The sequence below is a fragment of the Candidatus Clostridium helianthi genome (assembly GCF_045310795.1).
Classification (GTDB): domain Bacteria; phylum Bacillota; class Clostridia; order Clostridiales; family Clostridiaceae; genus Clostridium; species Clostridium helianthi.
In genome coordinates this window covers 57,672-99,541 of record NZ_JBJIAB010000019.1, presented here as the reverse complement: position 1 = coordinate 99,541, position 41,870 = coordinate 57,672, and the positions used below count along the sequence as shown (strand labels likewise).

General features: G+C 28.3%; 46 protein-coding genes (1 of these 46 only partly in view). 35 read left to right on the top strand and 11 right to left on the bottom strand.

Annotated elements, in window-relative coordinates; all coding sequences use genetic code 11:
• Nucleotides 1-506 precede the first annotated feature (506 nt).
• The 3 genes from ACJDTP_RS15420 to ACJDTP_RS15410 all read left to right on the top strand — a co-directional run bounded on the left by ACJDTP_RS15420 (nt 507) and on the right by ACJDTP_RS15410 (nt 5,496).
• On the top strand, nt 507-749 hold the full coding sequence (locus tag ACJDTP_RS15420) for a hypothetical protein (RefSeq protein WP_406761741.1): 243 nt from the start codon (nt 507-509) through the stop codon (nt 747-749).
• A gap of 790 nt (nt 750-1,539) precedes the next feature.
• On the top strand, nt 1,540-3,048 hold the full coding sequence (locus ACJDTP_RS15415) for a S8 family peptidase (RefSeq protein WP_078117111.1): 1,509 nt from the start codon (nt 1,540-1,542) through the stop codon (nt 3,046-3,048).
• 477 nt (nt 3,049-3,525) lie between these two features.
• On the top strand, nt 3,526-5,496 hold the full coding sequence (locus ACJDTP_RS15410; protein ID WP_406761740.1) for a methyl-accepting chemotaxis protein: 1,971 nt from the start codon (nt 3,526-3,528) through the stop codon (nt 5,494-5,496).
• A 319-nt stretch (nt 5,497-5,815) separates the two neighbouring features.
• On the opposite strand, the gene ACJDTP_RS15405 is transcribed toward ACJDTP_RS15410, so the two are convergent.
• On the bottom strand, nt 5,816-6,412 hold the full coding sequence (locus ACJDTP_RS15405) for an ImmA/IrrE family metallo-endopeptidase (RefSeq protein ID WP_406761739.1): 597 nt from the start codon (nt 6,410-6,412) through the stop codon (nt 5,816-5,818).
• Nucleotides 6,393-6,746 (bottom strand): helix-turn-helix domain-containing protein, encoded by a 354-nt coding sequence (locus tag ACJDTP_RS15400; RefSeq protein ID WP_017211864.1) that lies wholly within the window; start codon nt 6,744-6,746, stop codon nt 6,393-6,395. Before ACJDTP_RS15400 ends, ACJDTP_RS15405 begins: the two co-directional genes overlap by 20 nt.
• 173 nt (nt 6,747-6,919) lie before the next feature.
• On the opposite strand from ACJDTP_RS15400, the gene ACJDTP_RS15395 reads away from it, so the two are divergent.
• Nucleotides 6,920-7,714, top strand: a complete 795-nt coding sequence (locus ACJDTP_RS15395; RefSeq protein ID WP_406761738.1) for a PdaC/SigV domain-containing protein — start codon at nt 6,920-6,922, stop codon at nt 7,712-7,714.
• A gap of 117 nt (nt 7,715-7,831) precedes the next feature.
• Nucleotides 7,832-8,224 carry a hypothetical protein gene (locus ACJDTP_RS15390; protein WP_406761737.1) on the top strand — a complete coding sequence of 131 codons (393 nt, stop codon included), beginning with the start codon at nt 7,832-7,834 and terminating at the stop codon, nt 8,222-8,224.
• 272 nt (nt 8,225-8,496) lie between these two features.
• Here ACJDTP_RS15390 and ACJDTP_RS15385 read toward each other — a convergent pair whose 3' ends face one another.
• Together ACJDTP_RS15385 and ACJDTP_RS15380 are read right to left on the bottom strand one after the other, a co-directional pair.
• Nucleotides 8,497-8,814 carry a hypothetical protein gene (locus ACJDTP_RS15385; RefSeq protein ID WP_078117116.1) on the bottom strand — a complete coding sequence of 106 codons (318 nt, stop codon included), beginning with the start codon at nt 8,812-8,814 and terminating at the stop codon, nt 8,497-8,499.
• Nucleotides 8,815-8,864: 50 nt separating this feature from the next.
• Nucleotides 8,865-9,176 (bottom strand): hypothetical protein, encoded by a 312-nt coding sequence (locus ACJDTP_RS15380; protein WP_406761736.1) that lies wholly within the window; start codon nt 9,174-9,176, stop codon nt 8,865-8,867.
• A 179-nt stretch (nt 9,177-9,355) separates the two neighbouring features.
• On the opposite strand from ACJDTP_RS15380, the gene ACJDTP_RS15375 reads away from it, so the two are divergent.
• From ACJDTP_RS15375 to ACJDTP_RS15355, 5 genes are all read left to right on the top strand, one after another.
• Nucleotides 9,356-9,802, top strand: a complete 447-nt coding sequence (locus tag ACJDTP_RS15375) for a chemotaxis protein CheW (protein WP_406761735.1) — start codon at nt 9,356-9,358, stop codon at nt 9,800-9,802.
• Nucleotides 9,780-11,495, top strand: a complete 1,716-nt coding sequence (locus ACJDTP_RS15370; RefSeq protein ID WP_406761734.1) for a methyl-accepting chemotaxis protein — start codon at nt 9,780-9,782, stop codon at nt 11,493-11,495. Before ACJDTP_RS15375 ends, ACJDTP_RS15370 begins: the two co-directional genes overlap by 23 nt.
• Nucleotides 11,496-11,656: 161 nt before the next feature.
• The gene (locus ACJDTP_RS15365) at nt 11,657-12,388 is read left to right on the top strand and encodes a sulfite exporter TauE/SafE family protein (protein WP_077855425.1); all 732 of its coding nucleotides are present in this window, start codon (nt 11,657-11,659) and stop codon (nt 12,386-12,388) included.
• 184 nt (nt 12,389-12,572) lie between these two features.
• Nucleotides 12,573-13,430, top strand: coding sequence for a YitT family protein (locus ACJDTP_RS15360; RefSeq protein WP_406761733.1), 858 nt, complete (start codon nt 12,573-12,575; stop codon nt 13,428-13,430).
• A 259-nt stretch (nt 13,431-13,689) separates the two neighbouring features.
• The gene (locus tag ACJDTP_RS15355; RefSeq protein WP_406761732.1) at nt 13,690-13,902 is read left to right on the top strand and encodes a LexA family protein; all 213 of its coding nucleotides are present in this window, start codon (nt 13,690-13,692) and stop codon (nt 13,900-13,902) included.
• Nucleotides 13,903-14,107: 205 nt separating this feature from the next.
• Here ACJDTP_RS15355 and ACJDTP_RS15350 read toward each other — a convergent pair whose 3' ends face one another.
• Both ACJDTP_RS15350 and ACJDTP_RS15345 read right to left on the bottom strand, forming a co-directional pair.
• A complete protein-coding gene (locus tag ACJDTP_RS15350; protein ID WP_406761731.1) occupies nt 14,108-14,431 on the bottom strand; it encodes a hypothetical protein in 324 nt (107 codons plus the stop codon).
• A gap of 580 nt (nt 14,432-15,011) precedes the next feature.
• On the bottom strand, nt 15,012-15,827 hold the full coding sequence (locus tag ACJDTP_RS15345; protein WP_406761730.1) for a nitroreductase family protein: 816 nt from the start codon (nt 15,825-15,827) through the stop codon (nt 15,012-15,014).
• A 160-nt stretch (nt 15,828-15,987) separates the two neighbouring features.
• On the opposite strand from ACJDTP_RS15345, the gene ACJDTP_RS15340 reads away from it, so the two are divergent.
• The 4 genes from ACJDTP_RS15340 (at nt 15,988) to ACJDTP_RS15325 (ending at nt 19,964) form a co-directional block, all read left to right on the top strand.
• Nucleotides 15,988-16,344 carry a winged helix-turn-helix transcriptional regulator gene (locus tag ACJDTP_RS15340; protein ID WP_077838225.1) on the top strand — a complete coding sequence of 119 codons (357 nt, stop codon included), beginning with the start codon at nt 15,988-15,990 and terminating at the stop codon, nt 16,342-16,344.
• A gap of 758 nt (nt 16,345-17,102) precedes the next feature.
• Nucleotides 17,103-18,344, top strand: a complete 1,242-nt coding sequence (locus ACJDTP_RS15335; protein ID WP_406761729.1) for a COG1361 family protein — start codon at nt 17,103-17,105, stop codon at nt 18,342-18,344.
• Nucleotides 18,345-18,652: 308 nt separating this feature from the next.
• Complete coding sequence (locus ACJDTP_RS15330) at nt 18,653-18,901, top strand: hypothetical protein (RefSeq protein WP_171772359.1); 249 nt, start codon at nt 18,653-18,655, stop codon at nt 18,899-18,901.
• A 340-nt stretch (nt 18,902-19,241) separates the two neighbouring features.
• Nucleotides 19,242-19,964, top strand: a complete 723-nt coding sequence (locus tag ACJDTP_RS15325) for a metallophosphoesterase family protein (protein ID WP_406761728.1) — start codon at nt 19,242-19,244, stop codon at nt 19,962-19,964.
• 209 nt (nt 19,965-20,173) lie between these two features.
• Here ACJDTP_RS15325 and ACJDTP_RS15320 read toward each other — a convergent pair whose 3' ends face one another.
• Nucleotides 20,174-20,491 carry a hypothetical protein gene (locus ACJDTP_RS15320; protein ID WP_168983421.1) on the bottom strand — a complete coding sequence of 106 codons (318 nt, stop codon included), beginning with the start codon at nt 20,489-20,491 and terminating at the stop codon, nt 20,174-20,176.
• A 437-nt stretch (nt 20,492-20,928) separates the two neighbouring features.
• Between ACJDTP_RS15320 and ACJDTP_RS15315 the strand changes: the two genes are divergently transcribed.
• Entirely contained in the window at nt 20,929-21,375 is a 447-nt protein-coding gene (locus ACJDTP_RS15315; RefSeq protein WP_406761727.1) for a GNAT family N-acetyltransferase, read from the top strand.
• Nucleotides 21,376-21,487: 112 nt separating this feature from the next.
• Nucleotides 21,488-22,042, top strand: coding sequence for a GNAT family N-acetyltransferase (locus ACJDTP_RS15310; RefSeq protein ID WP_406761726.1), 555 nt, complete (start codon nt 21,488-21,490; stop codon nt 22,040-22,042).
• A gap of 29 nt (nt 22,043-22,071) precedes the next feature.
• Here ACJDTP_RS15310 and ACJDTP_RS15305 read toward each other — a convergent pair whose 3' ends face one another.
• Nucleotides 22,072-22,548 (bottom strand): hypothetical protein, encoded by a 477-nt coding sequence (locus ACJDTP_RS15305; RefSeq protein WP_173708702.1) that lies wholly within the window; start codon nt 22,546-22,548, stop codon nt 22,072-22,074.
• A gap of 89 nt (nt 22,549-22,637) precedes the next feature.
• Here ACJDTP_RS15305 and ACJDTP_RS15300 point away from each other — a divergent pair, with 89 nt between their 5' ends.
• The 5 genes from ACJDTP_RS15300 to ACJDTP_RS15280 all read left to right on the top strand — a co-directional run bounded on the left by ACJDTP_RS15300 (nt 22,638) and on the right by ACJDTP_RS15280 (nt 26,779).
• Nucleotides 22,638-23,087, top strand: coding sequence for a GNAT family N-acetyltransferase (locus tag ACJDTP_RS15300; protein ID WP_406761725.1), 450 nt, complete (start codon nt 22,638-22,640; stop codon nt 23,085-23,087).
• A 172-nt stretch (nt 23,088-23,259) separates the two neighbouring features.
• Complete coding sequence (locus tag ACJDTP_RS15295) at nt 23,260-24,306, top strand: galactose ABC transporter substrate-binding protein (RefSeq protein ID WP_406761724.1); 1,047 nt, start codon at nt 23,260-23,262, stop codon at nt 24,304-24,306.
• A 538-nt stretch (nt 24,307-24,844) separates the two neighbouring features.
• Nucleotides 24,845-25,132, top strand: coding sequence for a hypothetical protein (locus ACJDTP_RS15290; protein ID WP_406761723.1), 288 nt, complete (start codon nt 24,845-24,847; stop codon nt 25,130-25,132).
• Nucleotides 25,133-25,265: 133 nt separating this feature from the next.
• The gene (locus ACJDTP_RS15285) at nt 25,266-25,694 is read left to right on the top strand and encodes an N-acetyltransferase (RefSeq protein ID WP_406761722.1); all 429 of its coding nucleotides are present in this window, start codon (nt 25,266-25,268) and stop codon (nt 25,692-25,694) included.
• A 299-nt stretch (nt 25,695-25,993) separates the two neighbouring features.
• Nucleotides 25,994-26,779 (top strand): cell wall-binding protein, encoded by a 786-nt coding sequence (locus ACJDTP_RS15280; protein WP_406761721.1) that lies wholly within the window; start codon nt 25,994-25,996, stop codon nt 26,777-26,779.
• A 566-nt stretch (nt 26,780-27,345) separates the two neighbouring features.
• Here ACJDTP_RS15280 and ACJDTP_RS15275 read toward each other — a convergent pair.
• Both ACJDTP_RS15275 and ACJDTP_RS15270 read right to left on the bottom strand, forming a co-directional pair.
• Nucleotides 27,346-28,392: a galactose ABC transporter substrate-binding protein gene (locus tag ACJDTP_RS15275; protein ID WP_173708699.1), complete on the bottom strand. Its 1,047-nt coding sequence runs from the start codon at nt 28,390-28,392 to the stop codon at nt 27,346-27,348.
• Nucleotides 28,393-28,833: 441 nt separating this feature from the next.
• On the bottom strand, nt 28,834-29,154 hold the full coding sequence (locus tag ACJDTP_RS15270) for a hypothetical protein (protein WP_171772348.1): 321 nt from the start codon (nt 29,152-29,154) through the stop codon (nt 28,834-28,836).
• A gap of 347 nt (nt 29,155-29,501) precedes the next feature.
• Here ACJDTP_RS15270 and ACJDTP_RS15265 point away from each other — a divergent pair, with 347 nt between their 5' ends.
• From ACJDTP_RS15265 to ACJDTP_RS15250, 4 genes are all read left to right on the top strand, one after another.
• A complete protein-coding gene (locus ACJDTP_RS15265; protein WP_171772347.1) occupies nt 29,502-29,891 on the top strand; it encodes a hypothetical protein in 390 nt (129 codons plus the stop codon).
• A 67-nt stretch (nt 29,892-29,958) separates the two neighbouring features.
• A complete protein-coding gene (locus tag ACJDTP_RS15260) occupies nt 29,959-30,771 on the top strand; it encodes an alpha/beta fold hydrolase (protein WP_406761720.1) in 813 nt (270 codons plus the stop codon).
• A 236-nt stretch (nt 30,772-31,007) separates the two neighbouring features.
• Complete coding sequence (locus ACJDTP_RS15255) at nt 31,008-33,728, top strand: PAS domain-containing sensor histidine kinase (protein WP_406761719.1); 2,721 nt, start codon at nt 31,008-31,010, stop codon at nt 33,726-33,728.
• 383 nt (nt 33,729-34,111) lie between these two features.
• Entirely contained in the window at nt 34,112-34,387 is a 276-nt protein-coding gene (locus ACJDTP_RS15250) for a hypothetical protein (protein ID WP_077844348.1), read from the top strand.
• Nucleotides 34,388-34,496: 109 nt separating this feature from the next.
• Here ACJDTP_RS15250 and ACJDTP_RS15245 read toward each other — a convergent pair whose 3' ends face one another.
• Nucleotides 34,497-34,640: a hypothetical protein gene (locus ACJDTP_RS15245; RefSeq protein WP_017211888.1), complete on the bottom strand. Its 144-nt coding sequence runs from the start codon at nt 34,638-34,640 to the stop codon at nt 34,497-34,499.
• A 550-nt stretch (nt 34,641-35,190) separates the two neighbouring features.
• On the opposite strand from ACJDTP_RS15245, the gene ACJDTP_RS15240 reads away from it, so the two are divergent.
• From ACJDTP_RS15240 to ACJDTP_RS15195, 10 genes are all read left to right on the top strand, one after another.
• Nucleotides 35,191-35,937 carry a hypothetical protein gene (locus ACJDTP_RS15240; RefSeq protein ID WP_077844349.1) on the top strand — a complete coding sequence of 249 codons (747 nt, stop codon included), beginning with the start codon at nt 35,191-35,193 and terminating at the stop codon, nt 35,935-35,937.
• A 43-nt stretch (nt 35,938-35,980) separates the two neighbouring features.
• Complete coding sequence (locus ACJDTP_RS15235; RefSeq protein WP_241394309.1) at nt 35,981-36,571, top strand: FtsX-like permease family protein; 591 nt, start codon at nt 35,981-35,983, stop codon at nt 36,569-36,571.
• A gap of 176 nt (nt 36,572-36,747) precedes the next feature.
• On the top strand, nt 36,748-37,248 hold the full coding sequence (locus ACJDTP_RS15230) for a GNAT family N-acetyltransferase (RefSeq protein WP_406761718.1): 501 nt from the start codon (nt 36,748-36,750) through the stop codon (nt 37,246-37,248).
• Between the two features lie 183 nt (nt 37,249-37,431).
• Nucleotides 37,432-37,974, top strand: a complete 543-nt coding sequence (gene lepB / locus ACJDTP_RS15225; protein WP_406761717.1) for a signal peptidase I — start codon at nt 37,432-37,434, stop codon at nt 37,972-37,974.
• A gap of 275 nt (nt 37,975-38,249) precedes the next feature.
• Nucleotides 38,250-38,771: a GNAT family N-acetyltransferase gene (locus ACJDTP_RS15220; RefSeq protein ID WP_078117141.1), complete on the top strand. Its 522-nt coding sequence runs from the start codon at nt 38,250-38,252 to the stop codon at nt 38,769-38,771.
• 122 nt (nt 38,772-38,893) lie between these two features.
• Complete coding sequence (locus tag ACJDTP_RS15215) at nt 38,894-39,247, top strand: hypothetical protein (RefSeq protein WP_406761716.1); 354 nt, start codon at nt 38,894-38,896, stop codon at nt 39,245-39,247.
• 325 nt (nt 39,248-39,572) lie between these two features.
• Entirely contained in the window at nt 39,573-40,220 is a 648-nt protein-coding gene (locus ACJDTP_RS15210) for a cyclase family protein (protein ID WP_406761715.1), read from the top strand.
• Nucleotides 40,221-40,246: 26 nt separating this feature from the next.
• A complete protein-coding gene (locus tag ACJDTP_RS15205; RefSeq protein WP_077844356.1) occupies nt 40,247-40,600 on the top strand; it encodes a VOC family protein in 354 nt (117 codons plus the stop codon).
• A gap of 426 nt (nt 40,601-41,026) precedes the next feature.
• Nucleotides 41,027-41,155, top strand: coding sequence for a hypothetical protein (locus tag ACJDTP_RS15200; protein WP_264646261.1), 129 nt, complete (start codon nt 41,027-41,029; stop codon nt 41,153-41,155).
• Nucleotides 41,156-41,202: 47 nt separating this feature from the next.
• Nucleotides 41,203-41,870, top strand: the 5' portion of a protein-coding gene (locus ACJDTP_RS15195; RefSeq protein ID WP_406761743.1) for an ATP-binding protein. The gene runs 589 nt beyond the window's last position; the window shows 668 of its 1,257 coding nt (coding positions 1-668); the start codon lies at nt 41,203-41,205; its stop codon lies beyond the right edge, outside the window.

Below are 41,870 nucleotides of genomic sequence, written 5' to 3'. Positions count from 1 at the left end.
ACAGGAAAGTTAAGGTCTATAGCGCCGATGGTACTGCATGGGAGACTGTGTGGCAGAGTAGGACGTTGCGAGGTAAGTATAAAAGATAGCTGTAATAGCTATCTTTTTTTGTCTTATTAAATATACTAATTAAATTGGACGTTATGTTATAAAAGAATGCATGGGCTGGCATGTATTGCTTTAATTTAGTTTTTATATTGTCTCTAGAATAAGAGGGAAGAAAGCCACTTATAAGAAATAATAATATTAAGTTGAGTTTTATATGTTACTTATTTACATATATAGAATATATATTATCAATTTAATTTTCTTGTAACATATGAAGTAATATGTTAAAATAGTGTCAAATAATTAGGTGTAAAAGTTTTATTATTGAAATTTATCAAAAATATTCTGATAATAATATTAAAATAATAATATTATTGTACGATAATTAAATAATAAAGACTAAATAAAGATTCAAAAAATAAGATATATTTAAAAGGGATATGAGAGGAGAATATTTAATGGAGGCAGGTTGTAATTCATCTGAAGGAGAATCTATCTTAAATAATTGGATGAAGGAAAAGTGTGATGATATGGAGTTGGTAGTAGTGAATGATATTCCTATTTTAGTGGAGGATTGTTTATCTATACTAACAGGTACTGTTGCTAAAGTTAAAAGCTCAACTGATAAGTTAATTGTCACAACTATAGATAATACTAATTATGTTTTAGAATCATTCACAGAGATGAATGTTACAAGTTAAACGTATTTCGAAAATCCATATTAACATGCTGGAACTCGATTGTATACAGAAGAAGATAGTTCTTTGCGAGAATATAAGAGTGATATTTGGATTCCTATGATATCAAAGGGGAAAAATTAGTAATAAAGTATTTAAAATTAAATATAATTGGCTTATTATTGCCGATATTTAACATAAAAGCAGGTGGTTTTAATCAAATTACCTGTTTTTATTTTGCAATAAAATGAGGTGACTCTCTTTTTCACATATTAGAGAGTGGTGACGAGGGTGAAAGTATCAATAAAGTGCGATAGAAAAAATTTTAATAGTCATAGAAAATTTAATGTATTCTGATGAAAAAAATTAACAAGCTACTTTGAAGTTTATGAAATTATTTTGATAGTAAGTATTTATATGAATAATATGTATATAAACCCTATATAAGGAATACAATCCTTGCATGTTATGAATTGTATGGCATATGGCACTATGATATAATTATGTTAAAAGATGAAGGAAACACTATAAGAAATTATTGAATGCAAAATTATGTGGGCTAAATTTATATAATATGTATGACAGTTACTGAATAAAGCAAGATAAAGTAATATTCTGTGGCTATTCGTTTGAATAGTTTTTTGTTATATAGAATTACAATAAAATTAATCAAATCTGTTTATCAGTACAGTTCCTTAGAAGTACAGATAAAAAGTTACTTTGATTTATAGGAGGAGGGAAGAAGGACTAAAAGAGTGTTGATAAGCTTAATTAAGCACATTTACGAAAGATAAATTTAAGGAGGGGTATACAAATGAAAAAAATTATTTCAGCAGTTACTTTTTTATTAGTTGCATTTGGATTTACAGCAAATGTTAATGCAGCGGTAGTAACATCAGTCTCAACATCAAATGAGCGAGTAATCGTCGTATTTAAAAATAAAGCTGATAAAAATGTAGTTTCAAAAGCTAGAGGTAATGTAAGACGAGAATACAAAAATGCAAACGTTCTATCAGCATCTGTTCCTACTACAGCTATTAAGGATTTGAAAGATGATCCCAATGTATTAGCCGTAGAACAAGATATAATAGTTAAAACAAATTCTCAAACAGTAGACTGGGGAGTGAATAAAATCCAAGCTCAGACAGCATGGTCTTCAAGTTATACTGGAAAAGGAGTAAAAATAGGAATCGTTGATACTGGAATAGCTAACCATGAGGATCTATCAGTGGCAGGTGGTGCAGCTTTCACATCTTATACAACATCATACCTAGATGATAATGGGCACGGAACTCATGTTGCAGGTATAATAGGAGCAAAAAACAATGGTTATGGAATTGTTGGAGTTGCTAATGAGGCAAGCCTTTATGCTATAAAAGTATTAGGAAATGATGGGGCAGGATACCTTTCTGATATAATCGCAGGGATAGATTGGTGTATTACAAATAAAATGGACATTATTAACTTAAGTCTTGGTAGTTCAGTACCATCAACTGCATTGCAGCAGGAAGTGGACAAGGCTTATAATCAAGGCATTTTAGTTGTTGCGGCAGCAGGAAATGATGGTACATCAGATGGAGCAACGGATGCAGTAGATTATCCAGCAAAATATAGTTCGGTTATAGCAGTAGCGGCAATTGATTCTAATAATAAAAGACCTTCTTTTTCTTCCACAGGAAATACTGTTGAAGTAGCGGCACCAGGGGTTAATGTTCTTAGTACATATTTAAATAATAAATATGTATCTATGAGCGGTACTTCAATGGCAGCACCTTTTGTTACAGGAGATTTAGCATTATTAAAGCAGGCTAACCCAGGGCTTTCTCCAAATCAATTACGTGCAAAACTTAATGAAAATGTTATTGATTTAGGAACAAGCGGAAAAGATAGTTGGTACGGTTATGGGCTAATACAAGCACCTAAAGGACAAACATCAACGGTGACACAGCCAGCTTCAACAATAGCAACTAATACGCAACCTGTTGCTAGTCAGCCTGTGACAACACAACCTTCAAAATTAGAGACAAGAACGGTTGTGTCTACAAATAAAACTTATTACTTAGCAGGTGATATAATATATATTAAATCTAAGGTTACAGATACTTCTGGCAAAGCAATTCAAGGAGCCACCCTTAAATTTAGTATTACTTCGCCCAAAGGGGTTGTGACAGTATATAAAGGAATGACAGATAGATATGGAGAGGTTTTTTTCGGTATTTTGACATATAGAATTACAGGAAAAGGTACTTATAAAGTTCTGGCTGAGACTACATATAGTAGTTATATAACAAGTTCGTCTAATACTGCATTTCAAATTTATTAAAAGTAGTTAATATAGTAGAATTTAGTGAAATACATTACCTACCACTATTTTATGGGAGGTAATGTATTTTTTGATTAGAGGCATTACTAAAGCAAGGAGTAATTCGCAATAAAAAAGATTAAACACAGAAATTTATTGCTAGAGAAATAAATATAGATGATACGTTATGTCTAATGCAAAAAGTCTATATTTATTTTTGTATTCTAATACGAGGAAAATATAAATTTGATAAATATCTGGGATAGCCCTGAGAAGAGATAGCAGATTTGGTTCTATGACAGAGCTTACACAAAAAATATATGTAAAGGTAATTTATTTAGTAATATGTAAATAAATTACCTTGGAATTTGTTGGGCTAATTACTATAATTGATAAAAAATGTCTGTTTTATAGGAGGTATTTGATTAATATTGTCGAATATTAATTAAAGTATTAATCTAATATTTTAGAAATATATAATAATTTAGGAGGAAAAACATGAATATTAAAAGGAAGTTGACGTTAACACTTCTTCTTGCGAGTTCTGTGCCTTTAATAATATTCACAATCATTAATTTGTTTTTTTCACAAAAGATTGCGATAGAAAATGCACTATCTGATAATTTTAAAAGAGCACAAATTGTGGATGAAAAGATAAATGGTCTAATTGAGAGGAATATGTATGGGATAAAGAGCATGGCGAGAAATCCTATTATTAGTTCCTATGATGCAGAAAAATCTAAACCAATTTTAGTTGAGAGTTCAAAAGTATATCCAGATTTATCATTTACGGCTGTTACTAAATTAGATGGAGTTCAGTTTGTAAGAAGTGATGACTCTAAATCATCGGATATATCAGATCGTAATTTTTATAAATCAGCACTTAAAGGACAGGATGAGGTTGTATCTGAAGTGCTTGTAAGTAGAGATAATGGAAGTCTAATAACAGTTTTAGCGACGCCTATTAGAGATAAAGAGGGTGGAACTGTAACGGGAATTTTACAGGGAAACATTGAACTTCCAGTGCTAAATTCTTTTGTTAAAGAGCTTTCACAGGATAATGCAACTGTTTATATCGTAGATTCAGACGGCAAATTACTAGCTCATCCTACTAAGACGTTAGATAAGCCAGAAGATCGTACAGATTTAAATGATTTCAACTTTATTAAGAAAGGTGTAGGTGGAGAGAGTGGTTCCGAAGAAGTAGTTAAAGATGGGAAAAGTATGCTTGTAAGCTATGTTCAAGATAAAAAGACGGGATGGGTTATTTGTGCTGAAATTCCTAAAAGTATTACTGTTGAAAAGAGCATACATTCTTTAATTAACACTAGTTTAATAGGAATAGTTATATTGTTTATTACATGTGGAGGAGTTTTTGTTCTAGTTGGTTATGCAACTAAACCATTGCATATACTTTTAAATGCAGCAAATAAGATTTCAGATGGAGATTTAACAGTTAATAATATAAACATAAAATCCAACGATGAGATAGGTAATTTAGGAAGAGCATTTGAAAAAATGGCTGTTAACTTACGAGAGGTAATAAATAATATTAAAGAGCATTCAGAGAGAGTTTCATCAGCATCTAGTGAGATGACAGATGTTTGCGAGCAGCAGTCAAAAGTTGCTACAAATTCTGCAGAAAATGTTAATGAAATTGCGGAAGGTTCTATGTTAGTAAGTTCTAAGATAGATAAGATAAATTCTAATATGAATATTTTAGATAAAGCAATAAAAGATATAAATGAAAAATCAGATGATGTTTCTTCAGCAGTGCAAACTGCGTCTAGCTATTCTGAGAAAGGAAGCGAGGCACTACATAAAGTTAACTCAAGTATGGTTAATATTCAAGGATCAGTTAATGATACATCTAAGGTTATAGATAAGCTAGGAGAACATTCACAAGCAATAGGAAAAATTACAGAAGTAATAAAGGGCATCTCAGAACAAACAAATCTGTTGGCTTTGAATGCAGCAATAGAAGCAGCACGTGCTGGAGAGCAAGGAAAAGGGTTTGCAGTTGTTGCCGATGAGGTTCGAAAATTAGCAGAACAATCTGGAGAAGCTGCGGGGCAGGTTAGTGCTCTTATAAATGGTATACAAAAAGAAACTGAAAATGTAGCTGTAGTTATGAATAAAGGAATAAATGAAGTTAATGATGGAACTAAAGTAGTAAATGAAGCTAATAGCTATTTTCAATTAATATTTAAATCTATACAAGAAGTTGCATCTAATATGCAGGAAGTAAGTAATGCTATAGATAATATGAATAAAACTGAAAAGGAAGTATTTATTAACATAAGTGATATTACACAGCTTTCTGAGGCTGTAGCAGGAGAAACTCAAGGAATATCTGCGGCTACAGAAGAACAAGTAGCTTCAATTGAAGAAATGACAGCATCAGTTCAAAGCTTCAGCGATATGGCCACAACGCTTAAAGAATTAACAGATAAGTTTAAAACAAATTAATTCTATTTATCTGTAGTATAAATAAAACTTAATTGTAATCATCTAAGTTTTTTATAAATATAGGTCTATTGCATTAATAGATTAAAATTTAATATGCTCCCTTTTATGATTGATAGTTTTTTCATCTTAACTGTCTACCATATAGGGAGCATATCATTAATTTATAGTGCGATAGTCCTTTTTTGCTTATAAATCATGGAATAGTAGTGAAACTATTATACTTTATATGATAAAAATTTTAGTTTAGATAATATAGCTAAAATGAATTAATAAAACTAATAAATTCTAAATATTCAAGCCTCTGAGCATTTAGATAAGATTAGAAGTTTCTGATAATGAATCTATCAGAACTAGTTAAAATATTATTTTCACACCATTTCTTATAAAATTTATATCTATAACGTGCCGCTTCAGAAGATATTGAACAGTACGTTTCTATGTCATGAGAAGATCTAATATTCAATTTATGAAGAATTACTGGATTAGATAGTAAAAGACCAGTAAAATAATTTGCTTCAGCCTCCATAATTTTATATTCAGATTCTGATAGGTAATCATCAAATATTTTGGTATTATCAGATGAATAGTGGCTGCATAAAATATGACCTAATTCATGAGTTAAAGTCCATCTAATTCTTTCATCAGATTTAAAATCTAAATCATTATAATAAATTATATATTTATTTGAAGGTTTAAAATAATCAGTACATCCTTCGTCAGAAGTTAATATTTCAAAAGTTTCTTCTTTAGTTAGATTGTGGTCAATCATGAATCGATGATAAGAAACTATTTTTATATTATCGAAAGAACCTATTATTTCAAATACGTTTATAGGAAATTTGCTAATATTTAATTTTATATAAATATCGTTAACTATACGTTTTATATGCGTATATCTAATCGTCGAAGTACTCATCAAAAGCAGACCTTAAAATTTTCATCATTTTTTCTTTGTTTTTAGGATCCATTTTTCTTCGAGCTCTCTCAATTCTTCTTATATCATCATCGCCAAATCCAGTGTCACTAATTCTCTTATCAGGAAAGTCTAATTCTTCTATATTATCAGACAATAAGTAATCAACAGTAGTATTTAAAGTATTTGCCAACTTAATTAATGTATCATTGCTAGCACCTTGTCTATTTCCTTCTATCATTCCTATAGTAGATTGACTTACACCAATAGCTTCAGCTAACTTTTGTTGTGTAATTTTTCTCTCTTTTCTGAGTAGTTTTACTTTATCACCTAACATTATAAATTCACCTCTTAAGATAATTTTATCATAGTGACCGATAAATTCAATAAAAAAATTAAAAAAGTTAAAGTAATTTTATTATTAAGTTATGGACTACATTATTTGTATAACATGAGGACAAAATAATTAATAAAATTAACCTTCAAATTAAAGAATTAAAGGAGATACATATGAAAATGAAGAAATCGGCACTTTTATTAACTGGCATAACAATACTTAGTTTCTTATTAATAAGAAATTTTTATGTTAATAATCTGAAGTGTATTAATCCAATAAAAAAAGAGGTTTTAGTTATCAATAAAACTAATAATTCTAATATGAAAATATCTTTAAATAATGAATCGAAACAATACGAAATAGTTGATGAAGTTTATAGTAAAAATCGTGTAAAGATTAATTATCCTCAAATAAAAAATTATGCTGATGCAGTAAAGCTTCACTCCATAAATAAAGATTTAAAAAATGCAGCTTTAAGTATTATAAATATATATGTTAAGAATGATACAAATATTAATGATATAAGCATGGAAGTAAATTATGAAGTGAAAACTAAAAATAATAAATATATATCAATAGCGTTTAATGGACTAGTAAATATTAAAGGAACAGCATATCCAACTTCAATCTTTTATACGGTTAATATAGATTTAGAGAACTGTTCAGTAGTAGGTCTTTCAGACTATGCTAATGTGCAGGATGTACTAAAGAAATTAAAAAAGTTAGATGATGTTAAAATGCTTTCAGAGGATGAGAAATTAATAGAAGTACAGAAGTCTGTCATAAAAAACATTAGTGATGATGAACTTTTAAATATACTAAAAGATGCTGATTTTCACCAGAAAGATGGCGTGATTGAAATTCCAAAGAAAGGAGCCTATAGTTATATGGAAGATAGCAAAATAGTAATTAGCATTCCAATGATTCATGCTATAGGTGATCATGCAGAATTTATAATAGAGAAATAATAAAAATTAAGAATTTAATAATAAGAATATATTACTATTATATGATATAATTGGATAATAGATTGCGATGCAGATAATTATTTATTCAATTAAAATATATAATTTGGAGGGTGAAATATGGCAAGTGTATTAAATGATGAAGAAATACTATGTTCTATTAATTCTTACAAAGACATTAAAGCTTCAAGTAAAGTAGCAAATACGTTGGTCAATTTGATTGGACAGGGAGTTGCAGGTGGAGTAGTAAATGATTTTAAATTGATTCTTACTCCTAAAAATTTATATATACAGGCTATTACTCATTCTGTTTGGGGAGGGCTATCTGATATTGACTATACAGATAAAATATCAAGAGAAAATATAAAATCATTTAATGTCAAAAATGAAGATGCAAAAGAATATATTCAAATAATAACAAAAGATGATAAAGAAGCAAATTTTATTAGAGATAATGAAAAAAAGAACGACTTAGCATTAGTGATGTCTTCACTATTAGAAGAAGGCAAATAAAATTAAATTAAAAATTCATAGAAAAAGTCATCATATAAAATAATGTTATTTAGCTAATTAAATGACATTATTTTATATGATGGCTTTTTGATATACAGATTTTAGTACTAGTAGTTAAAACTATAGCGTTTACTTTGTTAAGCGGAAGTAAATCATGCTTAGCTGATCTTAGTCTTAAACTTATAAATCTGATAACATTTTGATTGGGGTTGTCAGTAATTATATAGGAACTATCATTAAATACTAAATAAATCTTAAGAATTTATTCGCTTTTAAGATATAACTACTTCACCATTCCCAACTACAACTATTTTATATCCGTCTTTAAGCGGAATTAAATTATATTTCTGTGATTGAGGTCTCAATCGTAAAGACTGTATAAAATTTTGTTCGGAATCAAAAACAAGTATGTAAGCACGCTCATTATAAGAATCATTTTGAATAGTATAACTTGTATTAGGAGATAGTTTTAAATCTTCTAATGTGTAGAACCCCCTTTTTAAAACTCTAGATATTGACAGAGCCTGAATCATTGAAATATTTGATAACAAAAATAAGAAAAATAATATTGAAACAATAAATTTTTTCATAAATATGACCACCTTTATATTTTTTGCTAAAGTAAACTAATCTATATCCCCTAAGAAATAGTAACTTCACCATCTCCAATTATTATTATCTCATATCCAATTTGGATAGGTGGTAAAGCATATTTTTCTGATTTAGGGACTAATCTTATAAATTCCTGAACAATTTCATTTGAATCAAAAAGAACTACAGAAACATATTCAGTGGGAGAAGTATTTTGTATGGTATGCAGAGCATCAGGGGATAGATTTAAATCTCTTGTTGTATAAAAACCCTGTCTAAGAATTCTAGGCTGATCGGCAGAAGCCATTATTGTTATATTAAATAATAAGAAAATAAAAAATATAATGATAATTTTTCTCATTAATGTAATCCACCTTTCTAAATTGAACTGTAAATATATTTTATTTTTTGAAAATAAAAAAATATATTCACAAAACATAATTTTAAATATTTTAGTTCTTTGCTTGGTAACAATGCATTTCCAATTTTCATATTATGTTATGAAGTATTATGCTGCAGATGTAGCAGGGAGGGAAATTAATGGTTGAAGAGCAATTTGTGGTGTTTCATATAGGAAAAGAAAAATATGCGGTGCCAATAGAACAAGTTAATGAAATTATTGGCTATGCTGCTCCTACTAAAATACCATTGAGTAGAGAATATATACTAGGAGTCATAAATTTAAGGGGAAGAATAATACCAATCATTAATTTTGGTGAGAAGATCTGTATAAAAAATGAAAAAAGATATGAGGACCAGAAAATAATAATTATAGAAGATAGTGAAGGCGTTTTTGGTACTATGGTTGATGAAGTTGAGGATGTTAAAAGGATTCAAAAAGATAGTATAAAAAAGATTAATTATGATGTATGTAACGGAAATGAATATATAATTGGAATTGCCAAACAAGATAATTATCTAATAGTTATATTAGATTTAAATTTATTTTGGAGGAAGTGTTCAAATGAAATTTACAATCAGAAGTAAACTTATTGCTTCATTTGGGTTAATAATTTTGCTAACGTCTTTTTTAGGAGTGTATTCTATAATATCAATTAAAAACGTAAAGGATAAAGCAAGTGAAATTGAAGAAGTTTGGTATAAGAGGAGTGAATTGGCTCATACTATGGATCAAATTATGTCAGAATACAGGCTTAGAGAATACAGGCATGTACTAGATGATGATCCTGACCTAATGAATGCTACGGAAAAAGAACTTCAAGATTTAAGAGAAAAGTTTGAAGATGAATTAAAAGAATATCAAGGAACTATGATATCAAGCGATGATATGGAGATATTTAAAGAAATTGAAAATTATTATCCTAAGTATTTTGAAATTAGCAGGAAGACTATTCAATTAAGTAGAGAATCTCAAACTAAGGATGCATTTAATTTAATGTGTGGAGAATCTAGGCAGGATTTTGAGAATGTAAATAATGTAATTGAAAAACTTGTTCAGTATAATCAGGACCAAGCAAATTTAGCTAATATACAAAATGATAAAATTTATAGTCATTCAAGATTAATGCTCATGATGAATGCAACAATTATAATCTTAATCAGTCTTGTAGTAACAATATCTATAGTTAATATCATTACAAAAAGAATAAATTTTCTGGTTAAATTCATTAATAAAACTGCAGATTTAGATTTAGTATTTGACGAAGCTGGTTTGAATGTAATAAAAAGATATAAAGACGAATTTTATGATATGGGTATGGCCTTGGCAAACATGAGAAAAACATTAAGAGAACTTGTGGAAAATATTAAACAGAATTCTGTAAATGTAGCATTAAATTCTGACATTTTATCAAATATAATATTTGAAACATCTCAGTCAATAGAGGCTATAGCAAAGGCAATTGATGATATGGTACAAGGATCCACTGATCTTGCTAGGAATGCTGAAACTGGAGTAAATAAGTTAGAGGGTTTAGCAGAAGAAATTCACGGTTCAGTAGAAAATACTAATCTAGTGAAGAATCATATAGAATTAGCATCAAAATCAAATTTGGAAGGTATGGAGAATATAAATAAATTAAAAAATGTGGTGGAATTAAACCGTAAAGTAGCAGAAAATATACTTGATCAAGTTAATGTTTTAAGTAATAAATCACAATTAATTGAGAAAATAACAGATACAATTAAAGCTATTACATCACAAATTAATATATTGTCTCTTAATGCAACTATAGAAGCAGCAAGAGCGGGCGTACAAGGAAATGGATTTTCTATTGTAGCGGAGGAAATTAGAAAACTTGCATATGAAGCCGCTGACTCAACAAAAGAAATAGATGCCATTGTTAGGGAAGTTAAGAAGGAAATAAATAAGACTAAATTAGAAATGATAACCGTAGGAGATATGGTAATTCAAATGGGTGAGGTATCAAATGGTACTGAAAAAGCATTTATGATTATAGAAAGTTCAACATCTAATGTGGTTAAGCAAATAGATAGAATAGTAGTTAGTATAAATAGTATAGACAATAATAAAAATGATGTTATAGGAAGTATAAGCGATATGTCTGCAATAGCAGAAGAGTCAGCTTCTACTACGGAGGAAATATCGGCATCAATAGAACAACAGTCTGCAAGTATGGAACAAATAAATCAATCTGCAAAAAATTTAAAGAATGTTTCCATAGAGCTGCAAGATTTAATAGCTAAATTTAGAACTTAAACTAATGATGAGGTGTAGTAGGTATGAAGATTCTACACCTTAAATTTTTGGGGGAGTATATAGAAGTTAACAAGCAATAGAAGGAATGTTTACCAAATGTGTTATAAGTGATAATAATAACAAAAGTTAAAGATATAATTTAAGCTTATGGGGGGCAAAAAATGCAAAACATATATCTTTTTATTTCTACTTTATTTGCATATTTTACGAAAGGTATAACTGGCTTTGGAAATACACTTGTTATGGGTTCGTTATTTTCCTTTGTAGTATCAAATAGGTTAACAACACCAGTAGATCTTCTCTTTGGAATTCCAACAAATACATATATGGCATGGAAAGAAAGAAAAAATATCTCTTTAAAAATTGTCATTCCATTATCTCTCATGCTGCTAGCAGGTATTGTACCTGGAACATTACTATTAAAGGCTGGAAGTGATCGGATATTAAAATGTATACTAGGTGTTGTAATTGTTGGAATTGCAGTAGAAATGTTAACAAGAAAACCTAGTAAAATTCAAAATAAGAAAGCTAGCATTATTTTTCTCATAGTAATAGGAGTAATTTCAGGAATATTAGCTGGGCTTTATGGAATTGGAGCACTTTTAGTTGCATATGTCAGTAGAACTACAGAGAATAAAAATGAATTCCGCGGAAATATCTGTTGTATTTTTTTAGTAGACAATATATTTAGATTTTTCTTATACTTATTTACAGGAATATTAACTAAGGAAGCATTAATTATGGCTTTATGTCTTTCTCCAGCAGTTATTATTGGAATGATTATAGGAGTTAAAGTTGATTCAAAGATGGAAGAAGAAACAGTTAAAAAATCAGTAATTGCTTTACTTATAGCAAGTGGAATGATTTTATTTTTAAAGAGCTTTTTTAGCTAATAATGCATAACCCCAATAATAAAAGGATATTAGATATATCATTATTAAATTAATTTTTAAAATTAAAATTAGAATATTTAAGTAATATTAAAAACATATAATAAAGTAATGAAAACTATGTTATAATTTATATAGTATAGTTTTTACTATTGGATAAAATATATTAAATTTAAGGGGGAGTTAAATGACGAAAAAATATAATGATATTTGGGTTAAAGCAAGCAGAATATTATTTATGATAATAGGTTCAATTTTGGTAGCAGTAGGTTTAGAGATATTCTTGATACCTAATAATATAATAGATGGAGGTATGACTGGAATATCAATTATGGCAAGCTATCTAACAAAAGTACAGCTAGGAGTGTTTACATTTCTGTTTAATTTACCATTTGTTATAATAGGGTATAGACAAATAGGAAAAACATTTGCTATTTCAACTATATTTTCAGTAATATGCTTGTCAATTGTGGTAACATTGCTTCAACCAGTTCCTGGAATAACACAAGATGTACTTTTAGCCACTATATTTGGCGGAATTATAATAGGAGTTGGAGTAGGCTTGATTATAAGAAATGGTGGTTCTTTAGATGGAACAGAAATTGTAGCTATAATATTAGAAAAGAGAACTGCATTTTCTATTGGGGAAATAGTTATGTTTTTTAATCTTTTCATCTTAGGAACTTCGGGGTTTTTATTTGGATGGGATAGAGCAATGTATTCTTTAATAGCATATTTCATTGCTTTTAAAACCATAGATATAACAGTTGAAGGTCTTAATGAGTCAAAAGCAGTAATAATTGTATCAGATAAGAATACTGAGATATCAGAAGCAATAATGGCTAGGCTTGGTAGAGGAATTACTTTGTTAGATGGAAAGGGCGCTTATAGTGGCACAGAAACAAATGTTATTTATGTGGTTTTATCAAGACTTGAGATAGCAAAGCTGAAAAATATTGTGCATGGTTTTGATGAAGATGCATTAGTTACTATTACAAGTGTTGAAGGAACGGGTAAAAAATACGCAAAGAAAGCTATACATTAATTTAATAGCAAGCATAAAAAATAATAAGAATATATTAAATAATTGAATAATATTATGTAACTAAAGGAGCCAAAATTAATTTTAGTTTTGGCTCCTTTTGTGTTCTTATTTACAAAAGACCCTAAAAGTAGTAATATATAAGCGAACGTACGTTTGTATTATCACATCTAATAATTTAAATATGTTTAGGGATTATATTGAAACAACCAACTTTAAATATTAAATGACATTATATACAAAGCTATAGGGAGATGATTCTATGTTAACAGAAAAACAACAAGAAATATTAGATATTATAAAAAACTATATAGGAAAAGAGAAGATATCTCCAACAGTCAGGGAAATTGGAAATTTAGCAGGACTTACATCTACGTCAAGTGTACATGCACATATAGAGCGATTGGAAAAGAAAGGATATATTTATAGATCAGGTAAATGTCCACGAAGTATTCGAATAAAAGATAATATTTAATTAATATGCATATTATTGAGTATAGAATTTTAGAAAATTTAATAAAAACTTTGGTATAAACTAATTGAATCTATAAATGATAATAGGGAAGATTATTCTAGAAATATATCTTCCCAATAAAATTGATATCTTATTAATATGTAAAATTTTAAGAAAATTATAATATGATACCATTCAAATGAATTTTAGATATTTTTTTGATTTGCTAGGAAAAAGTGATATTACCGCCTCCAATAATTATAACTATTGAACCAAACTCTAAAGGCTTTACAAGGTAATCAGGGGAATTCGGTTCAAGTCTCAAAAATTCCTGCATTTGTTGATTTGAGTCAAAAATAATAACAACAGATCTACCAGTAGGGGATGTATTTCTAACTTTATAAGTAGTATTTGGCATTAATCCTATATCCTTAACTCTGTAAAAGCCTTCGGTTAAAGTCTTAGGATTGGGGTCAGCATAAGCGCTCTTTATATTCATACTAAGAGACATAAATAAGAAAACAGAAAATATAATAATAAATTTTTTCATTGGTACAACTACCTTTCATAGTTTTGTCTATATAATCAAACTATTCTTTCTATTTTCCTTTAGTATGCGATTATTAAAAAAATTTATGTATAATTTACTTAGTGAAAGTGCAGTAGAAGACATAATATGCATTAGAAAAGGATAGAGTTGTATTTTAGATGCTAGTTAACTAGGTAATCAGTAATAGATTATAGAAACTTAAGTGTAACATAGATTAATAAATAAAGGAGTTGCTTTCAAAATAAGTATAAAATTTCATTTACAAAATATGTTATAATTAATTCGTTATACTAATTTTTGTGAGTTTCGTATTTCAATAATAGATAGAATGTGTTAAAGAGGCGTTTAATGTGGAAGTTGCAACTGGTGTAATCCTAGTATTAATACTTATAGCAATTGGAATGGTTTTTAGAAGAATTGTAGATTTTAATTGTATAAAATCTTGATTTATGAAAGCAATTATAAACTAATTTTTTAGTGGTTTAGTAGGTTCTATTATATAGATAGAAGCATAATCCTATTGTTTCTTTGTAATAGGATTATGAAATATCTAAAAGTTGATCAGCTTATTTTAAGGATATTAATCAATAAATTCAACTTCTAGCGGGTTTCTATCTACTATTTTTCTATATTTATATTTTGGATAGCCAACCATGACAGCTCCTGTTATAACTTTGTTATTAGGAATGTGAAGCAGTTCTAGTAGTGGTTTATGGTTTGAAAAAGCACACATTTCAAATAATTCAGCCCAGCATGAACCCAATCCAAGACTGGTAGCAAATAATTCAAGATATGAGAATGAAGAAATAGTATTTTTTATTCCGTTTTTAAAATCTTTTGTAGATGTTGCTAATATTAGGTGTGGAGCATTACGTAAAATTGAGTCTTCACCAGATTCTCTATAATTTTTGACATGTCTTGAAAAGCTCCAATGTGGAGATGGGGAATTTTTAAGTTGATCCTCCATCCATTCGACTACTATTTTAGTAGCTTGTTGTAAAATTTTTTTATTTTTTATTATAATATATGAAAGTCCTTGTGTATTACTAGCTGTCGGTGCAAAACGAGCTATATTAACTAATTTTAATAGTGTCTGTTGAGGAACTTGAGTTTCTTTGTAACAACGGATTGAACGGCGAGACCTAAGAAAAGATTCGGCAGTGCTAGAATCTATAATTGGAAATGATTCTAAATCCAATTGATTAGATAAAGGTGTTTTAATATTATCTATTGAACTAGATGGACATACTGCAACACAATGGCCACAGGTAATACAATTATCTGGGTGAATAGCTATTGGTCCATTTTCATTCATAGATAAAACTCCACTTGGGCATACATTTGAACAAAGTCCACATTTAACACATGTTGATTGATTTACAGTAATTAGTTCCATTTATATCACTCCTATTTGATAATACTTTATAAAATCCTAGATTAATTATTTCAGGATACTTACAAAATATAATTTATATGTTATAGGAATTATTATCAAGAACGCACTTTTTAGTAACGTAGTTACTATTTATATACTTAAAATTAAAGAGGTAGTCAAAATGATGAGATTTAAAGGAATTGAATATAATTGCTCTATGGAATTAACTTTAGATATTATAGGAGGAAAATGGAAGCCAATAATTATTTGGCATTTAGGTAACAGAACCATGAGATTTAATGAATTAAAAAGAAGTTTGCCTAATATTACACAAAAGATGTTAACTCAACAGCTGAGAGCTTTAGAGGATGATGAGTTGATTAATAGGACTGCTTATAATCAAGTACCACCTAAAGTTGAGTATTCTTTAACTAGCTATGGAAGAAGCCTTCTGCCTATTTTAGCTAATTTATGTGATTGGGCAATTGATTATTCAAATACTGTTGAGGAAAAGAATATGCTTAAAGAAAAAATATAATAGGAAATTAAATAAAATTTAAAATACAGTATTCTTATGTGGGAATGCATTGGGATGGGGGGGACTCCTGCAATGAGGAGTCCGAAAAATAATTATGAAAACTTAATTTATGTCACATAATTAGTATTGCACATATAGAGAGAAATATTCAAAATAAGAATAAAAAATTGAATATTTTAGCTAGGGATTCTTGAAAGATGATTTAATTATGAGCAATAAAAATTATAGCTAAAAATATTTGTATTTACTTATGTAAAATATTTATCATTATAAAATGTTTCTGCATTTTGTAAAATAGATATATTATGCATATTCAATAAAGTTGATATAAGCAAAGATTTACTGAGAACCATAGGAGAGTGGATACTAATTATATATACTGAAATGGGAAATAAGTATTTATTTGATAATTTGAGACTGTAACTAATATATGATTCTTATAAAAACATAAAAAATAGAGGTAGTATCAGTGGGGGACACTAACGATACTACCTCTATTTTAATAAGATATTACTCTTTTCATATAATAGTATTGACGATGTTTCGGTGAAATATACAATTGTAACATGAAAATTTAATTATCATTAATTAAGTTAATATTAGAATTAATTATAATTATAAAAAGCGTGGTTGATATAACTAAGAAGAAAGTTCTAAGTGGGGGAAATCCATATGCATAAGTATGTGTAACATAATTTATCATTGGCTCATAAAATATATTACAGTCAGTAAACTTATGATAAGGAGGAAACGAAATTATGCCAATTCAAACAAAGCAAATTGAAATTACTAATGTAGAAAATCAATCCCAAGCTGAAATAAGTGATAATAATATTGTTGAGTCTTCATTTCAGAACTCTATCCAAATATCGAAGACTGGTCCTGCATATAGCAGAGTGGGAGATATAGTAACTTACACTTATGTTATTACTAATACAAGTCCACTTAGTTCTCCTAACCTTGTATTAAAAGGTATTGTAGATATTATTAATAATGTAGTTACAGATCTTACTAAAGAGGCAATAAATGCCGGGGCTTTAATTTTGCCATCAGGAGCATCTGTTACTTTTCAAAGTAGCCATCTAGTTGTTGAAAGCGGTCCTAATCCATTAGTGAGTACTGTGGCTGCAGTTTATAATCCTGTTGGTTATTCAAATGAAATTTCTGCTTATGATGTTAATATAGTTACAATAGTAAATCCAAACTTTACAGTAGTGAAGAGGTGTGAAACTGGAAAGATTGTAGCGGGAGAAACAGCAACGTTTAGAATTAATATTACTAACCAAGGTAATGCTCCATTAAATGTGGCAGCTTTAGATCAGGGAATGGTATATACAAGTAGTGGATTAGCACCAGGGGCAACTTTCACATTTACTGTTCAAATGCCTATTCCTGTAGAACAATATGAAAGTGGAGTTACAAACTATGTTTTTGTTGTAGCCGCACTTCCTGAAATGTATGGAATTAATGATCTTTATTTTGGGGTTGCCGGTGCAACGTGTTCAAATTTAAATTTGGGAGGAGCTAGAACTTTCTGGACAAGTAGTGAGGGGCATGCGATTCTTGATACGAATGGTGATGGAAGAGTCGATAATCCTGTGACAATTGGCAGTGGAATTAGAAAAATTTTAGTAAAAAGAATAATTCTTTCTGATACTATATTATTAGGAAATTACTGTACGAATGTACTAGATAATTCGTGTGGAAATAACTTGGGTAATAATTTACCAGCAAAAACACTTGGAAGGCTTATGGCCGAAACACTTGCGTTAACCTATAATATTACGTTCATACCATTTTATAGTGGTCAGTTGGTAAGTGCTTTTGGCTGTAGTAACTTGCTGCAACAAGTTGGATTGGCTATTAATTCAACAGTTAATGATGTATTAGCTCTAGCCAATATATTAATAGGAGATACTGGCGCTTGTGGATCTGCAACTCAAGGAAGAGTGAATTCTATAATTAATTTAATTAGTTGTTTAAATGGAGAAAGGTTTTAATTATAATTCTGTGTAGTATCAAAGGATGATAAAATAGAGAATAAATTTAACTAAATAGAACTTTGGAATTTATATACTCCCCTTAAATTTAGATATATTTAAAAATAGAAATCTATAATCAAAGGGGAGTTTTTTTATTCAAATACGAGGAAATTATAATGTAATTAAATCTAGGGATAACTTTTACAGTAGCCTGCGATTTTTTTATTTTAAATTTTGTAATTGTGTATTAATAATAAAAATGCAGCAATAAGAAATGGAACAAATTTTTCAATTTAGCATACATTTATATAATTAGGGTGAGAAATATGTATACAGAAAGAACTTTAATAAGATGTATATTTAAGTACAAAGGAAAAAAATATAATATTGAGGATATAATGCCACATTGCTTAGAAAAAGAAAGCGTACTATTTTTATATGAATATGGTAATTGCTCAGATGATATCTATAGAGCATCTTTAATAAGAATAAGATATGGTGATGATGAGATTCCTAAATTACCAGAAGGAAGTAATGAAATTGAGTTAGTAGATATTGATATAAATTGTAATTAAGCACCACAAATGTAGGTGCTATTTTAATGTTTAAAACTATGATACGAATGTTAGGTTGAAACTTGAAGTGTACAATAATAAAAATATATAATAACTGAACATTATAAATACAAAAGAATATAGTCAGAAAGTAAAATACATTATATGTAATATATGGTATAATAAATTCAATATGTTAATATTAAGAGCTGTTAATTTAAAGGGAAAGATATTGTTAGAAGTTTAGTATAGTACATAAAATTAATAAAGCATTATAAATTTATAGCTTCACAGATTATAAGATATTATGTATCTTAGTTAAATAAATTAATGAAATGTTTTGTAACAGGGGTGTTAACCAATGAAAGTAGCAGTTTTATCAGATATTCATGGAAATGGAGTAGCATTAAAATATGCTATAAGGGATTTTAAAAAACTAAGGATTAGTAAGATTGTAATTCTAGGAGATGTAGTTATGAAAGGGCCAATGCCATCTGAGGTTCTTAAGTTGTTAAATGATGAAGAACTACAAGTCTTGGCGTGGATTAAAGGAAATACAGATATGTGGTTTAAAGAGTTTTTAGAAGTTGGAGAAAATTTATCAGATAGGGAAAAGCAACTACATCTATATTATAAATATTCAAAAAAGTATTTAAGTCACGACCAGGTAGAATTTATCGATAATTTACCATTAGAGTCTTCAATTATGATTAATAATATTGAAGTACTTTGCGTTCACGGAACACCAAAATCTATGGTTGAAGCAATTGATGTCACTGTACATAAAGATGATATTAAGAAGGCTATAAGTGGAGTGAAGGAAAATTTAATCTTATGCGGGCACTCTCATAGTTCCTTTATAGGGGAAGTTGATGGTAAGAAAATATTTAATGTTGGAAGTGTTGGAAATTCTCTTGATGGGGATAATAGAATATCTTATGGTATATTAGAATTCTTAGAAGATGAAGTTAAATTAATAAATAGACGAATTGAATATCCAGTAAACGAAATTATTGATATAGCTATAAAAAATAAATTCCCTTTTACTGATCAATATAGAAATTGCATATTAAATGCTAGATAGTAGATGTACTGGCCAGATGAAAAAATAGAATATAACATAGCTAATGAGCCTCTTTTTGTAGAGGCTCATTAAATGGATTACAATGAAGGGAAAGTTATAATTTATCCCAGGAGTATTATATGGAGTTAAGGAATAAATATTCATTATAAGGAAATTATTATTGCTATAAGATAATAATTATGATTTGAACAAATTTAAGAGTGAGATATCTATTGCTGAATAGTGATTGCTATTTCACCTTTTCCAACTACAGCAATACGATCATCATCTAAGATAGTGCCTAAATTTACAGACTCATTAACAGTATCAAATTTTTTATAAAAAATTTCATTACCATTGGGATCAAATATTATTAGGCTTGCAATCTCATCGGGTGTAGTAAGCATGGCTGTGGCTTTAACTTGTTGCGTATCTGTAATATCGTATACTCCTTCTTTATATGTATTTGACTCAAAAATTGCTTTTGCATTGTGTGTAGTAGATACTATTAATATCAAAAGTGCTATTAAAAAAGTTTTTAGTTTCATTTGTACCAGCCTCATTTCGCTATATTTGAATTTGAATAAAAAATTATGTTAATAATACATGACGTGTCAATATACTGTTATTATGCGAATACTTAGTTAGACTATTCATAAGTAGCAGTAGCAATTATTGAAAATAAAAAAAGCTCTCATCTTGAGAGCTTTGGAGATTTAAATTGTGTTCATTTAGGATATTTGCTTTTTTAATTGCCAGAACTAACCCTCTTTAAGAGGGCAGCTGTTAATTAATAGATTAAAATAAAATTCAGATTATCATCATTTCAATAGATAGTATATGAAATTACCAATTAATTATTCAAATCATTAATTGGTAATTTATGAAATTGAGATTATTTTCAAAGCTGATAGTTGAAAATTGTTGACATTAAAATTAGGTTTGGAGATAAATAGATGTTTTATTTAAAGAAAGGGGAAGAGCAATGGAGGTTAAAAAGATCATAAATAACAAAAAGCAGTTTCTTGATTTATTACTGTTAGCAGATGAACAAGAAGATATGATTGATAGGTATCTAGAGAATGGAGAAATGTTTGCTTTATATGATGATGATGATTTAAAAAGCATTTGCGTAGTAGTGAAAAAAGATAGTAATATATATGAATTAAAGAATATGGCTACATATGAGAAATATCAAGGAAAAGGATATGGTAAAAAGCTTATAAGATACATTTTTGACTATTATAAGGGAAAGTGTACAACTATGATTGTTGGGACAGGCGATAGTGATCTAACAATTCCATTCTATAAGAACTGTGGATTTCGTGTATCACACAGAATTAAAAATTTTTTTACAGATAACTATGACCATCCAATCTTTGAAAATGGAATACAGCTCGTTGATATGATTTATTTAAAAATAGACTTATAAAGAATGAAATAGATGAACCTAAGGCGAAACTAAAATTCTTTAATTATTAGCTATCTTTATAGAATTTATTGTTAGAATTATTGATTATGAGGAGTATACGAGGAGGCGCATAATGATAATAGAAGATAAAATGATAGACGGTAAAAACTTAAGATGGATACTTCGATGTCCTAGAAAAGAGAATGCAAATGAGTTGTCTAAATTAAGAGTTCAGATTGATGGAGAAACAGAAAATCTTGATAGAGAATCAGGGGAAGCGTTCTTAACTCCAGAAGATTTTGAAGGAATTATTTGTGAGGATAATGCTTCTAAGATAAATCTATTTTTAGTTGCTGAAGTAGGCGGAAAAATTGTGGGAATTTCACGCCTAGAAGGAAATAAATTAATTAGATTCAGACATAAAGCAGAGTTTGGAATATGCATATTAAAGAAATATTGGGGATATGGAATTGGGAGAGTAATTCTAGAAAATATTTTAAGATATGCAGACAGTTCGGATATCAAAAAAGTATCATTGTCTGCGGTAGAGACAAATACTAAGGCAATTGAATTATATAAAAGCTATGGCTTCGTGCAAGAAGGTTTATTAATAAATGATCGTATCCACAAAGATGGTAAATATTATAATACAGTTATAATGGGAAGAATAAAAAACACTAGCTATTAAAAATTTAATAAGGTCATATAAATAAAGCATTATAGTTTTATTTTCTTTCTTAAAACTTTATTGGAAGTTTTAATTATTATATTATAGTTTTTTGAGTCACTTATTGCTCCAACATTTTCAAAAATAGCATAACCAGTTACGGAAGTATGTTCAGGTATATTTGTATTATTTAGAATATTTTCTAATAATACGTTTGAATCGAGAGATTTAAGGTTATTTTTAGCAGTTTGTGTTGTTGGAAAAGTTGCCAAATGTGATTTAAAGCCAGACGTTAATTTTACTTTTATAACATCTATTGGATTAGATGAGTTATTTTCTATAGTTAGATTTATAATTGCCATTTTATTGTTTTTATTATAGTAACTTTTTGAATTGTTGCATGACAGTTTTAAGTTAGTATTAATTATTAAAAAAGCTTTATAAGCTAATAGAAAAGTATCAATCGTTAAAAATATAAGTAATAAGGGAATAAAAATATTTAAGTTCGACATTATAAATTCAGTCATTCTTTAACCACCTTTCACAATGATTTTATCATATATTTAAATAAAATAGAAAATCAAAGTTTAAATTTGGAGAAATGGAGATATTAACAATGAAGATTATTGAAAAGAATCCAAGTTATGCTGATTCTATACGTTTAATGGATGAATTGTCTAAAGAACTGGAGCATATAACTGGAGATAGCGGAAGGAATTCCTTTAATCCAGAGGATGTATGTGTCCCGCGGTCCTTGTTTGTGGTTGCATATGATGATAATGGAGAGGCCGTAGGATGCGGAGGAATACGGTATATTAATAAAGATATAGCCAAAGTTAAGCGGATGTTTGCAAAGACTAAGGCAATGGGCGTTGGAAATGAAATACTATCATATTTAGAGCTTCAGGCAAAGAAAATGGGATACACTGTTATTTGGCTTGAAACTAGATTAATAAATGAGCAAGCAGTAAATTTCTATAAGAAAAGAGGGTACCATCAGATACAGAATTATGGAAAGTACAATGGAAATTCTAAAGCAATTTGCTTTGAAAAGAAGATTGTCTAATAATATAATAGAATAATATGAAAATCAGTTTATTATACAATGTTAATATAAGCTAACTGGTTTATTTTATAGAGATTTGTATAAAATCTAATATTAATAAAAGCCAAAATAAATATTTTCTTTCACTGATGACAACAATAATGTTAAACAAAAGTGAAAGAGAGGATTTAAAATGAATATATCAAAGAGAATATTAGCAATCCTAGAGATTATATTTATCGTTACTGCAATGGAGGTATCAGTATGTGATGCTAGAGTTATTGCAGGAACAAGCGGATTAAGGCAGAGAGCTGTAATGATAGATGTAGTAATATATAATTTCAAGGATAAATATGTCTCTTTAGTCAGACAAAACTTAGAAGAAATTCAAAAGAAGAATGAAGGTAAAGTAATATTTAGATTTTATGATGGAAAAGGTAATCAATCCACACAGGATGAAGTACTAAGTAATTTGGTTAGTGATAGCGCGGATATTCTAATGGTAAATTTAGTTGATACAAAGGCTACACGGGATGTTATTGATAGATTTAAGTCTAAAAATATACCTATAATTTTTTTTAATAGAGAACCATTAGCGGATGATGTGCTTAAATCTTATGGTAAAGCTTATTATGTAGGAACAAATGCTAATGAAGCTGGAGAGATGCAAGGAAAAATTATTGTTGATATATGGAATAAGAATAGAGATCTTATAGATAAAAATAATAATGGAGTCTTGCAATATATTATGTTAGAGGGTGAACATGGAAGTATAGAGGCACGGGAAAGAACTGAATTTTCTATTGGAACAATAAATAAGGCCGGAATAAAAACTGAGCAGCTTGCATTAAAAGCTGCCGATTGGCAAAGAGATTTGGCTAAAACAAATACTAGCTCGCTACTTCTGCAATATGGTAAGAATATTGAGGCAATAATTGCAAATAATGATGAGATGGCTATAGGTGCTATTGAGGCATTGCAAAGTAATGGATATAACTTAGGAGATAAAAATAAGACAATAGTTGTTGTTGGAATTGATGCTACAGCGGAGGCACAAGAATTAATTAAGAAAGGTTTTATGGCAGGATCTGTTATGCAAGATCCATATGAAATGGCAGAAGTGAGTTATGCAATAGGTATGAATGTATTTGAAGGTATAGATCCGCTTTATGGTACTAAATATAAGTTTGATGATACAAAAGTTGCTATTCGTTTGCCATATCATGAATATGTTGCTTAAAGTGATTTAGATAGGACTTCAGATTAAAAAATTCATAGTTTATAAGATTATATACTAAATATGATGCTAAACCAGATAATTCTTTAAGGTGCATAGGAAATGGGGGAAACCCATATTTAAGAATTAGCTGTTTAGAAATTACATATAAATTGACACTGCAATATCTAATGATTTTGCGGTGTTTTTATATTAAATATTAAAATTATATAATGAAAGTTAATCTATTTGTCTGTAATTTTGTGGAAGTAATCAAATAATATGATATAATTAATTCATTATGGCAAATGTAAAATGATATTAAGTAGTTTTAATAATCCTTTAAGATATGAAATGCTAAGAGGTGTGCGAGCTTTTTGTATAGTAATATTTAATGAAGAAAATTACATGTTTGGTTGTTGCAGATTAATGATGCAAGCTAGTGATTTTATCAAGTATTTAAGTATCCTCATTATAAAAATATTGAAATAATAACATGTATAGACCTCGTTAATGAATATATATTAAAGATAGTAATTTTGATTTTAAGAGGTTTAGGATGATGTTAGAAATAAAAATAGTATTCAAAAGTGGATATATAGGGTATTTTACTCCTTTAACTGATGAAGAACCAACAGAAGAGAATATATTAAAATTAAGAGAACTTATAAGGAATGCAAAGCAACAGGGAATGAGAGGAAGTTTTGAATTAAAAGAGTTAAAAACAGGTTGTATAACTGTAATAGATATTCAAGAGGTTGCCACATTTGGCACTAAATTAATAGAAAAGACAGGGATGAATAATGAGCAAGTTAGCATAAGAATACGTAAGAAAAAGAAAAAAGCTTAAATTTACAATAAACATGAAGCTTATTGATAAGACTTAATTAATAATTTATAGACAGAGGAACTGTCCATTAAGTAAGGCATTCACAAAGTATAATGAAAATGGTTTTATTTTGGTAGGAAATAAGGAGAAGAAAATGATTAAAGATTTTAAATTAGATAATTTGGATAAGGTAATGGAAATCTGGCTTGATACGAATATAGAGGCTCATGATTTTATACCTAAAGAATATTGGAAGGATAATTTTGAATTAGTTAAGCAAATGCTTCCGGCAGCAGATATTTATATATTTGAAGAAAATAATGTTATAAAAGGATTTATAGGAATTGTAGAACAAAATTATATAGCTGGGCTTTTTGTTAAAAAAGAATATCAAAGAGAAGGCGTTGGTAAGAAGCTTATAGATTATTGTAAATCTAAATATGCTCATCTTACATTGCATGTATTTACAAAGAACATAACTGCAGTAAATTTTTATAAGAAGAATAATTTCAAAGTTATAGATGAACACATAAATGAAGATACAAAAGCAGTTGAGTATACAATGAGATTTGGAAAGAAATAGTTCATAAGGTTTTATTAGTATATACATGCGTTAATAAAAAATATTAACTTTAAACTTTAAGGAAGATAAAATAAAAGTTTTAAGTACCATATTTTGAAGTGAGGTTGTAGTACTTTTTTAGGCTAATAAAAATTTAATTTATGATAATTGTAATTTAGGATTAAGATTAAATTAATTTTTTTCAGCTATAATTAAAACACTTTGAAGCAATTAAAATTAATAATATACTAGTACTAAGATTTATTATACTGGAATTAGTTGCTGATAATTAGTAAGTATAAGAAATAGAGGTTGATAAAATGAAAGAACAATATCTAAAAAGATTAGTTGCAATTGGTTTAATATCTACAAGCGTTTTAGCAGTAGCTCCAATTAAAGCATTTGCAGCTTGGAAACAAGATAATGTTGGATGGTGGTATTCAGAAGGAGATGAATATGCTACAGGTTGGAGAAGCATTAATGGAGAATGGTATTATTTTGATGGAAATGGTTATATGAAAACAGGTTGGGTACAATATCAAGGAAAATGGTACTATTTATATAGTAGTGGTGCTATGGCTAAAAGTACTACAATTGAAGGCTATTCAGTAGATTCAAATGGAGCGTGGATTCAAAATTCTGATAGTACTACTGGAAATACAAATGCTACAGCATCCACAAATAATAATAGTGCAATCAATACTTCAACAAATGCTGACTCTGAATCTCAAAAGATAAGTGGTGTAACTGGTATAAAGTTTGCTGATGTTACCAAAATAGTATTTTCTGATGGAAGAGGAGGTAAATCAATAACAATAGATGATAAAGAGAAAGTTAAAGAGTTTATGGGGTATTTAGATGGGTATACCATTAAAAAAGCAACAAATGTTGAAGCTTCAGATGGATATATACATTCTGCACATTTTTACATAAATGATAAAGATGTGATGGATATAACATTTGTAAATCCTATAATTATTAATAATAACTATTATAACGTAATAAAAGGTGAATTAGACACAGATAAAATTGATAAATATCTAAAATCAATTGATTCCTCTTATGTTACAACAAGTGAATGGAATGATACTTATAAAAATCAATGAGATTAGTTAATGTTGTTAAAGCTTAAATATTAGAGTAAAGAATAAATAGTAGTATAATAAATATTGAGTTAAACAAAAAATATAATCATAATGAAAATTAAAAAAATGAGCAAAATAAATTGGCAGCAGCCATAAATTTAGAAGTACATTTTAGTAGATAAAATTATTCATATTTTTACATTAGGTATCTACCGTAAAAATGATATCAAAAATTTAGCTGCTGTCTTTGGTTTTGTATTAAAGAACTAAAGAATATGTCATTAATTTATAACATAAATTTCAGTGAGAAGTGAAGAAAATGTCATTTACAATGATTAATATATTATCGATTAGTTAAAATGTTACTAAAAATGTTTTTTTAAAGATTAGTTATATAAATATAAATATAAATATAAATAAGGCAGCAATTTAAAATGCTGCCTTATCTTGTATATAATGTTAGGAGAATAGTAATTCATGTCTAATATAATTATAGACAAAAATAGTTATATATAATCATTAAATAGAATAATAATTTTCATATAATTAAGATAGCTAATGAAGAAAAGTTATTTATAATTAAAAAACTATGATTGTTTAGAATATTCCTTGTAAGGAATCCTAACTGTATTACCTGTATCATCGAATTTATAATTTGTTCCATTAAGCGGATTTTGCCCTGAAATAATATTCATTCCTATGGAATAAACTGCGTTTGCATAATCTAAAGGATCTTGTATAACAGTCCCAGTCATAGAACCCTGTTTAATCAATTCAGTAGCCTCTGGTAAGCCGCCAACTCCAACAACGGGAATATATTTGGATTTATTTCCCTTGTTATATCCATACTTTTGGAGGGCTTCAACAGCACCTACGGCCATGTCATCACTATTTGCAATTATCATTTCAGTTTTACCATTCTGTGTTAATATAATTGATTCTATAGTATCTCTCGCACATTCCTTATCCCAATTACAAGAATTAGATGAAATTGCTTGAGTTTTAATTCCTGCTTCATTAAGTGTTTGGATTGGGTATTTACTTCTAGCATCAGCAGCAGGATCACTTACAGATCCTTTTAGAATTACGTACTGCACTATGTTGTCTTTATTATGGTCTAGATATGTTTTATTTGTATTCCACTCATTAATGAGAAGTTTGCCTTGCATAATGCCAGATTGCTCATCATCTCCGCCTATGATGATAGTTCTAGGGTATTCTTTAGCAAAATTTGATACTTGTCTGCTTGGTGATGTTAATAGTATAAATGGAATATTCTTTTGACGTATCATGTCAAAAGTGTTTTTTAATTCTTCTAGTTTGAAAGTAACTGGTTCTATTACAAAAAGATTAAAATCTTGATCAAGTGCCTTAGTAATGTTATCATTTTCAGTTCCTTGATTTCTTTCTGAATCAAATACAGTAAATTGAACTTTATTTTCATTTTCTTTTTCGATGCGTTGCAGACTTTCTGAAAAATGGGAAAGAAATAGTTCATCAGTATCCAGTAGAAATACTGCTATTTTGACTGGATTATTATTAGTAGTATTTGGGCTAGCATATGTGCTAATTTCAATAATATTTAATAAAAAAATAGCGAGAATTAATAAAAGGAGCTTTTTTAATATATTCATTGTAATCCTCCATGTAATTACTTAGATTAGGAAATCATAATAATAGATTATCTCTGATTATAAAATTTATTCGTTAGAATTATAAGCTGATTTCAAGCCCTCAAGATCATACAATAGTTCCGATTGGAAATTGTGAATACAATCATTTAATGGTTTTGCTATTTAAGATTGTAAGATATTTTAATGAGAGTAGTGAAAAATGTAATTGAATTATACTATTGTAAATGAATTCTAAAAGGAATTGTAACTAAAAATGTTATAAAAATATCACACTGTTTATTTGAGTACAGCGTGATGTTCTCATAACATTTTTAAATTTAAAATATAATAATAGATAGAATTTAACATAAATATATAAAAAGTAAATAAAGAAGTTAATAGTTAATTAAAAATCGTTGTCTATGATTATCAGCACAATAAAAATATAATAAATAAGCATTTTTAAGTAAATGTTACTGGACTAGTGCCAAAAATTATTATAGATGAACCATAGTCAAGAGGTTTTATAGTATGTTGAGGCGATTGGGGACCAAGACGTATTAATTCCTGCAACTGCTGATCGCTATCGATGACTATTATAATAACTCTACTATTTGGTGAGTCAATTTTAGCATTTATAGGTGAGCCTATTTTTAAATTTGCATCTCTTGCGCTGTATATTCCTTGACTAAGCGTTTTGCCAACTTGGCCATAGGCAAGTTGCGATATGGTAGCAGATGAGATTAATAAAAATATAAAAATTAATATAACATATCGTTTCATTGAAACTATCAACCTTTCATAGATTTATATTATTTAAATAATGTATTAATTATTATGTGAATATTAAGTGAAATTATTCAAAGGAATTAATCAAGAGTTGGTGGATTTTATAATTAGATTAAAGGTAGTTCAATCTAATTTATTAGATAAAGCTAGAGAATTTGTTAGTTTGGGATTATAGCCAAAGAGATATGTGTGAATAAGTTTGGGATTTGAAACGTATCGGAAATAAATGGTATTAATAAATTTTAGATATTATAATGTTGTAGGAAATAAATGTATAAACATATTTAAATATAAGTTCATATATTATTAACTAGAATAAATAATACTAAAGGAAGAGTAGAATGCAATCTTCTTACGAAGCTTCAGCTGACAAAATAGAATTTACAGAAATATTAGGTAGGTATTCATTTAAAACATCTATAGATAATGGAGCAATAGATGGAATTGTAAATTTAACTGAGCTAGCTCCAAATGGAGTTGTTGGTCGATATCCGTATATTTATGGATATTATAATGCAAGTATATTAACTCTAACAGGGATATGGTCAACAGTATCTTATCCTTATGCGTACCCTGAAAGCGCTTGTGTATTTGGCGCGTTTAAATTTTATTTCTATAAAAAGAATGGAAAGATAGGATTTAATGGCACATGGGGATGTGGACGTAATCAATATGGAGGTCTTAATGGTGTTGATTATTGGAATGGTGTAAAAATAGAAAATCAAAATTGATTATTCACAAATTCCTATTCTAATCGATATGATATAGATTATAGATAGTTTTTTGGAGGTTATTATAATGGGTTACTATGTCAAAGTAGAACCAGATGTAAAGATCTATGTAGAAGACCTTAATGAGGGTGCCGATAAAACAATTTTATTTATACACGGTTGGCCAGGAAGTCATAAACTGTTTGAATATCAATTTGATGTTTTGCCAAAGATGGGATATAGATGCATTGGTATAGATACAAGAGGATTCGGAGAGTCAGATAAACCATATAAGGGCTACAATTTTGATACCTTGTCAGACGATGTTAAATGCGTAATTGATACATTAAAGTTGAAGGATATAACATTAGCAGGACATTCAAATGGAGGCGGAATTGCTGTTAGATATATGGCTCGTTATAAAGGTTATGGAGTATCAAAACTTGCTCTTTTTGGGGCAGTAGCTCCAAGTCTTATTAAACGTCCCGATTTTCCTTATGGTTTAGATAAAGAAACAGTTCTGCAGCTAATTGAAGGAACGTATACCGATAGATCTAAAATGCTTCAAGGATTTGGGGATATGTTTTTTTATCAACATATAACAGAAGCTTTTTCACAGTGGTTCTTTCAATTAGGATTACAGGCAGCGGGATGGTCAACAGCAGCAATTGCAAAGGCCTGGATAAATGAAGTTTTCTTTTCTGATTTAGAAGAGATAGATGTTCCAACTCTAATTATTCATGGAATCCATGACAAAATTGTTCCATTCGAATTAGGACAGATACAAGAAAAGATGATTAAGAATTCTAAGCTTATTCCATTCAAATACAGTGGACATGCAGCGTTCTATGATCAACGTGAAGAATTTAATGAAGAGCTAATGAAGTTTATTGAAGAATAAGATTTTATAGTTAAGAAAATATTTTTATAAAAATATTTTGTATGAATAGTTACTTTAATACCGCATGATTCATTAATTTGGATTTGCGGTATTTTTTATTGAATAAATGTGCAGAATTGCTCGATAATATGCCTATTAACATAGGAGACCGGTAGTATTACATGGAATATCATGGTAAGATAATGAATAGGTGCAAAAGCACAAATGAAAAAAGCTGAAAATTGGAGGGCTTTATTATGGAATTATATAACTCCTTCGATTTCATTGGGGAACAATCATATATAATGGTAGACAATGGGATCGCTACTGAAATCAGTAAGTTATTTATTGAAATGACTGAATATTCAGAGGAAGAACTATTAAATAAAAATATTAAAGAATTATTCAATATATTGAAAATCGGGCCTAATGCCGATTTAGAAGATATTGATGATGAGAAAGATTACTTTCTATTTACTAAATCATTAGATGCTAGGTTTATAAATATAGATGTGGCAGAAGGTGCATATGGAAAGGTGTATATTTTCTCAGAAAAACCAAATTCACGTCTTAATGTTAAATTCTCAGCAGTAGAAGCTCTATGCTCTCATAACAAATTTGGAATTGCTATTTTTAGCACGCCAGATCTAACTTTATTGAAAGCAAATCAAACTTATCTAAACTTTCTCGATAAACCATTTAATAGTATAGAAAATTCAATAGGTAAAAGATTAAATGAAATAATAAAAGGATGGACTGGAAGTTCATCAGAGGAAGTATGGAAAGACATACTTTCAACAAAGAAACCGTTTTACAGTGATGAATATATGTTTGAATTTGAAAGAGGAGTGACATATTGGGAGGCTAGTCTTGCTCCGGTTTTTGAGGATGGAACTTTAAAATATTGCATTGAAATTACAACAGATATAACAGAAAAAGTTTTAGACAGAAAAAGAATGGAAGAGCAAACAAAGGTTATTAAAAAACAAAATGAACAGCTGATGATGCAGGCAAACCTATTAAATCTTTCCCACGATGCTATCTTAGCTTGGGAGATTAATGGGTCTATTATATATTGGAACAGGGGAGCAGAGGAAAAGTATGGTTATAGCAGCGAAGAAGCTATAGGAAGTATTAGTTATGAACTGCTAAAAACTACATTTCCTATTAGCTTTAGCAGTATAAAATCAACACTTTTAAGTGATGGAATTTGGCATGCTGAAATAGAGCAAACAAAAAAAGATGGCAGCAAGCTTTTTGTTGAAACTAGATTGCAGTTAATAGTAGATGAGAATGGTAAACAAATTGTCCTTGAAACTAATCGTGATATTACTGAACGAAAAGAAATGGAAGTAGAGTTAAAGAAACACAGAAAATTGCTTCAAGCTATTGTTGATAATTCTCCTGATAATTTATCTGTAATCGATGGTGAAGGCGATTATCTATTTTATAAAAACCAATTCATAAAAAAAGTTGCAACTAAATTCAATAATATAGATGATATATATGCTGTAGCGAAACTTTATGACAGTAATGGGGATAAGCTTGCTGGTGAGAAGCACGTTGGATATCGTGTATTAAATGGGGAAACTGTAGAAAATGAAATTGTTATAGCTAAGTTAGATGATAAGGAATATTATGTTCTTTGCTATGCAACACCAATTTATGATTCAGAGGGGAATTTTTTGTGGGGAATTTGCTATAACAGAGATATAACAGATTTAATTGAAATGGATAAAGAGTTGAGAAGGCAAAAAAAATTGTTAGAAACCGTACTTGATAATATGCAAGAGTCAATTTATGTATTTGACAAAGATGGTAAGTATATAATTAAAAATAAAGTGGCTAGGGAACGTTTTTCTGGAGAGTTTAAAGAGTTAGGTGAAGGTTATAAAGTTACAGAACTTTATGATTTAGAAGGAAACAAAATGTCAATAGAGGAAACTCCAATATATCGTGTGAAATCTGGAGAAATAGTAAGAAATAATATTGTGAAGTTTAAAAAAGATGATATGGAATATTACAATATCATTAGTGGAACGCCGATTTATGATAATAGTTTTAACTTATTATATGGAGTGGTAAGTTTTCTTGATGTAACAGAGATGATGAAAAACCAACAAGATTTACAAGAAGTACAAGAAAAGTTGCTAGCTGTAGAGCGTGAAAAAAACGAAGGACTTGAGCAGGCAATGGAGATGAAAGATGAGTTTTTATCATTTATTTCTCATGAATTCAGAACACCACTTAATGTAATTAATACAGCTATACAAACTTTAAACTTAGTTTACTCAAATCAAATGACTGAGAAGATAAAAACATATATGGGAACTATTAAGCAAAATACTAATAGGCAATTAAGATTGGTTAATAATATTCTTGATATTACTCGTGTTAATGCAGGTCGGATCACGATAAATAAAAAGAATATAGATATAGTTTTTTTAACAAAAGCTATAACTGAATCTGTATATGAATTTGCATCAAAAAAGGGTGTAAGGTTAACTTTTGTATCAAAACTTACGAAAAAGATAATAGGGACTGATGATGAAAAATATGAACGAATTATTTTAAATCTTCTTTCCAATGCAATAAAGTTTACACCAGCAGGAAAATCTATTGTTGTAAATTTACATTCTGCGAAAACTAATATATGTATTGAAGTAAAAGATAATGGAATAGGTATACCAAGAAATAAGATAGATGTAATATTTGAAAGATTTGGGCAGGTAGAGAGTTCTTTATCAAGGCAGGCAGAAGGAACAGGTATAGGATTGTCATTGGTAAAGAGGTTTGTTGAAGCATTGGGTGGAAGTGTAAGTGTAAAAAGTAATTTAGGCAAAGGTACAACTTTTAAAATATTACTTCCTAATGAGAAAGTAATAGAAGAGAAAAACGAAAAACCAATGATTGATTTAATGACTGATAATAGACTTGTTCAAACTACCAATATAGAATTTTCTGATATATATTTATAACTATAGGTATTCAGATATGAATGTTTTATGGTGTAAATAATACAGTAATATAGTAGGTATAAAATTATTTGGAGGTGAATTATTATATTTTTTATAGAAAAAATAATAAGGAATAGGAGCTGGTAACGCATAGTTAAGCTCCTATTCTAATGAAACAAGTGACAACTACCATTTTGAGGAAATGGTCGGGGTGTAGTTAGTGGCAGCTATCAGATTGCACTATTATTATGTGAAAGAATGAGATAGATATTCTAATTATATTTTACAATAATTTCAGATTGCAGGGGATTATAGATGATTTAACATAGACTGTTTCAAAGATGGACATTTTGGAAAGAATTAAAATTAATAGACTATGTTAAATCAAAGGAGATAATACAATTATGATGTGTAGTGGAGAGCTATTAGAAGAAAAAGTACAGGAATTTTGCAAGAATAACAACAGGGATGAAGGACAAATATGGCAGGTTATAAATAATGTTCATACAAGGACGTATGGACGTAACATAATGTGGGAAAAGGAACAATATCAAAAAGAAAATAACTTGGAAGATATACCAATGGCTGAACAATTTGCTAAATTAAATTTGGTCCATAGAGCAATAGAAATATTAAAAGGGCTCCAAGAATGTATTAAAAATGGTTGGGAGTTAGAATAGAAGGCCTACTTCAATTAATATGAATATTAAAGTTAAATGGAAAATTAAGATGAAAATCTAAAGCCTAAGTATGGCTTTAGATTATGATGGTTTTGGATAAGGCTTTTAATTATTTGCTTTCAACCTTGAAATCTCTTAAGCAAGCTACAATGTTTCCATTACCTCGATGAAAATTTACACATTCGCAGCACTTACCATGTCTTTCGCAATTAATATTAGAGCATGTACAATTCTTTTCGTTACAACCAGCCATTTTGAATTCCCCCTATTATCTAGACAAAATATTTTAACTCATTAACAATTATAAACTAATTCCTATGAAATATATAGAAAAGTAAAGATGACTACTGAAATTTTAATGACGAGAATTTGTATGCATAAATTGTCTTTAACTTAAAAAGCTTATTAATTAAAGTTGTATTGTTCATTTTGTAGGTAACGAAATAATAAATAGATTAAAAGGTAATAATAGAATATTATAATTTAAGTCGAAAACTTAAAATAAAGCCAGAAAACACCCGTTAAGGTAGATTAAGTTGAAAATACTTAATCTACCTTTCTATTTATTTGATATTAACACAATGTTTATACAGAATAATGATAAAATTACAATATATGTTATAATTAAGAACGAGAATGAATTGATACTAGATAAGGTGAAGCTGTTATTTATGGAAATCTAGATAAAAAAGCAACAGATTACAATTTGAAAAATTGTCACTTAAATTTTTAGAAATTGTTCTATTTGGTCTCTATAAATAGCTATGTAATAAATTTATATCCAATAGAAGGAGTAATAAGATATGAAGAAGATAATTTCGGTAATGATATGTATTAGTACAATGTTTACATTAACATCATGCTATAAGGAACATAACACTAATTTTTTTGAGGAAGCATCACCATATACTAAGGAAGATGAAAGCAACTATAGCTATGAGGCTAATGATAATAAATTGGTGATTAGCAATAAATGCAGTAATTTAGAAATTACAAAGAGTGACACTAATGAAATAAAGATTAGTATGAGAAAATCTGTTGGAGGAAAAGATGAAGAAAAGTTGCAAGAAGCACTAGATAATATTAAATGCACATTTTCAGGTGATACTGTTACTATAGGGCCTGAAAAGGACGATGGATTTCTTGTAAATTCAAGAAATGTTGAATCTACAATTAGTATTCCTGAAAATATTACTGTGTTAGATTTAGAAAGCAGTGTTGGAAATGTTGGATTAGAAGGAAATTATAACGATTTAAAAGCTGACATCAAGACAGGAAATTTATCGTATAAAGGAGAACTAAAGCAGGGAAATATGACAGATAATGTTGGTAACATTAAGTTGGACTTACAGAGCTTGGATTCTGCGTATAAGTATAATATTAATGATAAGGTTGGAGACGTACAGATTAAAATACCTAAAGAAAGCTCCATCAATCTAACTGGTCCAGCTAATAGAGGTATTGAAGTGGGAAATGATGTTAAAATAGATAATAATAGTGCTACATTTAATATAAACTCAAAAGTATCAAATGTAAAAATAGATAGCTAAAGAGATTTGCAAAATTACATATGCAAATAAAAGGAGAAACAGCATGATGAATATTGATAAATTTAAATACTTTTCTTTAGATGCAGTAAAGAGTCTGAAACGAAATTCTACAACAACAATCGTTTCAGTAACTACTATATCTGCAACTTTCTTTATTAATGGATTATTTTTATTGTTTTTGCTATCAATTGGCAGAAGCTTTGAAAGTATTTCCACTGAGAATCAAGCTATGCAAGAAATGATTTTGATTCTAAGATGTTTTAAATTTGCAATTTTTATTGTAATACCATTAGTTTCAGTACTTTTAATTATAAATGCGATTAAAATAGTTCTATTCTCAAGAAGAAGTGAAATAAGTATAATGAAACTTATTGGAGCTACTAATTGGTTTATTAGATGGCCATTTATTATTGAAGGAGCATTTATAGGGATTGCAGGTGCTTTTGCAGGATATTTATCTCTGTTTTTCGTATATAGTTTTATTTATACTAAAGCAATGGAGTATGCACCGGATTTTAGCCTTTTAAAACCTACATTTATAACCAATATAATGCTTTTTCCATTTGAAATGTCTGGAATTTTTATAGGTTTTATAGGAAGTATAATAGCTTTAAGAAAATTCTTAAATGTATAAGATTCGATACTAAATGGATTAATTGTTTGAAGATTTACTATTATATAAAGTTGAAAAAATGATATGATGATTTACAGATAAATTAGTGTTATTTCTAAGAGATTTCACTACTTAATCAGAAAGAAATTTGTATGCAGTGTTCTAATAATTAAATTTATAGAAAGAAGGAAATAAATATGGAATTTAGTATTCGTCCAATGGAGGAAGAAGATTGGAATAGTGTTGCTAATATTTATATGGAAGGAATAAAAACTAAAAGGGCTACATTTCAAGCAGAAATTCCTAGATACCAAGATTGGGACAAGGGGCATTTAAATATAGGAAGGTTTGTTGCTACTAATAGTGATAATAGAATTATTGGTTGGATAGCGCTAAGCCCAACAAGTAGTAGATGTGTGTATAAAGGTGTTGCGGAAGTCAGCATCTATATTAGTGAATCTTGTAGGAGGAATAATGTTGGATATGAACTTATGAATAGAGTAATAGAGGAAACCGAAAAAGAAAATATATGGACACTGCAATCAGGAATATTTTCTGTTAATGAAGCAAGTATTAAATTACATGAAAAATGTGGTTTTAGAGTTGTTGGAGTAAGAGAAAAAATTGGATGTGATGCTGATGGAATATGGCATGATACTATTCTTATGGAGAGACGAAGTAAAATAGTAGGTATATAGAAAAGATGACAGTGCTAAGAGTTAACAATTATTAATTATTCTATATTTTATTTATGGCGATTAATTAGAGAAAACCATATTATTTAAGATAGATTTAAAATATAAGTGAATAATACGATATTCTTGATATGTGATATAATAATTAGAAGATAAAAAAAGGATCAACACAAAAGGAGAGAAGTAATGGACAGTACAGTTAATCACAATTATAAGAATCAAGGTATAAAATTTTTTAAGGAATGGGTAATTCCAATAGCAGTAGCCCTTATAATAGCTATGTTAATAAAGAATTTCTTATTTTTTAACATATATGTTCCTAGTGAATCAATGGTACCTACTATAAACGTCGATGATAAGATGGTTGTTACAAAAATATATAATATGGGCAATATTAAAAGGGGAGACATTATTGTATTCTATTCTGATGAATTAAAGGAAACACTTATTAAAAGAGTTATTGGGCTACCAGGAGATCACATTGTAATACATGATGGCATCGTTAATATAAATGGAAATGATATTAAAGAAGATTATGTAAAAAACAATGAAAAATATAATAGAACCTTTGATGTTCCAGAAGATAAGTTTTTCTTTTTAGGCGATAATAGACCTGATTCTTTGGATTCAAGAAGATGGAAAAACCCATATATAGATAAAAGTAATATAAAAGGTAAAGCTGTTTTTAGATTTTATCCATTTAGTAAAATGGGTTCATTATCACAGTAAAAAATAATAGTAAATAACATATTAAAAATCGCAGTATTCACAATAATATACTCTACTTAAAGTAACAGATTTTGATTTTTTTATCTGTCTGCTTTAAAGAGAATAGATTGTAAGTGAATTTGTGATTTTTTATAATTTAGCTCTAAAATTCTAAAAATAGTTTGGATTTCATTAATAAATAAAATTGATGTAGATGAGATTAAAATATAGAAATCTAATCTAAATATATATAATAGGTAATTAAAAATAATATAATAGAGTAATTGGAGGAGAGAATGAACAGATTAAATTTAATTTTACCAACTTTAGAAGATAAGAAAAAACTCATGGATTATAAAAGAGAGTTTATTGAAAATAATGACAGCATGGATGGTACAGCTGGATTAGGTATTGCTGAAACTTTTGAAGAATGGTATAGCGCATTTTGTGATAATTCAAAAGAAGAAACTGTAAGAGATGGCTTAGTTCCTGCAACTACATACATGGCTGTTTCTGTTAGCGATGGACATCTAATTGGAATGATTGATATTAGACACCGATTAAATGACTATCTTTTAAACTTTGGTGGTCATATAGGTTACAGTGTTAGAAAATCAGAAAGACGACAAGGATATGCAACAGAGATGTTAGGACTAGCACTAAAGGAATGTGTAAAATTAGGAATTAAGAAAGTATTAATCACTTGCAACAAAAATAATATTGGCTCTGCAAAAACAATAGTAAATAATAATGGAATATTGGAAAATGAAGTGGATGAAGGAAATAGGATTACACAAAGGTATTGGGTTTATTTATAATATCTGTAAAGTTTCAAATATTACTAATTCTTATATAGAATAGAATTCTTATAATAGCTAAATATAAATATTATTTAGTTTTATATAGTTAGTATAATTTCTATAAAAGGAGCGAATTAGTAATGAGAAAAAAAATAAACAGACTATTAGTGATAATAGTAGTTATACTATTAGCAATGACGAATTTAGCATATGCACAGCCAATACCTAAGCAGAATATACAATATGGACCTAAAATATCAGAATTAAAGAATAAACAAGATATTATAAAAAACTTCCAAGATATTAAAACTATAAGAACTAATATAGCTACTATAAATATAACTCAAAACTCAACAAATGAACAATTAATTGCAGTAAATACAAATATAAGAAATTATATTAATGAATATCAACAAGTTATTCGTAATTTAGAAGAACATAAGAGAACTTATAGTGATTCAAATTCAGATGTATTTTTTTCAGAACAAATATAATTTATAGCTCAAAGTTTTATTATAAGTCTACGTCACCAACAAAATTTAATACGAGGGCTTCAAGGAAATGAAGAAGAGGCCAAAAGGCTATTTTATTCAAGTTACTTAATACCTGCATACTACTATCTGACTTTAGGCGATGAAATGACAGCGTATATTGATAACTATTTTACTCTACCATCTTAAACTTAAAGAAAATTTTAAACAAGTTTATAATTTTATATCCAAAGGTCGCATATCAGAATTATATGCGATCTTTTTATATTATAATATTTATAGAATGAAAAATATTACATTAAATCATGTAAAGAAAGTGGGGATTAATATGAAAGTAATAGATTTAACACATACCATTTCAGAGAATATGCCGGTATATCCAGGAACAGAGAAACCTAAATTAGAAGTTGCAAGTACCTATGAGAAAGATGGTTTTAAGGAAACATTGTTAATTATGTTTTCTCACACAGGAACGCATATGGATTCTCCGTCGCACTTATTTTCTCAAAGAACAACTTTGGATTCATTTAATGCGGAACAGTTTGTTGGAAAAGGCATAGTAGTTGATTGCAGCAATTTAAAAGAAGGTCAAAAGATTACGATGAAGTATATTGAAGCTGTAAAAGAAAAAGCAGATATAGCACAGTATATTTTGTTTTATACAGGTTGGGATAAATACTGGGGGACGGATGCTTATTTTGGAAATTATCCATATATTACAGAAGAAGTAGCTGAATACTTAATAAAAAGTAAGAAGAAAGGGGTAGGAATAGATGTTATAGGAATCGATCCTATTAAAGATGAAAATTTAACTATTCATAAAAAGCTTTTTGCTGAAACAGACATAGTTGTAATAGAAAATTTGACATCTTTAGATAAAGTGGGAAATGACATTTTTACATTCTGTGCTCTTCCAATAAAATTTAAAGATTCGGATGGAGCGCCTGTTCGTGCAATAGCTATTCTAGAGGATTAGTTATTCAAGTAGAAAGGAGGGATAAAATGAATTGTATTATTAAATCTCTATACCTATGTGTTAAGGATATGAATAGAGCAATTGATTTTTATGAAAATTTATTTGAGCAAACTGTAACCGTTCGAGATGAGATTTATAGTGTGTTTGATATTAATGGTTTTCGTCTCGGCTTGTTTGCTTATGAAAAAGTTAATGAAAAACATGTTTTTGGAAATAATTGCTTACCAAGCTTAGAAGTTAATAGTTTTGATGTTCTTAAAAAGAAATTAGAAAAATTAGAAATTGTATTTCCAATAAAACAGATTGGAGATAATTGGGTTGCTGAATTTAAAGATAGTGAAGGTAATCATATTGAAATAACAACTCCTATAACAAATTAGAAGTTTGAAAATAAAAAGCAGTAGATATAAAAAGTGAATTATTAAGAACTGAAAAGTATAAATTTTATCTATGTGTAAAAGTTTATGTAACATGCAAGTATTTATAAATAAGGTGCATATTAAATCAAACTTGCTTTAACATGAATTAAGTTTATTATTGTTTTAAAAATAAAATACAATGAGGCTTTTTGGTTAATATGACTATAATTGTTGAATAATTGCACAATAAATATTATAATGTAATTAATGGAATAATTAGGTTTGAAAGAAGTTGAAGGAATTTATTTGATGATCTAACACATAATGAAAATTGATAAACATACATTTCCAATTTTACATCTCTGATTTATTAAATAAAATTACTTCTCTTTATATGTCGATGTAATTATTCTAAATAATATAAATAATAATTAAGAGGTGGGTATTATGGGAATAAAAAAAATGATTGCAAATTTATTATTAAGTCTTTCAAGATCTATGACTAAATCCCCTATGGTGTCATTTGTATCAGCTGGAATTGAAGATATGCCAGAGTCTATGAAGAATTTAAGATAATAAGCGTTAACAATCAATTAACATTATAAAGGGGATGTAAATTGGAAGTGCAATATATTGATGCATTAATTACTATTTTTCAAAGTATATTATTTACTTGTATAGTTAATTATTGTTTGGAAGATGATAAAATAAAAGACAACAAAAAATTAATTTTATGTATAATGTTATTATCGGTAGATGGATTTTCTATTACATACTTATTTGGAAATTCATCAGTATGCATATTTGTAACACATGGGTTAAGTATACTAATTGTATATTTGATTTTTGGAAAAAGGATGCTGAAACCAATAGTAGCTTATAGTTTAATATATTCTATAGTAGTAATTTGGATATCTGTATTTAGTAATATATCATATTTAATATTAAATAATTTTTTGATACACGATATCGATATATTAAATATTACGCTTGTATATATTTCTCAAATATTCTTATTTGTTTTATGCTTTTTATTTAGAAGCAAGATTAGGCAGATTTATAAGCTATTACTAGACGAAAGTAACTCCGTACAATACATAATTATAATAAGTTTCTTTCCTGATTTTTTGATTTCTTTATATAATATTTCAGATAATATAGAGCCTATATTATCAAGAAATATTATACTTATAGCTTTAATTGCATTTATAATCTTTAATGTAATAGATTTTAGAAAGACAAAGAAAAATTCAGATGAAATACATAAATTAAATAGAATTTTAACATCAAA

Coding starts and splice junctions, on each gene's coding strand:
- ACJDTP_RS15420 (WP_406761741.1), top strand. CDS start 507: ATGGAGGCAGGTTGTAATTCATCTGAAGGAGAATCTATCTTAAATAAT.
- ACJDTP_RS15415 (WP_078117111.1), top strand. CDS start 1,540: ATGAAAAAAATTATTTCAGCAGTTACTTTTTTATTAGTTGCATTTGGA.
- ACJDTP_RS15410 (WP_406761740.1), top strand. CDS start 3,526: ATGAATATTAAAAGGAAGTTGACGTTAACACTTCTTCTTGCGAGTTCT.
- ACJDTP_RS15405 (WP_406761739.1), bottom strand. CDS start 6,412: ATGAGTACTTCGACGATTAGATATACGCATATAAAACGTATAGTTAAC.
- ACJDTP_RS15400 (WP_017211864.1), bottom strand. CDS start 6,746: ATGTTAGGTGATAAAGTAAAACTACTCAGAAAAGAGAGAAAAATTACA.
- ACJDTP_RS15395 (WP_406761738.1), top strand. CDS start 6,920: ATGAAAATGAAGAAATCGGCACTTTTATTAACTGGCATAACAATACTT.
- ACJDTP_RS15390 (WP_406761737.1), top strand. CDS start 7,832: ATGGCAAGTGTATTAAATGATGAAGAAATACTATGTTCTATTAATTCT.
- ACJDTP_RS15385 (WP_078117116.1), bottom strand. CDS start 8,814: ATGAAAAAATTTATTGTTTCAATATTATTTTTCTTATTTTTGTTATCA.
- ACJDTP_RS15380 (WP_406761736.1), bottom strand. CDS start 9,176: ATGAGAAAAATTATCATTATATTTTTTATTTTCTTATTATTTAATATA.
- ACJDTP_RS15375 (WP_406761735.1), top strand. CDS start 9,356: ATGGTTGAAGAGCAATTTGTGGTGTTTCATATAGGAAAAGAAAAATAT.
- ACJDTP_RS15370 (WP_406761734.1), top strand. CDS start 9,780: ATGAAATTTACAATCAGAAGTAAACTTATTGCTTCATTTGGGTTAATA.
- ACJDTP_RS15365 (WP_077855425.1), top strand. CDS start 11,657: ATGCAAAACATATATCTTTTTATTTCTACTTTATTTGCATATTTTACG.
- ACJDTP_RS15360 (WP_406761733.1), top strand. CDS start 12,573: ATGACGAAAAAATATAATGATATTTGGGTTAAAGCAAGCAGAATATTA.
- ACJDTP_RS15355 (WP_406761732.1), top strand. CDS start 13,690: ATGTTAACAGAAAAACAACAAGAAATATTAGATATTATAAAAAACTAT.
- ACJDTP_RS15350 (WP_406761731.1), bottom strand. CDS start 14,431: ATGAAAAAATTTATTATTATATTTTCTGTTTTCTTATTTATGTCTCTT.
- ACJDTP_RS15345 (WP_406761730.1), bottom strand. CDS start 15,827: ATGGAACTAATTACTGTAAATCAATCAACATGTGTTAAATGTGGACTT.
- ACJDTP_RS15340 (WP_077838225.1), top strand. CDS start 15,988: ATGATGAGATTTAAAGGAATTGAATATAATTGCTCTATGGAATTAACT.
- ACJDTP_RS15335 (WP_406761729.1), top strand. CDS start 17,103: ATGCCAATTCAAACAAAGCAAATTGAAATTACTAATGTAGAAAATCAA.
- ACJDTP_RS15330 (WP_171772359.1), top strand. CDS start 18,653: ATGTATACAGAAAGAACTTTAATAAGATGTATATTTAAGTACAAAGGA.
- ACJDTP_RS15325 (WP_406761728.1), top strand. CDS start 19,242: ATGAAAGTAGCAGTTTTATCAGATATTCATGGAAATGGAGTAGCATTA.
- ACJDTP_RS15320 (WP_168983421.1), bottom strand. CDS start 20,491: ATGAAACTAAAAACTTTTTTAATAGCACTTTTGATATTAATAGTATCT.
- ACJDTP_RS15315 (WP_406761727.1), top strand. CDS start 20,929: ATGGAGGTTAAAAAGATCATAAATAACAAAAAGCAGTTTCTTGATTTA.
- ACJDTP_RS15310 (WP_406761726.1), top strand. CDS start 21,488: ATGATAATAGAAGATAAAATGATAGACGGTAAAAACTTAAGATGGATA.
- ACJDTP_RS15305 (WP_173708702.1), bottom strand. CDS start 22,548: ATGACTGAATTTATAATGTCGAACTTAAATATTTTTATTCCCTTATTA.
- ACJDTP_RS15300 (WP_406761725.1), top strand. CDS start 22,638: ATGAAGATTATTGAAAAGAATCCAAGTTATGCTGATTCTATACGTTTA.
- ACJDTP_RS15295 (WP_406761724.1), top strand. CDS start 23,260: ATGAATATATCAAAGAGAATATTAGCAATCCTAGAGATTATATTTATC.
- ACJDTP_RS15290 (WP_406761723.1), top strand. CDS start 24,845: ATGTTAGAAATAAAAATAGTATTCAAAAGTGGATATATAGGGTATTTT.
- ACJDTP_RS15285 (WP_406761722.1), top strand. CDS start 25,266: ATGATTAAAGATTTTAAATTAGATAATTTGGATAAGGTAATGGAAATC.
- ACJDTP_RS15280 (WP_406761721.1), top strand. CDS start 25,994: ATGAAAGAACAATATCTAAAAAGATTAGTTGCAATTGGTTTAATATCT.
- ACJDTP_RS15275 (WP_173708699.1), bottom strand. CDS start 28,392: ATGAATATATTAAAAAAGCTCCTTTTATTAATTCTCGCTATTTTTTTA.
- ACJDTP_RS15270 (WP_171772348.1), bottom strand. CDS start 29,154: ATGAAACGATATGTTATATTAATTTTTATATTTTTATTAATCTCATCT.
- ACJDTP_RS15265 (WP_171772347.1), top strand. CDS start 29,502: ATGCAATCTTCTTACGAAGCTTCAGCTGACAAAATAGAATTTACAGAA.
- ACJDTP_RS15260 (WP_406761720.1), top strand. CDS start 29,959: ATGGGTTACTATGTCAAAGTAGAACCAGATGTAAAGATCTATGTAGAA.
- ACJDTP_RS15255 (WP_406761719.1), top strand. CDS start 31,008: ATGGAATTATATAACTCCTTCGATTTCATTGGGGAACAATCATATATA.
- ACJDTP_RS15250 (WP_077844348.1), top strand. CDS start 34,112: ATGATGTGTAGTGGAGAGCTATTAGAAGAAAAAGTACAGGAATTTTGC.
- ACJDTP_RS15245 (WP_017211888.1), bottom strand. CDS start 34,640: ATGGCTGGTTGTAACGAAAAGAATTGTACATGCTCTAATATTAATTGC.
- ACJDTP_RS15240 (WP_077844349.1), top strand. CDS start 35,191: ATGAAGAAGATAATTTCGGTAATGATATGTATTAGTACAATGTTTACA.
- ACJDTP_RS15235 (WP_241394309.1), top strand. CDS start 35,981: ATGATGAATATTGATAAATTTAAATACTTTTCTTTAGATGCAGTAAAG.
- ACJDTP_RS15230 (WP_406761718.1), top strand. CDS start 36,748: ATGGAATTTAGTATTCGTCCAATGGAGGAAGAAGATTGGAATAGTGTT.
- lepB (WP_406761717.1), top strand. CDS start 37,432: ATGGACAGTACAGTTAATCACAATTATAAGAATCAAGGTATAAAATTT.
- ACJDTP_RS15220 (WP_078117141.1), top strand. CDS start 38,250: ATGAACAGATTAAATTTAATTTTACCAACTTTAGAAGATAAGAAAAAA.
- ACJDTP_RS15215 (WP_406761716.1), top strand. CDS start 38,894: ATGAGAAAAAAAATAAACAGACTATTAGTGATAATAGTAGTTATACTA.
- ACJDTP_RS15210 (WP_406761715.1), top strand. CDS start 39,573: ATGAAAGTAATAGATTTAACACATACCATTTCAGAGAATATGCCGGTA.
- ACJDTP_RS15205 (WP_077844356.1), top strand. CDS start 40,247: ATGAATTGTATTATTAAATCTCTATACCTATGTGTTAAGGATATGAAT.
- ACJDTP_RS15200 (WP_264646261.1), top strand. CDS start 41,027: ATGGGAATAAAAAAAATGATTGCAAATTTATTATTAAGTCTTTCAAGA.